Source organism: Streptomyces sp. NPDC044719, from assembly GCF_056433405.1.
In genome coordinates this window covers 1-56579 of the sequence record NZ_JBWKHE010000017.1, presented here as the reverse complement: position 1 = coordinate 56579, position 56579 = coordinate 1, and the positions used below count along the sequence as shown (strand labels likewise).

Annotated in this window: 54 protein-coding genes and 3 pseudogenes; 30 read left to right on the top strand and 27 right to left on the bottom strand. The window is 68.0% G+C overall.

From position 1 onward, the window contains the following. The first annotated feature begins 990 nt into the window (after positions 1 to 990). Positions 991 to 1866 carry a hypothetical protein gene (locus tag AC07DF_RS40820; RefSeq protein ID WP_478982587.1) on the top strand — a complete coding sequence of 292 codons (876 nt, stop codon included), beginning with the start codon at positions 991 to 993 and terminating at the stop codon, positions 1864 to 1866. A gap of 58 nt (positions 1867 to 1924) precedes the next feature. Here the strand turns inward: AC07DF_RS40820 and AC07DF_RS40815 are convergent, their stop codons facing one another. After that, the gene (locus tag AC07DF_RS40815) at positions 1925 to 2905 is read right to left on the bottom strand and encodes a M35 family metalloendopeptidase (RefSeq protein WP_478982585.1); all 981 of its coding nucleotides are present in this window, start codon (positions 2903 to 2905) and stop codon (positions 1925 to 1927) included. 331 nt (positions 2906 to 3236) lie between these two features. Here AC07DF_RS40815 and AC07DF_RS40810 point away from each other — a divergent pair. Beyond that, positions 3237 to 3363 (top strand): annotated as a pseudogene (locus tag AC07DF_RS40810) (IS5/IS1182 family transposase); the annotation flags it as partial. 348 nt (positions 3364 to 3711) lie between these two features. Here the strand turns inward: AC07DF_RS40810 and AC07DF_RS40805 are convergent. Continuing rightward, positions 3712 to 3969: a hypothetical protein gene (locus tag AC07DF_RS40805; protein WP_093780635.1), complete on the bottom strand. Its 258-nt coding sequence runs from the start codon at positions 3967 to 3969 to the stop codon at positions 3712 to 3714. Continuing rightward, positions 3959 to 4189, bottom strand: a complete 231-nt coding sequence (locus tag AC07DF_RS40800) for a hypothetical protein (protein ID WP_478982583.1) — start codon at positions 4187 to 4189, stop codon at positions 3959 to 3961. Before AC07DF_RS40800 ends, AC07DF_RS40805 begins: the two co-directional genes overlap by 11 nt. Positions 4190 to 4870: 681 nt before the next feature. Here AC07DF_RS40800 and AC07DF_RS40795 point away from each other — a divergent pair. Together AC07DF_RS40795 and AC07DF_RS40790 are read left to right on the top strand one after the other, a co-directional pair. Then, a complete protein-coding gene (locus AC07DF_RS40795; protein ID WP_478982581.1) occupies positions 4871 to 5188 on the top strand; it encodes a hypothetical protein in 318 nt (105 codons plus the stop codon). Beyond that, positions 5185 to 6144 (top strand): hypothetical protein, encoded by a 960-nt coding sequence (locus AC07DF_RS40790; RefSeq protein ID WP_478982579.1) that lies wholly within the window; start codon positions 5185 to 5187, stop codon positions 6142 to 6144. Before AC07DF_RS40795 ends, AC07DF_RS40790 begins: the two co-directional genes overlap by 4 nt. Positions 6145 to 6372: 228 nt before the next feature. Here AC07DF_RS40790 and AC07DF_RS40785 read toward each other — a convergent pair whose 3' ends face one another. Further along, entirely contained in the window at positions 6373 to 6696 is a 324-nt protein-coding gene (locus tag AC07DF_RS40785) for a hypothetical protein (RefSeq protein ID WP_478982577.1), read from the bottom strand. A gap of 777 nt (positions 6697 to 7473) precedes the next feature. After that, positions 7474 to 8013, bottom strand: coding sequence for a hypothetical protein (locus AC07DF_RS40780; protein ID WP_478982575.1), 540 nt, complete (start codon positions 8011 to 8013; stop codon positions 7474 to 7476). 237 nt (positions 8014 to 8250) lie between these two features. On the opposite strand from AC07DF_RS40780, the gene AC07DF_RS40775 reads away from it, so the two are divergent. Then, positions 8251 to 11601 carry a BTAD domain-containing putative transcriptional regulator gene (locus AC07DF_RS40775; protein WP_478982573.1) on the top strand — a complete coding sequence of 1117 codons (3351 nt, stop codon included), beginning with the start codon at positions 8251 to 8253 and terminating at the stop codon, positions 11599 to 11601. A gap of 460 nt (positions 11602 to 12061) precedes the next feature. On the opposite strand, the gene AC07DF_RS40770 is transcribed toward AC07DF_RS40775, so the two are convergent. From AC07DF_RS40770 to AC07DF_RS40750, 5 genes are all read right to left on the bottom strand, one after another. Continuing rightward, the gene (locus AC07DF_RS40770; protein WP_478982571.1) at positions 12062 to 13417 is read right to left on the bottom strand and encodes a replicative DNA helicase; all 1356 of its coding nucleotides are present in this window, start codon (positions 13415 to 13417) and stop codon (positions 12062 to 12064) included. Then, positions 13414 to 14565: an Rcat domain-containing protein gene (locus tag AC07DF_RS40765; protein WP_478982569.1), complete on the bottom strand. Its 1152-nt coding sequence runs from the start codon at positions 14563 to 14565 to the stop codon at positions 13414 to 13416. Before AC07DF_RS40765 ends, AC07DF_RS40770 begins: the two co-directional genes overlap by 4 nt. 308 nt (positions 14566 to 14873) lie before the next feature. Then, complete coding sequence (locus tag AC07DF_RS40760) at positions 14874 to 15554, bottom strand: RibD family protein (protein WP_478982567.1); 681 nt, start codon at positions 15552 to 15554, stop codon at positions 14874 to 14876. Between the two features lie 21 nt (positions 15555 to 15575). Further along, the gene (locus tag AC07DF_RS40755) at positions 15576 to 17009 is read right to left on the bottom strand and encodes a helix-turn-helix domain-containing protein (protein ID WP_478982565.1); all 1434 of its coding nucleotides are present in this window, start codon (positions 17007 to 17009) and stop codon (positions 15576 to 15578) included. A gap of 150 nt (positions 17010 to 17159) precedes the next feature. Beyond that, the gene (locus AC07DF_RS40750) at positions 17160 to 17492 is read right to left on the bottom strand and encodes a GntR family transcriptional regulator (protein WP_478982563.1); all 333 of its coding nucleotides are present in this window, start codon (positions 17490 to 17492) and stop codon (positions 17160 to 17162) included. Positions 17493 to 17840: 348 nt separating this feature from the next. Between AC07DF_RS40750 and AC07DF_RS40745 the strand changes: the two genes are divergently transcribed. From AC07DF_RS40745 to AC07DF_RS40650, 20 genes and pseudogenes are all read left to right on the top strand, one after another. Further along, a complete protein-coding gene (locus AC07DF_RS40745) occupies positions 17841 to 18443 on the top strand; it encodes a hypothetical protein (RefSeq protein ID WP_478982561.1) in 603 nt (200 codons plus the stop codon). A 148-nt stretch (positions 18444 to 18591) separates the two neighbouring features. Next, positions 18592 to 18750, top strand: a complete 159-nt coding sequence (locus AC07DF_RS40740) for a hypothetical protein (RefSeq protein ID WP_478982559.1) — start codon at positions 18592 to 18594, stop codon at positions 18748 to 18750. Positions 18751 to 19224: 474 nt separating this feature from the next. Beyond that, positions 19225 to 19521 (top strand): hypothetical protein, encoded by a 297-nt coding sequence (locus AC07DF_RS40735; protein ID WP_478982557.1) that lies wholly within the window; start codon positions 19225 to 19227, stop codon positions 19519 to 19521. A 145-nt stretch (positions 19522 to 19666) separates the two neighbouring features. Continuing rightward, positions 19667 to 20077 (top strand): hypothetical protein, encoded by a 411-nt coding sequence (locus AC07DF_RS40730; protein WP_478982556.1) that lies wholly within the window; start codon positions 19667 to 19669, stop codon positions 20075 to 20077. Then, a complete protein-coding gene (locus AC07DF_RS40725) occupies positions 20077 to 20280 on the top strand; it encodes a hypothetical protein (RefSeq protein ID WP_478982554.1) in 204 nt (67 codons plus the stop codon). Before AC07DF_RS40730 ends, AC07DF_RS40725 begins: the two co-directional genes overlap by 1 nt. After that, positions 20273 to 21463: a hypothetical protein gene (locus tag AC07DF_RS40720; RefSeq protein WP_478982552.1), complete on the top strand. Its 1191-nt coding sequence runs from the start codon at positions 20273 to 20275 to the stop codon at positions 21461 to 21463. Before AC07DF_RS40725 ends, AC07DF_RS40720 begins: the two co-directional genes overlap by 8 nt. Positions 21464 to 21498: 35 nt before the next feature. After that, entirely contained in the window at positions 21499 to 22644 is a 1146-nt protein-coding gene (locus AC07DF_RS40715) for a hypothetical protein (RefSeq protein ID WP_478982550.1), read from the top strand. A 216-nt stretch (positions 22645 to 22860) separates the two neighbouring features. Further along, complete coding sequence (locus tag AC07DF_RS40710) at positions 22861 to 24513, top strand: FtsK/SpoIIIE domain-containing protein (protein WP_478982548.1); 1653 nt, start codon at positions 22861 to 22863, stop codon at positions 24511 to 24513. 132 nt (positions 24514 to 24645) lie between these two features. Then, positions 24646 to 25698 carry a bifunctional lytic transglycosylase/C40 family peptidase gene (locus tag AC07DF_RS40705; protein ID WP_478982546.1) on the top strand — a complete coding sequence of 351 codons (1053 nt, stop codon included), beginning with the start codon at positions 24646 to 24648 and terminating at the stop codon, positions 25696 to 25698. Positions 25699 to 25701: 3 nt separating this feature from the next. Next, positions 25702 to 25977, top strand: a complete 276-nt coding sequence (locus AC07DF_RS40700) for a hypothetical protein (protein ID WP_478982544.1) — start codon at positions 25702 to 25704, stop codon at positions 25975 to 25977. A gap of 2 nt (positions 25978 to 25979) precedes the next feature. Continuing rightward, complete coding sequence (locus AC07DF_RS40695) at positions 25980 to 27218, top strand: hypothetical protein (RefSeq protein ID WP_478982542.1); 1239 nt, start codon at positions 25980 to 25982, stop codon at positions 27216 to 27218. Between the two features lie 10 nt (positions 27219 to 27228). After that, the gene (locus AC07DF_RS40690) at positions 27229 to 28302 is read left to right on the top strand and encodes a hypothetical protein (RefSeq protein ID WP_478982540.1); all 1074 of its coding nucleotides are present in this window, start codon (positions 27229 to 27231) and stop codon (positions 28300 to 28302) included. Then, the gene (locus tag AC07DF_RS40685; RefSeq protein WP_478982538.1) at positions 28302 to 30473 is read left to right on the top strand and encodes a hypothetical protein; all 2172 of its coding nucleotides are present in this window, start codon (positions 28302 to 28304) and stop codon (positions 30471 to 30473) included. The genes AC07DF_RS40690 and AC07DF_RS40685 overlap by 1 nt, the downstream gene beginning before the upstream one ends. A 390-nt stretch (positions 30474 to 30863) precedes the next feature. Then, positions 30864 to 31277 (top strand): RRQRL motif-containing zinc-binding protein, encoded by a 414-nt coding sequence (locus AC07DF_RS40680; RefSeq protein ID WP_478982536.1) that lies wholly within the window; start codon positions 30864 to 30866, stop codon positions 31275 to 31277. 21 nt (positions 31278 to 31298) lie between these two features. After that, positions 31299 to 31796, top strand: a complete 498-nt coding sequence (locus AC07DF_RS40675; RefSeq protein WP_478982534.1) for a Pycsar system effector family protein — start codon at positions 31299 to 31301, stop codon at positions 31794 to 31796. Between the two features lie 118 nt (positions 31797 to 31914). Continuing rightward, positions 31915 to 33015, top strand: a complete 1101-nt coding sequence (locus AC07DF_RS40670; RefSeq protein ID WP_478982532.1) for a hypothetical protein — start codon at positions 31915 to 31917, stop codon at positions 33013 to 33015. After that, positions 33012 to 33365: an ASCH domain-containing protein gene (locus AC07DF_RS40665; RefSeq protein ID WP_478982530.1), complete on the top strand. Its 354-nt coding sequence runs from the start codon at positions 33012 to 33014 to the stop codon at positions 33363 to 33365. The genes AC07DF_RS40670 and AC07DF_RS40665 overlap by 4 nt, the downstream gene beginning before the upstream one ends. A 159-nt stretch (positions 33366 to 33524) precedes the next feature. Next, positions 33525 to 34202: a GGDEF domain-containing protein gene (locus AC07DF_RS40660; RefSeq protein ID WP_478982528.1), complete on the top strand. Its 678-nt coding sequence runs from the start codon at positions 33525 to 33527 to the stop codon at positions 34200 to 34202. A gap of 176 nt (positions 34203 to 34378) precedes the next feature. Next, positions 34379 to 35026: pseudogene (locus AC07DF_RS40655) on the top strand (DNA polymerase III subunit beta family protein); the annotation flags it as partial. Then, the gene (locus AC07DF_RS40650; protein WP_478982613.1) at positions 34920 to 35441 is read left to right on the top strand and encodes a hypothetical protein; all 522 of its coding nucleotides are present in this window, start codon (positions 34920 to 34922) and stop codon (positions 35439 to 35441) included. The pseudogene AC07DF_RS40655 and the gene AC07DF_RS40650, both read left to right, overlap by 107 nt. Before the next feature lie 117 nt (positions 35442 to 35558). On the opposite strand, the gene AC07DF_RS40645 is transcribed toward AC07DF_RS40650, so the two are convergent. Continuing rightward, a complete protein-coding gene (locus AC07DF_RS40645; RefSeq protein ID WP_478982526.1) occupies positions 35559 to 36476 on the bottom strand; it encodes a hypothetical protein in 918 nt (305 codons plus the stop codon). After that, a complete protein-coding gene (locus AC07DF_RS40640; RefSeq protein WP_478982524.1) occupies positions 36473 to 37273 on the bottom strand; it encodes a ParA family protein in 801 nt (266 codons plus the stop codon). The genes AC07DF_RS40645 and AC07DF_RS40640 overlap by 4 nt, the downstream gene beginning before the upstream one ends. Positions 37274 to 37569: 296 nt before the next feature. Here AC07DF_RS40640 and AC07DF_RS40635 point away from each other — a divergent pair, with 296 nt between their 5' ends. Further along, positions 37570 to 37782, top strand: coding sequence for a hypothetical protein (locus AC07DF_RS40635; RefSeq protein WP_478982522.1), 213 nt, complete (start codon positions 37570 to 37572; stop codon positions 37780 to 37782). Between the two features lie 530 nt (positions 37783 to 38312). Here the strand turns inward: AC07DF_RS40635 and AC07DF_RS40630 are convergent. Next, positions 38313 to 39113, bottom strand: a complete 801-nt coding sequence (locus tag AC07DF_RS40630) for a hypothetical protein (RefSeq protein WP_478982520.1) — start codon at positions 39111 to 39113, stop codon at positions 38313 to 38315. Between the two features lie 346 nt (positions 39114 to 39459). Here AC07DF_RS40630 and AC07DF_RS40625 point away from each other — a divergent pair, with 346 nt between their 5' ends. Continuing rightward, complete coding sequence (locus AC07DF_RS40625) at positions 39460 to 39780, top strand: hypothetical protein (RefSeq protein WP_478982518.1); 321 nt, start codon at positions 39460 to 39462, stop codon at positions 39778 to 39780. 60 nt (positions 39781 to 39840) lie between these two features. Here AC07DF_RS40625 and AC07DF_RS40620 read toward each other — a convergent pair whose 3' ends face one another. The 3 genes from AC07DF_RS40620 to AC07DF_RS40610 form a co-directional block, all read right to left on the bottom strand. Beyond that, entirely contained in the window at positions 39841 to 40050 is a 210-nt protein-coding gene (locus AC07DF_RS40620) for a DUF6207 family protein (RefSeq protein WP_478982516.1), read from the bottom strand. A 107-nt stretch (positions 40051 to 40157) separates the two neighbouring features. Continuing rightward, positions 40158 to 40358, bottom strand: coding sequence for a hypothetical protein (locus AC07DF_RS40615; RefSeq protein WP_478982514.1), 201 nt, complete (start codon positions 40356 to 40358; stop codon positions 40158 to 40160). 115 nt (positions 40359 to 40473) lie between these two features. Further along, complete coding sequence (locus tag AC07DF_RS40610; RefSeq protein ID WP_478982512.1) at positions 40474 to 40806, bottom strand: hypothetical protein; 333 nt, start codon at positions 40804 to 40806, stop codon at positions 40474 to 40476. 57 nt (positions 40807 to 40863) lie between these two features. Between AC07DF_RS40610 and AC07DF_RS40605 the strand changes: the two genes are divergently transcribed. After that, complete coding sequence (locus tag AC07DF_RS40605; protein ID WP_478982510.1) at positions 40864 to 41202, top strand: DUF6233 domain-containing protein; 339 nt, start codon at positions 40864 to 40866, stop codon at positions 41200 to 41202. Here AC07DF_RS40605 and ku read toward each other — a convergent pair. The 10 genes and pseudogenes from ku to AC07DF_RS40555 form a co-directional block, all read right to left on the bottom strand. Beyond that, positions 41199 to 42119 carry a non-homologous end joining protein Ku gene (gene ku, locus AC07DF_RS40600; protein WP_478982508.1) on the bottom strand — a complete coding sequence of 307 codons (921 nt, stop codon included), beginning with the start codon at positions 42117 to 42119 and terminating at the stop codon, positions 41199 to 41201. The genes AC07DF_RS40605 and ku overlap by 4 nt on opposite strands. 378 nt (positions 42120 to 42497) lie before the next feature. Next, positions 42498 to 42833, bottom strand: coding sequence for a hypothetical protein (locus AC07DF_RS40595; RefSeq protein WP_478982506.1), 336 nt, complete (start codon positions 42831 to 42833; stop codon positions 42498 to 42500). A gap of 155 nt (positions 42834 to 42988) precedes the next feature. After that, positions 42989 to 43648: an HNH endonuclease family protein gene (locus tag AC07DF_RS40590; RefSeq protein ID WP_478982504.1), complete on the bottom strand. Its 660-nt coding sequence runs from the start codon at positions 43646 to 43648 to the stop codon at positions 42989 to 42991. Positions 43649 to 44068: 420 nt separating this feature from the next. Further along, positions 44069 to 44254 carry a DUF6207 family protein gene (locus AC07DF_RS40585; RefSeq protein WP_361884283.1) on the bottom strand — a complete coding sequence of 62 codons (186 nt, stop codon included), beginning with the start codon at positions 44252 to 44254 and terminating at the stop codon, positions 44069 to 44071. A gap of 423 nt (positions 44255 to 44677) precedes the next feature. Further along, entirely contained in the window at positions 44678 to 45076 is a 399-nt protein-coding gene (locus AC07DF_RS40580; RefSeq protein ID WP_478982501.1) for a peptidase inhibitor family I36 protein, read from the bottom strand. Positions 45077 to 45286: 210 nt separating this feature from the next. Further along, positions 45287 to 45544: pseudogene (locus AC07DF_RS40575) on the bottom strand (lamin tail domain-containing protein); the annotation flags it as partial. A 124-nt stretch (positions 45545 to 45668) separates the two neighbouring features. Then, a complete protein-coding gene (locus tag AC07DF_RS40570) occupies positions 45669 to 46730 on the bottom strand; it encodes a helix-turn-helix domain-containing protein (RefSeq protein ID WP_478982499.1) in 1062 nt (353 codons plus the stop codon). A 1109-nt stretch (positions 46731 to 47839) separates the two neighbouring features. Then, positions 47840 to 48328 (bottom strand): hypothetical protein, encoded by a 489-nt coding sequence (locus AC07DF_RS40565; protein ID WP_478982497.1) that lies wholly within the window; start codon positions 48326 to 48328, stop codon positions 47840 to 47842. Between the two features lie 43 nt (positions 48329 to 48371). Next, on the bottom strand, positions 48372 to 48887 hold the full coding sequence (locus AC07DF_RS40560; protein ID WP_478982495.1) for a hypothetical protein: 516 nt from the start codon (positions 48885 to 48887) through the stop codon (positions 48372 to 48374). Continuing rightward, complete coding sequence (locus AC07DF_RS40555) at positions 48884 to 49852, bottom strand: DUF6192 family protein (RefSeq protein WP_478982492.1); 969 nt, start codon at positions 49850 to 49852, stop codon at positions 48884 to 48886. Before AC07DF_RS40555 ends, AC07DF_RS40560 begins: the two co-directional genes overlap by 4 nt. An 830-nt stretch (positions 49853 to 50682) precedes the next feature. Here AC07DF_RS40555 and AC07DF_RS40550 point away from each other — a divergent pair. Next, positions 50683 to 52332, top strand: coding sequence for a hypothetical protein (locus AC07DF_RS40550; protein WP_478982611.1), 1650 nt, complete (start codon positions 50683 to 50685; stop codon positions 52330 to 52332). Between the two features lie 48 nt (positions 52333 to 52380). Next, positions 52381 to 53433, top strand: a complete 1053-nt coding sequence (locus tag AC07DF_RS40545) for a DUF4238 domain-containing protein (RefSeq protein WP_478982490.1) — start codon at positions 52381 to 52383, stop codon at positions 53431 to 53433. A 176-nt stretch (positions 53434 to 53609) separates the two neighbouring features. Here the strand turns inward: AC07DF_RS40545 and AC07DF_RS40540 are convergent, their stop codons facing one another. Next, positions 53610 to 56009 carry a helicase associated domain-containing protein gene (locus AC07DF_RS40540; RefSeq protein WP_478982488.1) on the bottom strand — a complete coding sequence of 800 codons (2400 nt, stop codon included), beginning with the start codon at positions 56007 to 56009 and terminating at the stop codon, positions 53610 to 53612. Between the last annotated feature and the right edge of the window lie 570 nt (positions 56010 to 56579).

Genomic DNA, 56579 nt, shown 5'->3' with positions numbered 1-56579 from the left:
CGATCCACAGCTGAAGCCTCCACGGGCTGGAGGCAGCATCTGCTGATGTACGTGAGGTCAATCTAGTCAGACCCTGCAGACGTGGTCCCGGTTCTCGGAACATGGGCATAGCGGCTCCTCGAACCGTGTGCCCCGCTCTTGGAAACCGGGTGCACGATGCTCAGGACCGCCTGCCAGATCGTCAGAACCTGGTACTAATAGGTGTTTTTGCAGGTCAGGCCACGTTTCATTCCTGCGCTCTCTCCTACAGCAACACAGACTGTCCGTCCGACGGGCCCGCCCTCACACCATGTTCCTGAAAGCAGTCGCGCGCCGCACTGCTCATCCCCTCTGCGCGGAGCGTCCACATCCGGTCCCCGTCCGACGATTCGCCGAAAACACCGCTCCCCTCCCCCGTCCTCAGCTGACGAAAGCACGCCACGGCGCGCCCGCACCCGACGAAGCACCTGCCACGTGTGTCTCGATCGGCCCATGCCGACCCCAGCCAACGCGAGCCATTACCGCCAGCGCGAGTCGCGGTCGCCCGGGCTGCTGTAGCCCCCATCGGTGGACCGCAGGCCCCCGGGGGCCGAGGATGCGCCGATCCGTAGGCGCCGAGAGCCGCGGTGGGCAGGGACGATCATCGCCCTGTGGCTCCGGGTCCACGGCACCAAGTGGAGCGCGGCCGTCGTGCTCCTGCCGCGTACGAGGCTGCGCAGTGGGTGCCGAAGCGGGCAGAAGGGGAGCTCGCCGAGGGCCTCGTCTTGAGACAGTGGACCGGGCCGTTGCCTCCTACACCCTGACCGCACGGCGACATCGATTCTTCGACTCCCGTGCGATGGCGGCACGGTCGTTGCCGACGCCTATAGGGCTGGCTGCGAGACTGATCCGGCCGTTTCTGTACTGGCGCGCCAGAAAGGAATGCCCGGACGGTCACATCCGCACGGAGTGACTGGTCTGGGCGGACCACTACAACTTGCGGTGCAATCTCTTGGCCTCATGCTCTTGGGTATGGACAACGTGAGCACTGAACCGACTGTCGTGCGGACCGGGGACGCTTCTCAGCAATTGCCAGCCGGCCATCAGGAAGAGATTATTCGGTTGATCGACGCGAGAGCTAAGAACTCTGACCTCCATGCCCAGAGGGCAGAAGTAGAGTCAAGGGCGTTCGCTCCTCTCGTGGACCTGATTAACCAGGATCCGCAGGCCGCAGCGGCAGCCGCAGAGCTTGAGGTACTGGATCGAGCAACCCTGGCGAGCCCCTCCGCAGCCACAGATACTGTACCCCTCAGTGACCTCGCAGGGATTGGTCTCCGTGCGCAAACAGGGCTCAACATCTTCGGGCCGCCCTATCACTGGGTGATTCTTAAGCCCACAGAGGGTAAATGGGCTACAGCTTCTTCTGACCCAATCGCGGGACAATTCAGGGTCGGTCACGGCGTCTCTGGAGGGGCGAAGGGGCGGCGCATCGCTACCGCAGGCGCGGGTATCTCCCTGAAGGCACTTAAGAGCGGGTATGCTCGCATCACGCCGCTAATGTCGTACGACTACAAATGGCAACTAAGCAGCAATTACGGATGGTCGGCTCATACTGAGGGCTGGTGTGAACTGATCGTCCAAGACGCATCAGGAGCAGTGCTGCCGCAAGGGCGCAGGACTGTCAGATTGTGGGAGCGCACCTCTAAGGAACGTGTAGAGGGCGGACACACCGGCCAAGTTCCGTACCCCGAAATTGAGGCGACGGTCGACTTGGCCGCAGGACAGACGTTCCATGTGACAGTTACCGGAACGGCCGTCGTCGTTGACTCCGGACTCGTCGGTCACGTGTACTCGTATGCCGAGGCCAACATGTGGAATTGGGTGCCTTGGATCAGCGTGGCACTCTGAGGAGACTCGAAACGGCATCCAATCTGGCCGCCTCAAGATCAGCCACCGGATTCCGGCGTCAGAGTTCATCTGCGAAGGCTGCATAGCTGTCCGGGTTGACGATCGCGAGATTAGGGCTGTTGGCAGCAAGCTTCAGGCACTCAGGCTTGCCGACCCCTGGATCACCCGCGTATCCGACGTCTGCATGAACCCACTCGTGGAGCAGAGTTAGCGTTTTGGATTCGAACCCTGGATACACGATATTGTTGAAGAATGGCTGACACAGGTATATGTAGGCCGAGTTAGTAACCGTCCATGCGTGCCATCCAGGCTGACAACCCGTGCGCTTGAGGTCGTATGTAACCGGTAGGAAGCTGTTCAGCCTGTTGGCGATCTTCCCGAAGTTCGTGGTGACCGTTTCTTTGTACGAGGGGAGGAATGGTATCGGCTTCAGATTCGCGCCGAACCACCTCTTATAGAGGTACGAGGTGTCGGCGTACAGCAGTTTGTCACGTGCCTTGCCTGACAACCATTCTGCAAACATGTGGGCGCTTTGCGTGTGATCGCGCTCAGTTTGGCTGCCGCCAACGAAAATAATCGGCGCATAACGAGCTTGTGCTTCCTCTGGCGGCTCCGGTTTATGAAGAAGCCGCGTTGCCTGACCGATCGTCATTCGCGGCGGATCGCCGGCTTCGACCGTGAAAGTCACGCTGGTTTCAGGGAGACGAAGAGGTTCCAGAGACTCGATGCTGCGCGACCGCGGAGTGGTTCCGGCGTAGACATCGTGCAGCGTTGCGTCTAGCGTCACCGTGTACTCGCCGGGGACCTGCACCGGATAGAGACGAGAGATGTCAACGTCGACTGAAGTCGACTCGCCGGGGTTCAAGGTGATGTACACACTCTCCGGGGGTGCGCCGTACCGGGGCAACTTTCCGTCGTAGTCGAGCTCGACCTCGCCCCGCGTTACTCGGAGGAAGTCAAGGGCCTCCCCTTCTATCGGTAGTTCCCACGACATCAGGCTATAGGCCTCGGATCCCCTATTGCGGATCTCGAAGGTCACCAAGATCTGGTCGCCAAGGCGGTACCTGGGGCGGGGTCGGAGAGTACATTCGAAGGTTTGACTTTCCATCACGGTCCCCCAAAGCAGGGCGATACAAGGACCCATCGGTGCTTAAAACAACCAGGAATGACGAGCCATCTTCATTGTTTCTCCGCGTCCGCTCGTACGCCACTCGAGTGCAAGCAGCCAGTACGGTGAGCAACAATTTAATATTGAGCTTTTCCAGCGTGGCCGCTGATCGGGTGACGACGGCTAGGCCCGCAACGCACGAGGATCCCATGCCGTTGAGTTTCGGTGTTCGAAGTCACAACTCATCGGCGCAGGAACGTCGTTGGTTCCCTATCCTGCCGCACTCCATCTGCCCCATGCCCTGGTCGAGTGGGTCACCATGCGCATCGCCACCCCGCGAGGGTGCCCGGCGTTGCAAGCTCTCGCTGCACCAGCGTGCGCTGGTCGCCCATCATGCTGCACGCGAACGGAACGTGTGCCGAGTCGGTCGTAGAAGATCCGGAGCGAGCCGATGGAACGAACCCGGCTCCCGCCGCCGTCGTATTCCAGCTCGTAAGGCCCAAGACGCAGCAGACGACTCCAGCACGCCGAGCGCTGCCGCAGGCCGTTCGCAAAGTTCGGTTGGAAGCACGAGCAGCCTGGTCCTGCAGTGTCATCGCTCTCCAGCAGCCGGAGCAACACCCGAGCTACCCAAGGGCGGCAGCCGAGCAGCGATCCCTGCAACCGGCACGCACCGTGCAGCAAAGCAGCAGCGCCCGGACCGACGAGATCCGGCGCGCTGCGGGGTTCTCGGGACCCTACGCCTCAACGTAGGCGACGATCGTGATCGACCCCAGGGCGGTCACGTAGTAGATCACCCGCACGCCGTCGATTTCGTCGACGTAGTCGCGCAGCAGAGTGCCGGGCACCTCGGTGCCGAGCTCCGGGTTGACGCTGATCGCGACGATCGCGCGGTCTAGGCGGTGAGTCTCGCTGGCGGTGAGCTTGGCCAGCTGGGTGAGCGCGGGCTCCACGAGGATGACGCGAGAGCGCCGCGCGCCGTGCTCAGGCGACACGGGGCTCCCCGTCGGCGAGGCGGGCGAGGTGGGAGTCGCGGGCGACCTCCCACGGCACGCCGGCCTCGGGCGAGGGGTATCCGTTCTCCGCGATGTCCTCCAGGACGGAGGCGAGGACGTCGACTTTGGCCCGCTGGTCAGCCGCGTACTTGCGGACCGATTCGGCGGCGGATTCGTCGAGCGGCTGGCGGTCGGGCGCGGCGGCCGGCTCCTGGCTCATCAAGGGCTCCCGGGGCGTCATCTAGCGTGTCTCCTCACGGTATCGCCCGGTCGCGCTGCCGGCCCCCTTTACGGACAAGACCCGCCTGCACGACACAGCTGAGCAGAGACCAGGTCGCCCCAGCCACCTGGGAAACAGGAGGGTGACGACACAGCTCCCCGGACCCGGCTCTGGTGCACGCCGCGGGCGGACCCAGGATTCAGGATCCAGCTGGACGCAGGTTCGTACGGTGAGCTGGGTCTCACCGGGCGGGGCCGGCTGTGTGGACGCGCAGGCGTCAGGCGGGGTCCGCCCGGAAGGCGGGCTGGCCCCCTCGCGGCCAAACGAGGGGGCCATCACTGCCGTGGTCTTCCGGACAAGAAGGACACGACGGGTGCCGACGAGGCAGCACCCCACGACGCCTTGTGCGGCGTCGCCTCCTATTGACCGTCGTTCGGAGCGTGAACGCAAGGGCAGATTCGGAACATTGCGGTAAAGGGCCTCTGAACTGCCCGAATGCTAACTAGCAGTGATCACTGCCTGACATGGACCGCATACAGGACTACCGGGGCATCTGAACAGTCCGCATCATTTTTCTGGACGACCCGCTCAGGAGGGCCAACTTCCGCAACGGCCAAGGCCAAGGCCGGGGTCAACCACCTTCCGGACAAGTACACGCCAGGACCCACGACGGAGGACGCCGTGACGCCCCGTACCCAGCTCATACTCGCCATCGCCGCGCTGTGCACGTTCACCGGCCTCGCCATCACCATGCTCTGCCTCGGTCAGCCGGCCAACGCCATCGCCGGCCTCATCCTGGCGATCGTGCTGGGCGTGACGCAGCTGATCCAGGCCCTCAACGGCCTGAACAGCGACCGCGACTCCCGCCGCCCGGAGGCGACGCCGCCTGCCAGGGTCGCCCTGGCGCCGCTGGAGTCCGCCGAGGTCGACGCCCCGGACACCATCAACGGCGCAACCGGTGCTGCAGCCGACAACGATGACGAGAGGCCAGCCGCATGACGATCGCCGACGCCTTGACCATCGGGCTACCCAAGCGCCGCGGACGCCGGCTGAGCCCCATCTGCGAGGAAGCGACTGCAGAACACCGAGAATGGCTCGTGCCGCTGCGGGAGGCATATATCGAAAGCGGGCTCAGCTACCGGAAGTTGAAGGGCCTCGCGCTCACCAGTGAAGCCCAGTTGTCGCGGCTGCTGACCGGCGCGAAGGACTACCCCGACCTCGTGCGCGTCCTCGATGTCCACACCGCCCTGTCCACGGTGGTGGAGCCTGCCCACCCCAGAGACTGGTACCAGAAGACCTGGGAGGCGGGGGCATGGGCAGCCAAGCGCCCGGAGGAGTGGATCAAGGACTGCATCGTCCGAGTCTCCAAATCCCCGGACGGCGACGGGGACACGCCCGGCACTCGGTCCGGGTCTAAGTCCCCGTTCGCTCGCTTCCCCCGCGCAGTCAGCTGTCTGGCCGGCATGGTCACGACCGCCCTGCTGGCCTCCGTGCTACAGCTCTTCGGGGTGGAACTGCCGGGCGCATCCTCACCGGCCGCTCCGGACTACACGGCGTGCAGCAGTCAGTACGTGAGCTGCATGGTCGATCCAGGGACTGAGTCGCTGATCAAGCCCGTTCCGGTGCCAGTCGTAGACAGCCGAATCTATGTGACGTATCCGGACCCAGCGTCCTCCGTGGAGACGTCAGCCCTCGTCAAGGTGTGGCTGCGCCAGGATGCGCCCGTGTACGACAGCCGCCGCGAGCTCAGGAGGATCGGGTCCCAAGCCCTGTACGTAGGTGCTGGAAGCACGGTGTACGTTCGGTGCACGGACGAGAAGGACTTCCTCGTCCTCTACGGCGGCGAGGGAGACCGGCTCCGGGCGGAGGCCGTCCGCCGCTTCACGGAGCAGCTGAGTGGCCAGCGTTGGCCATTGAGCACCGACCCAGCAAAGTGCTCGGACGACGTTGGTTGACCCGACGCTCAGCACGACGAGGCTCGTCGACCCTCCGGTCGGCGGGCCCCGCTCGATGCCCTCGGTCGGCGAGCCAGGCTAGGAAGGCGCTGGCCTGGACTGGGCGGGAGCCGCGTCAAAATCCTTCGCCTCGGGCCCCTACGCCAAGGTACCCGTTCGGGGTCTGCCCGGCAGACCGGACAGACCCGAACGGCCCGGCGTCAACTCACGGAGTTGTGCGACCCCACGTCAGCCGGAGCAGGGGGTGTCGATCGTCCCCTCGCCGGAGATGTTCCTGCCGTAGATCCAGCCGTACGGTGCCGCGCCCCCGGTGCTGACGTAGTACCACTTGTTCCCCGCCGAGTTCTCGTACCAGCACCAGCCGCCGAGTCGCTGGCCCACGTAGAGCGAGCCGCCGTTGGCGCCACAGGAGGAGCTCGGACCGCTCCTGAGCCAGATGGACGTCGTCACGGTGGCGCCCCCATAGCCGTTGCTCTCAGGATCCCAACCGCATTCGGCCAGGGCGCCGGCGGGGGCGTTCGACGGCGTGAAGTTCGGTGCTTCGTTCGCCACGCTCGCGGATGTGTTCGGCGATGCCGCATGGGTGGGCGCGACTATCGAGCCAAGAGCAAGCATGCTGCCGAGAGCAGCAGTCACGAAAGTATGCCGTGCACGCATGGGCGGGCTCCCTCATGTCTGGATTCCAGTTCAGGTCCAGCCCGCTGCGTTGCGAGCTATTCATCAACGCAGCGGGCCGCGCCATGGCGACCGTTTGGCCAGCCAGGCACCACGCAGCCTGCTGACCATCGGCAGGCTGAAGCAACGAGAACCGGCTGTCCCGGACAGTCGTCGGCTGTCCGGGCTGGTCCGGGCCTTGTCCGGATCGTGTCCCGGACAGAGCTGCCGCAGATAATTCCGGATATACCGCGGCAGCCGCCAAGCTCCTGCAGCAGGTTGGAAAGAGCCACTGAGTCCCCGCAGTCCGTCCCGCAGGGTGACCGGATGCATCGGCTGATTCGCACGGCGGCCCGGGAAGAGCCAACGGGATTCGAACATTGAGCTCTCCGGGCACATGGTGATCGGCCGGAGGCGGCGTCATATCCCAGGGCCGCGACGTGCCCGCGAACTGGGGGCGATGGCCTCCCACCGCTGGCGCAAGGAAGCGCCGGAGGCAGGGAGCTCCTGGGCCCGCTGTGGCGGCCCTTCCCGGCTCAGCTCCACTACGGCCCGCACCTCTGTCCTTCGCGCTGACCTGCGAGAATGCGACTCGTGCAGTGATCATCAGCAACCGGGTGCCCAGGTCTCCGAGGAAGGAGGCCGGGCACCCGGTGTGTCAGGCAGGTCGGCGGATCACCAAGACCAGTCGCTGCACACCTCGCTGGGATTGCCTGCGCGCCGCTGCCAGTCCCACCCCTGGCAGGAGCGGAACTTCACGTCGCGGATCTTGTAGCGGGAGTGCTGGTGCGTGCCCCAGTTCGCCTTCGGGGCGTCCTTGTGCTCGCAGTCCATCGAGTTGACGCGGGTTTCGTTAACCCAGGAGCCGTTGACCTTCTTCTGGTAGCTGACCTCGGTCACCGCGCACCAGCCGTCCCCGGCCGCGTCGTTGGCGGCTGTGACGACCTCAACGTCATAGCCGGTGGCCCAGCTGCCATTCTCCCAGCGGACCTGGCCGAGCCCATCGGTCAGCACCGTCCCCCACTCGCCGCCCCCCGTGTTCTGCATGCGGGGGTTTTCCCAGCCGGTATTGCCCGCCCGGTCCTTGTTGTAGGAGATGGTCCAGCTGTCGACCTGGTACCAGTCGTCGGCCGCGCTGGCCGAGGCGGTCAGCCCGACGGTCATGGTCAGGGCGGCGGCCGTGGCCGTCAGGGCGTATATCGGTGTGCGCTTCAAAGTGGTCTCCCTCTCGGCGAGCATGGGTTTTCGCGTGCTCCAGCAGTGCGTGTTCTCCGGCCTTCCGCGTCTTCTCGGCGTTCCGTAACGCACCTCGTGGGCCGGGCCGTCGTGCGAACCACCGTGCCGTTGAGGTCGTCGGGAAACCTTCGGAAAGTCTTGAATCGGGCTGGATCGGCTGATCAGCGGCATGTAGACAACCAGTGATCACGCAGGCGCAGGGGGAGGGAGCGCACAGTGGCGGTCCGGTTCGGCATGCTGGGCACCATCGAGGCGTGGTGGGACGGCGCGCCGATTGACGTGGGGCATGCCCGGCAGCGCAGGGTGCTCGGGGCCCTTCTCACGGATGCCGGGCTGGTGGTGCCAGCCGACTCCCTGCTGGACCGGGTGTGGGGCGAGGCCGTGCCGAGGCGGGGTCGCGAGGTGCTCTACGGGTACGTCTCCCGGCTGCGACGGGCCTTGGCCGTGCCGGGGCTGGGCATCGAGCGGGAACAGGGCGGCTACCGCTTGGTGGTGGCGGCGGAGGCCGTGGACGTACACCGTTTCCGCAGTCTGGCGGACCGAGCCCGCAAGACGCACCCGGACGAGCAGGCCGTCGCGTTGTGGGAGTCGGCGCTGGGGTTGTGGCGGGGAGAGGCATTCACGGGCGTCGACACCCCGTGGTTCAATACGCAGCGCGATCTGCTCGACGCGGAGCGCCTGGCTGCGCAGTTGGATCTGGCCGACACCCGGCTGCGTCTGGGGCAGCACCGGCGTGTGGCGAGCGAGCTCTCCGCACTGCTGGAAGCACATCCGCTGGACGAACGACTGACCGGCCAGATGGTCTTAGCCCTGTATCGCAGCGGCCGCTCCGCCCATGCGCTTGATGCCTACCATCGCACCCGGAAGCGGCTGGCCGAAGAACTCGGTCTGGATCCCGGGCCCGTGTTGCAGCGGCTTCACCAGGACATCCTCACCGCCAACGCGCGGCTCGCGCCCGCCCCTACGGACGTACGGCAAGCAGAACCGGCGGGAGGAAAGCCCCGCTCCGTGAAGCGCCCGCAGGCCCTGGTAGGACGCGACGAAGAGATCTCCGTGCTGCGTGCCGTGCTCGATCACCGGGACACGCGGACCCCGCGGGTGGTGGAAGTCGTCGGGGAGCCCGGCATCGGCAAGACCGGACTCCTCGCCGAGTTCAGCGCGCTCGCGGAGAGCCGTGGTGCGCTGGTGCTGGCCGGCCGGGGCGCCGAGACCAGAGAGATACCCTACGGTCTCCTCCTCGACGCCCTGGACGACGCCGACGCCTTGGACGTGGTGCGCGACCTGCGGAAGGCGTTGTACGCCATGACGGCCGACCCGCTCACGGCCGGGCGGGACGCGCTGCCCGCCGAGCGCTTCCGGGTACACAAGGCCGTACGGGAGACGCTGGAGGAAGCGCACAACGGCTTTGGGCTGGCCTTGGTCCTGGACGATGTGCACTGGGCCGACGAGAGCAGCGTCGAACTCATCGAGTACCTCGTGCGGCATCCTCCGCGGGAAGCGGTGACTCTCGTGCTCGCCCACCGCCCCCGGCAGACCTCGCCCAAGCTGGCCTCGGCGCTGGCCAAGGCAGATGCCGTAAACCGTCTGACCAGGCTCGAACTCGGGCCGCTGTCGCTGCCCGCCGTCGCCGAACTGTGTGGTCCGCAGGTCAGCCGACGGCAGATCAGCCGGCTGTTCGAGGCCACCGCGGGAAACCCGTTCTATGTGCGGGCGCTGCTCCAGCGAACGGGCGACGGACAAGAGCCGGATGATCGTCTGCCGCTCACCGTGCGCGCCACGCTCCTCGACGAATTATCCGACCTGTCCGAGGAAGCACGCGTCGTCGCGCAAGCGGCCGCCATCCTCGACGATCCGTTCGACACAGAGATGACGGCCGTGGTGGCCCAAGTGGGCCACGCCGACGTGCTCACGGCCCTGGACGAACTGACCCGCCGCGATCTGACCCGCCCCCGGGGCACCGCCAGACAGTTCGAGTTCCGCCATCCTCTGGTGCGCACCGCCGTGTACGACGGCATGGGGGCTGGCTGGCGGCTCGCCGCCCACGCCCGCGCCGCGGACGGCCTCGCCCGGCGTGGAGCACCACCGGTCGTCCGGGCGCCGCACGTGGTGCGCTCGGCACATGCTGGGGACGAACAGGCCATCGCGCTGCTCACCCGGGCCGCCGACGACCTGCTGGCCGACGCCCCTGCGACCAGCGCGCACTGGACCCATGAGGCTCTGCGGCTGCTCCGCGCCGACGACCCGCGCCGACCGCTGTTGCAGGTGAAGGAGGCGACGGCGCTGGGCACGGCCGGACGCCTCCGCCAGAGCCGCGACGTGCTGCGCAAACTCACCGACTCGGTGCTCGTCGACCGGCACCCACAGCGAACCCATGCGGTCGTCTCCCTGGCGGTGATGGAACGACTCCTGGGCAGGTTCGACGCGGCGACCGCCGTTCTGCGCCGAGAACTCGCCCGCAACACCGGGCTCTCACCGGCGCAAACCACCACGCTGAAGATCCAGATCGGCGCCGCCGAGCTGCGCAGCGGCCACTTCGCCGAAGCAGTCGCATGGGGCGACGGCGCCCTGCGCACCGCCCTGAGCGCCGACGACGCCGTGCAAGTGGCGGGCGTCCGTGCGCTGCTGGCGCTCGCCCACACCTCCACCGGGGAGACGATCGAGGCAGCGAGCTGCCTCGATGCCGCAGTGGAGGTACTCGACGACTGCGAGGACCGGCTTCTCCTGGCGCATCTTGACGCGTTCATGCTGGTCGGGTGGACGGAACTATTGCAGCGCCGGCACCGGGCCGCCCTCCGCCACCTCGACCGCGGGCTGACCCTGGCCCGTCGCACAGGCCAGAACTACCTGCTGCCCGAACTGCTCACCGTGACGGCCTTCGCGCACCTGGGGCTGGGTGACCTCGATGAGGCAACCGCGCATGCCGACGACGCCCTGGAGGCGGCCCTGTTGCTCGGCACCAGCGAGCCCCGTGCCATGGCGACGGCGGTGGAGGCCGCGGTCCTCCTGTGGCGGGGACACTTCCCAGCCGCGCACAAGATCTGCGAGGAAGCGGTCGCAGCCCGCCCGGGGTCGCCGCCGACGCAGGGGGTAGTGGTCGTTGGGATGCTCGCCCAGGCCCAGCTGCTGTGCGGAGATCCTGCAGGGTGTGTCCGCACCCTGCTCGACGGCGGAGGCGGCTCTGAACTGCCCCGGTTCGAGGCGACGGAACGGCCGCTGTGGTTTCGTACCCTGGCCCAGGCCGAACTCGCCCGGGGCGACACCGAAACCGCGAAGACATGGGTCGACCACGCTCGCCGTGTCGTGACCCCTGGCATGCCCGAGGCCGTGCACGCTCTCGTGCTGCTGGGCCAGGCGGAATTAGCCCTGGCTCAAAATGACCCGGACACGGCGCGGATGGCTGCGCACGCAGGGGCGGTAGCCTTCAGCGAGGCCGAGATGCCGCTCTACGAGGCCTCGGCCCGCACCGTGGCTGCAACCGCCCTGGCCATGCTGGGCGATCACGCCGCCAGCATCGAGGAAGAAGCACGCGCGCATACGTTGTTCGGCGCCTGTCAGGGACAGTCATGACACTCATGCACCGCCCCCTCGCCCCGATATCCGCCGCCGTCACGCCTGTGGATGCGCAGGTCGTAACGAGTGTCCCACCTTTCAATGCATAGGTCTCCTTTGGTCGTTCGCAGCTCCGGAGGGCCCAAGGGCTCCCACACACCGCTGATGCACAGCTCGCCAGCGCGGTGACCGCCGGCGTTCTCCGGGACCACGTTCTGCGTCGACGTCTCAGCGCGGTCCCGAGACGGGCCTGGGTGATGCCGGAGGCCTCGCGCTGCTGGAGGAGGGAGCTGCGCCCCTCCTCCAGCAGCGCGTCGACCGACGCGAACAGATTTCCTCGGGATGCCATGCGCGTTCATGATCGCCTGTACGGGCCTGTGAGTGCCGATCACCTCCCGCCCGGGCGTGGAGTCGTACGGGCGGGTGATCGGCACCCTGAGGGCTCCTGAGGGGCGCTCAGGAGCCTCACGGCGGCTGACTAGAGGGCCGGTTCTTCCGCGCCGGACATGTCGCGCAGGCGGCTGTAGTGGAACTGGTGGGCCACGGTCACGCTGGCCGTGGGCCCGTTGCGGTGCTTGGCCACGATGAGATCGGTTTCCCCTGCGCGCCCGGACTCGGGCTCGTAGTAGTCCTCGCGGTGCAGCAGGATGATCGAGTCGGCATCCTGCTCCAGGGCGCCGGAGTCGCGCAGGTCGCTCACCGCCGGCCGCTTGTCCTGACGCTGCTCCGGCCCGCGGTTCAGCTGTGCCAAGGCGATGATCACGGCGCCGGTGTCGGAAGCCAGGATCTTCAGTTCGCGGCTGATCTCGGTGACGCGCTCGTAGGGCGACTGCCGCGCGTTGCGCTGGTCGGTCTGCATCAGCTGCAGGTAGTCCACGACCACCAGCGGCGCGCGGCCGGTCTCTCGGATGACGGTCTTGATCCGGGAGCGGATCCGGGCCGGGCTGACGCGGGCGCTGTAGTCCATCCACAGCGGCAGCTCCCGCAGTTCCGGGGTGTAGCGGTCGAGCCGGTCCCAGTCGTCCTGAGTCAGGCTGTCGACACCGTCACGGATGTGATGGAACGCCACCCGGGCCCTGGCCGACAGGATCCTGTTGCTGACCTCCGCACGGCCCATCTCCAGGCTGTGCACCAGCGTGGGGCCTCCCTTGCGGGCGTTGGCGGTGGCCACGCCGAGCGCGAACGCCGACTTGCCCATGGCCGGGCGTGCGGCCACCAGGATCATCTGGCCGGGCATCAGCTTCATCAGGTCGTCCAGGTCGGTGAACCCGGTGACGGCAGACGGCGGGACGGACACGGCCAGGCTGTCCAAGTGCGCGTCCAGGTGGTCCCCGAACCGGCCGAAGGTGTCGTCGTCCTGGTCGTCGGCGCTGAGGTACTCCAGCTCCGCCTGGTGGGCGGCGATCGTGTCCGACACCGAGAGCGGGTCCGCCTGCCGGGCGCCCTGCATGCCGCGCACCAGCGCTTCCCGGTAACGGCGCACCTGGGCGTAGCCATGCACGAGGTCGGCGTAGTGGCCGGCCTCGGCCGGAGAGCAGGCGTCGCTGGCGATCTGGGAGAGACCGGCCGGGCCGCCGACCCGCTCGAGGTTGCCGGTGCTGCGCAGCTCCGCCTCCACCGCGGGCACGCCCGTGGGGCGGTCGTGCCCATGCAGACGCACCACCGCCGACCACACCAGCTGGTGCGCGGGCTCGTACCAGTCGCCCTCACGCACCGCCCCGGCTACATCGGCCACCGGGTCGTAGGCCGGGGTGGCCATCAGGCAGGCGCCCAGTGCACGGCGCTCCGCGTCCACGGAAACGTCCTGCTCCTGGTCCAGGGTCTGCGTGGTCACTTGGCCGCCTCCACTTCGCCGCAGGTGACGCCGGGGTGCGTGCAGCGGCGCTGCGGGCCGCTGTCGTCGTCATCCAGGAGCCAGCCGTACTCATCGCACGCCGGGCAGGCCTCGATGACGCTGCGCGCAGTCGCAGGCCGCGAGTTGCCGCCCTGAGCGGGAGTGGGAGCGGGCTGCGGGCGCACCAGGGCGTAGCGGCGCAGGTCCCGCACCCACCCGGGCAGGCACTTGGTCCAGGACGCCGCACCACCGGTGTTCTTCAGCACCTCCGCTTCGAGCAGCGCGAGGTACCGGGCATCGGCATCCGTCAGAGACGGCCAGCCCTGCTCTCGCATCGTGCGCAGCAGCTTCGGTGCGCAGCTACGTGCCGTGGCCGCACCCGCCTGCCACCGCTGCATCTGCTGAAGGAAGTCGGCAGCCTCAGTGATCTCCTCTGGAGAGAACTCCGGCCCCTCCTCCCGCTGTGACGGGAGCGAACCCGTGGGGCGCGAAGGAGGGGTAGGGGAGGAGGAATCCTCCTCCTCCGGGGGGTGTGGGGGGTGAAGCTCATTGGTACCACGTGGTTTGACCTGCGGTTTTGCACCATTGACCACATGTGGTGACTCGCCACGTGTGGTCAATGGTGGCATGTGGTCTGAGCTGGGCTTTTCATCAATGGCCACATGTGGTGATTGACCATGTGTGGCCATTGATGGCATGTGGTCTGAGCTGCGGTAATCGTTCGGAGCGGGGATCCACGATCCGGTCTCGGGCTGGTCGGTCCGGCGCTGCGAGACGACGTACTGGATGCCGACAGCCTTGCCTCCCTCGCCCCGGAGCCGGTGGCTCTGGACGTAGCCGGCCTCGCGCAGCAGGCCGAGTTCCCGGCGCACGACGTTCGCGCCGATCGGCTTGCCGTTGGCGCCCTTCCATCCGAGCTGCTCCAGCCACGCCACCAGGAACGGGACATCGAAAGCTTGGTTGGGCGGCAGGAACCACAGCGCCTGGGCGAAGGCGATCGTGAGCGGCTGCCAGCCATGCGCGAAGAACGTCTCTTCGGTGATCGTGACGTGCGGAGCGAATTCCGACTTTTTGGCGTAAGTCGCACGGACCTCAAGGTCCGTGCGACCGTCATTCTCCAGACGCGGGGCGTCTTCCTTGTGGTGCAACGGTGGTACATCTCCCCAGGTAGGGGAGCCGCGACCAGCAGGTGTGACCTAGCAGGTTGCCCGGAGTAGTGGCGTTGCGCAATCTGATGCGCATACTCTGGGTATAGGTGACTGCGCGGGCCTAAGGGCCCACGGGCATCACCCCGGCGAGGTCACCTCACCGGACACGACTCAAAGCTTTGTCAGGGTGCTGAGTCGGACTTGAGAGAGGCTCCGTTGTGGCGACGGGGCCTCTCTGCATTACGGGGCACGGATTCGCATGGTCTCCTCACCCTCCGACATGAGGGTCTTTGCCGCTTCGATCAGCTTCAAGAGCGTTCCTTGGGTGCGTACCGGATCAGCACAACATCGCCGATGGGACGGACTTCGAGCACCCGCATACGCGCAGTGGATCCGCCCGGGAAGTCGGCAGTGCCCAAGAAACGAGCTGCTTCCGGCTGGCCCACGAGCAGAGGGGCGATGGCGAGGTGAACCTCATCGGCAAGATCATGCGCCATGAGCTGCGTGTGAATGGTTCCGCCGCCTTCCACCATGAGCCGCTCGACACCCCGGCGCCCAAGCTCATCGAGGACCAGGCCCCAGTCCAGCTCGGGACCAACGCTCACAACATCGGCCAGGCTGCCCAGGGTGGCGCGCACCTTCTCTACCGCGCCGTCCACCGTTATGACCAGCTTCTCGCCCCCGAAGTGCCAGAACTTCAAGTCGGCGGACAGGTCACCGCTCGCTGTGATGGTGACCTTCAGCGGATAGGCCGGCTTGCCGTCGGCGACGCGCTTCGAGCGCCGCTCCTCGCTATTAACCAGAAGGCGAGGGTTGTCCAGACGCATGGTGTTTGCGCCGATCAGAATGGCGTCGGACTCAGCGCGGACCTGGTCGACGCGGTCGAAGTCGTCCGCGTTGGACAGCCGCAGCCGGTCGGGGCTGGTGTCGTCCAGGTACCCGTCGACCGACATGGCGGCGGAGAGAATGACGTATGGACGCGTGGTCATGAGTGTTTGTATCCGTTTCTCTCAGGCTTCGTGGGCGAGGACGAGGTCGAAGTTCTCACGGAAGTCGGCCACCTCAGGCTGGCGCTGCCACGGGACCAGCGCCTTGTCGAGACGGATGAGCTCGCGCATGATCCGACCGGATCCGGTGTCGTTCGCGACCGTCAGGGCCTGGAGGCCCACAGCGGCGGCCTGCTCGGGCGCATCGGCACCAGCGTGAGCGATCGCCGCGCGGGCTAGGTACACGCCCCGGTCCCGGTGGTAGCCCTCCGGCAGCGCGTCGATGGCGTTGGTGAAGACTTCTGCGGCCTGGGCGTGCTTCCCCAGTACCTCCAGGCCCTGAGCGCGGTGAACGTCGACGTACTGCTCGTTCAGCCACACCCCCCACGGGGTTGTGTCACTGGAGACGCGGTCGAGCGCGTTGCGGACGTCCTCGATCGCGCGTTCGCTGTCGGTATCTGCACCCCGAAGAGCGTGACCGTACGACTCGTACGTGCGGGCTACTGCGGCGAGACGGCTGCGCGGTCGGGCCATGCGCTGCGCAGCCTCGGCCAAATCGACAACATCGACCAGGTCGCGCTTCTCGCCAGCGAGCTGGGCCTTGCGAGCCATGACGTAGGAGGTCAGGTCACCGTCGCCGACGGTGTGGCTCCATTGGAAGGCCCGGTCGAGCCAGAACTCCGCGCTGTCGAAATCGCCCAGGTCCTGATAGAGCCAGCTGGCGAACTCGGCGTACTGGGTCTGGAGCTCCATCAGGGAATTACGGTCACCGCCCTTGGCATCGCGGCGGAGATCTTTGATGACGTCGATGAGCTCACGCACGGACCGCACGGCATCTCGTGGTCCCAGTAGATTGTCGTTGTCGATCAGCAGTCGGCGAGCACGCCGGAGATACTCGATAGGCGTACCGCTGTACGCGGCTGCAGCCCGTGCTGGTCGTGCCAGTCCCGGCACTGCACCTGAGTCTGCGGCCGCCGGCGTACTCGCACCAAGTGCGGCCGCCGCACCGAGTCCCACCCCACCCCGCAGCATCGCGCGTCGATCCAGCGCCACGAAAACCACCGATCCATCTCGTAGACGAGCAGGGACATAGGTCCCCTCATGATCAGACGCTGCCTGCTGGGAAGCGGCGTTGGCCAGCCCGATCGACGCATTGGATACACGGGGAGCCGAAACGGATACACGGCTGCGCGCGGACACATCCCCACTGGCGCGCTCCCACAAGTCGACCAGGACACCGCCTGCGTTGAGCTTCGAATCGACGAGCGCGACTTCCTGACGGTGCTTCGGGAACCGTGAGCCGTCCTCCCATTTCTGCAGCTTGCCGTGCGACATGAAGGTCCGCTTCGCCAGTTCGCGCAGGGAGTAGCGCCGGGCGTTCCGGAACTCTCGAAGCGTGTAGCCGAAGCGGTGCTGGGTTGGCTGATCCGGCGTCAACACCTTTAGCCGCTGGCTCACTTGCTGCCCCTTCCATGTCTCCACTTGGTGTATCCGGCGGCTGGATACACGGTTGATCTAGAACTTTCGCGGCGCTCGGGCTTACAACTTTGTTAACGGGATCGAGCCCAGGGAGGGATGAACATGCAAAACGTGACGCAGGGGAGGGTGTCAGGCGCTACATCCCTTCTCGATCTTCGCGAGGCGTGCGGCCAGGTCGGCGACCTGTTCTTCAAGTCTCCTGAGGGCACGAGCAGTCGAGTCCTGGGCGGACTCGCTGGCCGTCTCGGTGACGAACGATCCGCGACCCTGATGCGAGTAGATCAGTCTGGCTGCCCGCAGCTCTGTCAGCGCTCGCTGGACGGTGCCCGGTGCAACGCCATACGTGTCGGCCAACTCGCGAGTGCTCGGCAACTTGGACCCGGCTGTCAGCCGGCCTGCACGGATCTTGTCGCGCACGTCCTGAACAATTCGCTGGTATGGCTGCACGGCCTCGTCGCTCATGGCCACATCGTAGGCCGACTCCCTCGACATAGCTAGGTTCCATAGCTTCATCAACGAACCGCTTGACACATCCCCAACTGTATCAGGTAACTTAGCTGTGTCGATTAGGTCGATGGGTCGAACCGGCAGCACTGAGAGTAAGCAAGACCGCAGTAGTCGTCCGCCCTTCGGGGCGGCCGGGGTTGAGAGCTTCATCGAACTCCCCCGGAGCCTGACGGCCGCGACGACTGTGTGCACGTCGCAGCGCTGTGCGCTGTCTGTCCTGCGGGTCGCCGGCCTCGTGCCGTGTAGCCCGGAGGGCGGAGAGAGCATCGCGACGCTTCCCCTGCTGATCCGTGAGGAGTTCAGATGTCTTCCACTCTTGAGCGCACTGCCCGCCCCCGCCGGAGTCGGACCCGCTCCCGCAACATCAACGCTCGCCCGGCGCTCGCCGTCTCCACCCTCAAGCCTCACCAGTACGACCTGCGTCCGGCCTGCGCGTCGCTGATCTGCCCCGACTGCGAGACGTGGGTGCCGATCACCGGCATTCAGTCCAAGACGCCCAAGTTGGTGCCGCATGACACGGGCCTGGCGGGCAAGGACGCGGCTGTCCGCTGCGGACTGGGCAGCAATCGCCTGGTCACCGTCGACGTCACGGCCAGGACGTGGGAGGAGCGCCTGGTGGACGGTCACGCGGAGACCGTGCACCGCCGCCGGACCACCGTGCGGCGCAAGCCGAAGGTGCAGTCGGCCCCGGCCGTCGTCCAGATCGCCGCGCAGAAGCAGATGCCGACGAAGGACTCGGGCGACGGTCGGGCGCCGTGGCGGCAGCGGAAGGAGGCCTGGGCGGCGACCGAGTCGGCCGTCCACGAGACCGACACCCGGCGCGGGCAGCTGCCCGACGGTGACGCGCCGCTGGGCGCGCCGCCGGTGCCGCTCAAGACGTTCCACCCCAAGCGCTCCGAGCGCTGACCAGCTCCGCGAACGGCATCTCACGACCACGGCCGCCTCTTCAGCAGCCCTGCGCTGCCCGTCGTGCACCGCCCCGCCCTGTGGTGGAGCCGGTGGTCGGCGGAGTGCGCAGGACGCATTCCCAAGCTCCGTGACAAGGAAGGACGACATGGCAGACGAATTCGAGGCAGCGATGACCTGGGCTGAGAGGAAGCAGGCAGAGCTGGACGAGATGCACAGGACGTATGAGGCGCTGGACCAGGCCGAATACGAGGAGTTCATGGCCGAGATGGACGCCCGCGATGCCGAACGTGGCCAGCGGAACTGAGTTCGTGCAGCCTGTGCTGCCCGCCGCCTACCGCTTCCCCCTCGCTTCCTTGAGGGCCGGATCGGTGGGCGGCGGAGTGCGCAGGGCGCACTTCCTTCCCTTCTACGTCAGGAGACCTGCATGCCCCGGGACGCTCTGCAGGGCAGCAGCCTGCGGGGTGTGATCGAGATCGAGTACGTCTGATCTCCGCAGCCTGTGCTGCCCGTCGTCGACCGGGCTCGCTTCACGCGGGCCCGGTGGTCGGCGGAGTGCGCAGGACGCACTCGCGCGACGAGCCCCCAGGAGTGCGTTCCTGGGGGCTCTTGTCGCAGGTCACCCTTCGCGAGAGGACGACCCAACTTGCCCAGCATGACACCGGTCCCGCACGAGCGGACTCCAGACCGACCCACCCCGGCCCGGCCCCACCCACAGCGCACCGCGCAGCACGACGATCTCGCCCCCGCCCACCTTGCCCGACCGGATCGGAGCCGCAGCGTGATCCCCACCGTCATCAGCCTGCCCCGCAACCAGGACGAAGTCGGACCCCGCGGCCCCGGCGCCATCTACCAGAACGTCGACGGCCGGTTCGAGGTCCTGGCGCTCATCACCGACCCGCGCGAGGCCGCGAAGCTGCTGCGCCGCGACAGCGCACGATGGGCGCTCATCGTCCGCGACACCCTGCGCCCCGACGGCCAGCCCTTCGCGGTCGGCTCGGTGTGGACGACCTCGGACTACCTCATCCGCCCCGCCAAGACGACCGCGCCCGCGTTCACGTGGGCGCCGGCCGCCTGACGATCCGCCACGGTCCCTCTCCCACCCCACCAGAGCGTCGGGGGTGGGAGACGGGCCGTGGCTGGCCGTCCGGCCAGCCACACGGTGACAGCCCCGGAAGGTGAGAGCTCCGGGGCTGTCTGGTCAACGGACAACGGAGGTCCCCTTGACCACGACGATCATGACACGGCCCCGCGCAGGGTTAACAGCCCTTGACGCGACCGCCGCGCACCACCAGCTCGAGGAGCTGCTGACGCGCATGGTGCGCGAAGGCGATGCCCGGGTCGAGCCCGGCCAGCGCGCGCGGCGCACGGTGCAGGAGATGATGCCCGGCTACGAGCGGCAGCCGGTGCTGACGCTGTACCGGCCGGTGATGGACAACGACGCGTGCCCGCTGTGCGGGCGCTGGTCGTGCGACCCGAGCAACTGCCCGCCCTCCTCGGCCGCCCCGGCGCCGGCCGCGATGGGCAGCGGCAACCAGTGCTCGAAGTGCGGCGGGTGGTTCGGCGTCACCGCCCGGTGGCCCGCCCCGGCCACGGCCTGGACCTGCGACGCCTGCCAGGCCCTCGGGATTTGATGCCGCACCTCATACAAGCGGCCCGGGCAGCACAGCAGCGCGCCGCCCGGGCCGCCCTCGCGGTCGGCTCCCACCACCCTCTCGCCCGCGTGCTGCTCGCGGCCGCCGCGATGGCAGCCACAGCCGCCTGGGAGGCAGGACACCGCGTCGCCGACCTTCACCCGTCCAACCAGCACCACGAAGAAGGCTCCCCACGTGCCTGACAACTTGTACGAGCGCCACCAAGCCGCGCACCGCGCCCACCAGACGCACGCCACGGCCTGCTCCACCTGCACCGACCGCGCCCGCTGCCCCGAGGGCACGCGGCTGTGGGAGTCGTTCGAGCGGCTCCAGGACGTCTACCTCCAGCGCAAGCGCCCCGCTGAGCCACCCCGCTCAACCGACATCGCCACCTCTGTCGGTTGCCTGACCCGCCCGGCCCCACTGCGTGTTGCTCACGCGGTGGGGCCGGGCGCGGTCCAGGGGAGCCGGACAGCGGCCACCCAGTTCCGTCCGAACGGAGACCCCATGGCCAGCACCATCCCGTTACGCACGCCCCTGGACGAATCCGAGCTGGCGCACCCGGTGCCGGCCGCCGCTTCGAAGCACGGCGGCGATGCGGCCGGGCGCGGCGAGCGCACCGGATCCTCCGTCCCCGATCAAGGAGTCGGCATGTCCCTCGGCAGCACCACCACCATCACGGCCGACGAGCACCGGCAGATCTTCGAACGGCTCGAGCCGCACCTGCCGCCGTACCTGCGGAAGGTCGACCCCAATCCCTCCGGCTGGGGCCTGCGCTTCGAGTTCGCCCCGTTCACCGGCCGGGAGGAAGCGCCCGCCGTACCCCGCTCCTTCTACGACGACCCGCGACTGACGTACGTCTCGAAGACGGAGAACCCGGTCGAGCACCGGCTGCGCAAGGCGGCCGACCACATCCTGAGCGACCTGTACGACCAGGCGTGCGAGGAGTGGAAGGACGCCGCCTACGTCGCCGACCTGCGCCAGGTCGTCAAGGACGCCCCCGACCGCTGGAAGACGTACGAGCGGGAGCTGAAGGCGCTTCAGTCGGCGTACGACTACCTACGTACCCCCCAGGCCGGGCCCGAGTGGCCGGCCGCCATCTCCCGCCTGGTCGACGCGCAGGAGCGCGCCCTGGCCGCCGCCGTCGCGTTCGACGAGCGCGCGGAGGACATCGCGCGCGTCCACAACAAGCACCTCTACTCCGACCTGGGCCACGCCCAGGCGCTGGCGGAGGCGGGCTACCCCGAGGGCGCGCACTGGCACGTCGGCAGCACCTTCGACGGCTACTACAGCGACGCCCTCAGGGAAGAGGCGGGCCGCCTCATCGAGCAGCAGGAAAGCCACGTCGCCAAGGTCGCCCGCCTCTCCGGCATGGCCCGTAGCTGACCCGCCACCGCACAAGAAGGGAAGGAAACCGAAGCGTGAACACGATCAAGAACATGAGGGGGAAGGCCTCCCCACGCGGGGTGGTGCTCAGCATCCTGAGCATCGTCACCCTGGGCGTCGCCGTCCTGTCGGTGGCCGTGAGCTACCACATTCTCGAACCGCGGTTCGGGGCCTGGGCGGTGCCAACCGTCGGCGCGCTCGACGCCCTGTGGGTCGTCTTCCAGGCGACCGAGATCCTGGCCGGCAACAACCTCAAGCGCGCCCGGCGGGTGCAGTGCGCCGGGCTGGCACTCACGGCCATCAACGCGGCCATCCCGACGACGGACCTGATCCTGTCCGGGACCGGGCAGTTCGACCTGGCCATGGTCCTCACCCCGATCGCCATCGTGGCGACGAAGACCGCGTGGTGGCTCACCCTGCCCTCGCTCGGCCGGAAGGTCTCGGACCAGACGCGGCAGAGCATCGCGGAGAAGCGGCAGACGGTCGCGGACAAGCTCGAGGAGATGGAGGCCGACGCCGCCCATCGCATCGAGCTGCTGGAGCTGGCGACGTCGCTGGAGAAGCGCGTGGCCGAGGCCGAGACGCAGTACCGCAAGTCGGTGCTGGCCACGCAGGAGTCCATGACCAAGGACCTGCACGAGCAGGCGGAGAGCACGCAGAAGACGGTCACGGAGAAGGTGCTGCCCGCCGCTGTGGCGGCGATCCGGCTGCCGGAGCTCGGCTCCTGGACGCCCACGGCGCCTGCCCTGCCCGTCACGGCCGACCGTGACGCCCTGGAAGTAGGCGGCACGGACAGTCACGCAGGTCAGGACGGTGCCGCGTCCCACCGTCACGGCAGCCGTCACGGCGGGCGGGACGCCGACCGTGACGCCGTCGCACTGGCTGACCTCGCGGCCGTCGCGGGCGTGCCCACGCCCGAGGTCGGCGAGCAGCTCACCGACGGGCAGCTCGATGTCGTGCTGCGACACCTGCGCTACCGCGAGGACCCGCCGATGTCCTACCGCCAGGCCGTCGCCACCTTCCGCGAGCAGGGCTACGTCGGCAGCGAGAAGCGCGTGCGCCAGTCCTGGAGCGTGCTGATGGCGAAGGAGGAGACCACCACGGCCGCCGACCCCGCCGGCAAGGCCGAGTCTGTCCAGGACAGCGACAACGACGACGAGTCCGAGGAAGCGGGCGTTTAACCCGTTTCCGGCACCACCAGTGAGGGCCAGCCCGCGGTCGCGGGCTGGCCCTTGCTGCGACTGCCGGAAAGACAACACGCAGTCGACCAGCGCGAGTTCGGCGAGTGATCCGGCGAGCGAACCCCTCGTGTTCGCAGACCCGAGCAGCAGACCCGGCCCCGCGCGCCAGAAAAATCCCCTCGAATCGAAAACGTGTGCGAGTTATGGTCCGCGCCCGTGATCATCACCAGACCTGAAGGAGAAGGGGTGGGAAAGAAGAAACCGCAGGCCAGCGACGACATGGCGGGCCAGGCAGCAGGCGCCATCGGCGGCCTCGCCATCGCCTTCGGCATCCTCGCGGCCATCAAGGACAAGCTCGGCCTGTCCTGGCCGGCCACCGTGCTGCTCACCGCCGGAGCACTGGTCGCCCTCGGATACGGGGCCTGGAAGCTCAGGACCACCGTCGTGCGCCTGGTGGCGGGCGAGATACGGCCAGCTGCGGCGCTGAAACAGGAAGCGCCCGCGGCAGGGCTGGAAGAGCTGCAGACGGACGCTGAGCCCGTTGCAGCACACCCGGAGCTCACGGCGGCGCTGCGCACGGCGAGCGTCATCGGCGGCGACCAGGTGATCCGGGCCGATGAGGTCGCGATCGGCTCGGTGCAGACCGGCGATGTCTACGACTTCCTGGTGCCCAAGGGCCGCACGTACGAGGACGTTGAGAAGCGCCTCGGCACCGTGGCGGGCATGTTCGGGGTCACCCGCCTGCACATGACGCTGGAGCGCAGCCGCGACAACGAACGCCGCGTCAAGCTCCTCAAGCTGCACGAGCCCCCGTTCACCCGGCCCTTCCCGGCCCCGACCCGGCGCGAGATCGAGTCGTTCGCCGGGGTGCCGCTCGGTCATGACGTCACCGGCCAGCTCGCCGGCGTGCCCACGTTCGACAAGGCGTCGCTGCTCGTCGCGGGCATGACCCAGATGGGCAAAACCACGCTGATCAACGGGCTCATCACCTGCCTGCTGATCGCATACGGCGAATTCGAGCTGTATTTGCTCGACGGGAAATTCTGCGGGCTGACCAGGTTCGAGCCGATCGCCACCCGCTACGAATCATCCGACGACCCGGCCGTGTTCTGGGACATGGTCCGGGAACTCAACGCCCGCTCGGACCGCCGATACGCGGAAATTACGGAAGCCATCCGTAACCGTCAGCCAGTGCCGAAATTCAAGCCGGTCATCTTCATCGTGGACGAGGCGGCCGACTTCTTCGCCTCAGGTTCCACGAACGACGAAAAGGATCAGGCTAAGGAGATCGCCAAGGATACACGGCAGCTGGTTGCCAAGTCCCTGGAGTCCGGGATCTCCACGGTGCTCATGACGCAGCGCCCCTCCGTGAACGCGATTCCCGTAGAGGTGAGGGACCAATTCCTCTACCGGATGTGCCTGTACGTGGCATCGGCGGGAACTGCCAAGGTTGCTCTCGGCGACACCTATTTCGAAACGGTCGCACCGATCAACCCGGTACTCCTCGACCCGGATATCAAGGGTCAGGCGGTCCTCTTCGCCAACGGGCGATCCAAACTCATCCGTGGATTCAACTTCGATGACAAGTTCATCTGGGATGTGGTCGACGAAAAGGCCTCCAAGCAAGTGGAGGCACTTCCGGAAAGAACTCCGCTCAGGCAGGCCATCGAACTGATGCAAGGCAAGGGTGTGGACTTCATGACCACACCCGACATGGCGCCCGCCCTCGGAATCCTGGAAGACGATCCGGTAAAGCGCGGAAAGAAACTCAACGAGTTTCTCGGCGGCCCTCCCACCCACAAGAACTCGCTGGGCCGCGGCTACCGCCTAAGCGATCTGATCGCCTTCGCCCGGGGGTCCGATTCGTGACCACGCCACCGGCACCGCCATCCCACCGTCACCGCACCGCCGCAGTCCGCCATCGCACCGCCATCCCGGCGGGCCCATGGCGGTGCGATGGCGGTCCATGACGGTCACATGGCGGTGCCATGGCGGACCGTCATGGCGGAGCTGACCTGCAAAAACACTCCAGAACCCAAGAAGGGAGGGAAGACGCTCTTGAAGGGCACCACAGCCGTCACCATCGGCATAGGCGCGACCGCGGCCGTCGCCGTGGCCAGTCTCGTCACCGCCGCCGGCGACGGCCCGGTGGGGGCGGCGCTCAGCCTGGCCGTCCCCGCGAAATACCAGAGCCTGATCCAGGACGCGGGAAGTACCTGCCCCGAGGTCAGCCCGAATCTGCTCGCCGCGCTCTTGACCCAGGAATCGGGATTCAACCCGAAAGCCGCATCGCCGGTCGGCGCGCAGGGCGTCGCACAGTTCATGCCGTCCACGTGGGAAACCCACGGAATCGACGGAAATGGCGACGGCAAGCGCGACGTGTGGGATCCCGAAGACGCGATTCCGTCATCGGCCAAATATCTCTGCACCATCGCCAAAGACGTGAAAGACGTCCCCGGCGACAAGCAGGCCAACATGCTCGCCGCCTACAACGCGGGCAGCGGCGCCGTCCGCAAATACGGGGGAGTCCCCCCGTACAAGGAAACACAGAACTACGTCCGCTCGATCACCTCACTCGCCGACAAAAACACCGGCGGCGGGAAATCCGCGACGGCGCACCAGGGCGTGACCGCCGTCAACGCGGCGCAGGAGATGCTCGGCAAGCCTTACTCGTGGGGCGGTGGAAACGCGAACGGCCCCAGCACGGGAACCTGTTGTTCCCCCAAGGGGCGGTCCGGTGAATCCATCACAGGGTTCGACTGCTCCGGGCTCACGCTCTACGCCTACGCCCAGGCCGGTATCAATCTGCCCCGCACAGCCGCACAGCAGTATGCCGCTGCGGAGCCCGTAAAGCGCGACCAGGCAAAACCCGGGGATCTCGTCTTCTACGGCGCCAGCGCCACCGGAATTCACCACGTCGGTATCTACGTCGGCGGCGGCTACATGCTCGACGCCCCCCGCCCCGGCACACAGGTCGGCTTCTCCCCTCTGGATTCCATGAGTGACCTGTTCGGTTTCGCCCGCCCCGTTTCACCCAACAACAAGGAGATCTGACCCATGCGCAAATTCACCACCCTGGCCAAGCCCGTCGACATGTCCGGCGGCTTCAAGGACTTCTTCGACACCATCGGCCTGACCGGCGGCGGCCTGGTCACCAAGGGCATCGCCGCCGTGATCGCCGTGATCGCTGTCCGCATGCTGCTGCAGCTGTCCAGCGACCCCAAGGGCGCCCTGCGCAAGGGCGGCATGGCCGTCGGCACCCTGTTCGTCGCCGTCATCCTCGCGCTCTACGGCGACACCCTGTTCTCCACCGTTACCGAGGCCAAGGGCTGACCATGGCGGAGAAGAACAACTGCAGTGTGCTGGACCAGCCGGCACGGGATATCTGCGAACGGGACACCACCGATCCCCCCGGCGGCGGGGGAGGTGGCGGAGGCGCCGGCGGTGGAGTCACCGACGGCGCCACCGGCCGCGTCGAAGACCTCGCCAACATCTTGATCAAGAAGATCGAGGGGCTGGTAGCGCCGGAGCACGCGTGGGCGCCGGCCAAGGCCGACAGCGGGCTGTACGAGCCGTTCCTGTGGCTCGGTCAGCACCTGGCCGTTGCCATCTTCGTGTGCGTGGTCGTCGTGTGCGCCCTGACCGCATGGCAGGGCGCACCGCGCCTGAAGCAGATGGGCGCATCAACGGGTTGGGCCCTCGTGGCCGTCGCCTGCATGGCGTCGGTCCCGGGGGTCGTTTTGCTGCTGAACCGGGCCGCAAGCGCTGCTTTCAAGGCTGCGTTCGACAGCGACGAGGGGACCCTGTTCGGCGCGATCCGTGAGGACGTGGAGCAGGCAGCGGACCCCTTGGCTCAGTTGCTGATCCTCTCCGCGCTAGTGGTGGCCCTGGCCTTCGCCGCGCTGGTGTTCATGACGCGCCAGCTCGGGATCCTGGCATTCGTGTGCCTGGCACCGCTCGTGCTGGCCTCACTGGCACGCGGCGGCGACATGACGGCGGTCAAGGCCTGGGCGCAGCGGCTGCTGGGGCTGATGTTCGCCCCGTTCGCCCTGCTACTCGTCAGCCCGTTCGTCCAACTCGCCAAGGGCTCGCTCATCGTCGACACCGTCCTCCTGGTCGCCGCGGACGCCCTGATGCTGCGGATGATCTTCCACGGTGTGCCGTACTTCGGGCCCAAGGTGGCCGGCGCCGCGCGGGCCCTGGTGGAGCGCAACACGACGGTGCCTCTGGCCCGGGCCGCGGTCCGGGTCGGTGCGCCGACCGTCTACGAGCAGGAGAACTCCCCGCGTGTGCCGCGCACGGTGGACACGCCGGGCCGGGCCATGTCCCAGGACCGGGGTGTGCTGTTCGCTGCCTACGGCCTCAAGCCGCACCAGCGGTCGGGACGGCTGACTACCGAGTCGGCCGTCGCCAAGGCGAGCCGGGAGGCGACAGACCTCGAGGCCCGCCGTACCCAGATCCGCCAGGCCCGCCAGCATGCGCGGGCCACCGACCCCACCACTGCCCCGACACCCGCCGATCCCGCCCCTGTTCGGAACCCCCGGCCGGCACCGTCCCGGCCGGACAACACGTAGGAGGAATGCCGTGTACTCCCTGACCCCCGGCTATCGCATCCCCGCCCTCCAGCGCGGGCTCAGCCCGATGGAATCCCTGCTGACGAAAGCGAATGCCGGGGTCGGGGGCGCCGTCCTCATGTCGGCGATGATCACCCCGCCGCCCGTGTGGACCTTCGGCGCGGTGGGCGCGGCCGCCGCTCTGCTCAACCTCTCGGCCGGACCGCGCTCGATCGCCCGCTGGGCGACGGTCGGCTACCGACACCTGCGCGAGCGCACCGCGCCGACTTCCGCGCTCGCCCCGTCGGGGGCGAGCGCGACCTGGGCCCTGTATCCCGAGCACGGCACCATGCAGGACCCGCAGCGCCGGGCCGCGTTCCACGCCGCGTTCAGCCGCGCGCTGGCCTTCGCCGGCGGCCAGGCCCGCAGCGCGGGCATCCAGGTCCACGTCACCCACCACGCCAGCGTCGGCGACTACACCGCCCACACCCAGACGATCTCCGTCCACGTGCCCAAGGGGCTCGTGGGCCACCCCGACCGGCTCCTGGACACCTTGGCAAGCGAGTTCGCCTCCCTCGGCGCCCTGGTCCCCCTCATGCCGGAGCCCGTTCCGGCCGTGGCCGACCGCAGCCCGGGCTGGGCCGCTCTGGACGACGGCCGCTATGCGGCGACCGCGCGGATCACCTCCTGGCCCGAGGAGACCGGCGGCGACCTGATGCCCAAGCTGCTGCTCGGGCAGGAATCCGACCGGTCGTTCGCCGTGCTGTACCGGCCGCTGTCGGCGGGCCAGTCCCGCCGGTCGGCGAAGTGGCAGCGCGCCGCCTCAGAGGCCTTCACCGCCGACAAGGTCAAGCAGGACGCCCACGAGCTCGCCAGCGGAACGACGCACGGCGCGCTCGTCCAGGGCGCGACCCTCGTGGACGTCGACGCCTACCTCACGGTGTGGGGCGACAGCCCCGAGGCCGTCACGGACGCCCGCTGGCAGGCCTCCCTCACCGCCGACCGGCACCGCATCCACCTTGACTGGCTCGCCGGCCAGCAGCACCGCGCTCACGTGATGACCACCCCGCACGGAGCTTCCACCCAGAAAGGGGTGATCCTCTGATGATTCGCCTGCCCTCCACCCACGCCGCGATCACGGCGCCGCTGGTCGCCTCCAGCAGCGCCTTCCCTGGCATCCCAATCGGCCGGTCCCTGCTGGACGGGCGTCCGTTCCACCTCTCCCCCGTCCTGACCGACGCCGCGGTACTCCCCTCGACGAACAGCCTCGCCCTGGGCGGCCTCGGCTCCGGCAAGAGCACCACGGCCAAGGCGCGGATCCGCCGCGACATCGTCCAGCACCAGCACCAGGCCGTCGTCATCGACTCCTTCGGCGAGGACAGCGCGGGCGAGTGGGCACCGCTCGTGCGGTCCCTGGGCGGCCGGGTCATCGAGGCCGGCGCCTTCACCCTCAACCCGTGCTCCGGCCTGTTCCCACCGGAGGTTCGCGAGCAGCTGGTCCGATCGCTGGTCGCCGCTGTCGAGCCGGGCGCGCTCACCCACCAGGCCGCCCACGCTCTCCAGCACGCCCTGACTCACCCCAAGGCGACGTCGCTGAAGGGGCTGGTCGACGCGCTGGTCCGGCCCGAGGACGGCAGGTGGCCGGCCGCGAAGCTCACCGAGTGGGGCGAGGGCGCCGCGATCTCCCTGTCCCGCTACACCGAGGGAAGCCTGCGGGGCCTGTTCGACGGCCAGGACGCCAGCCTGCCGGAGACGGACCTGCCGATCCTCTCCTTCGACTTCACCGGCCTGGACCGGCAAAGCCCGGCGATTCCATCCCTGATGGCTGCGGTGTCGTGCTGGGCGGAGCACGTGTGGCTGCCGCAGTCGACCGCCGTGCACCGGCACCTGGTCCTCGAGGAAGCCTGGCAGATCCTGCTGTCCCCGGCCACCAGCGAGTTGATCCAGCGGCAGCTGAAGAACTCGCGCAAGGCCGGGCTGTCCCTGGACGTCGTGATGCACACGCTGTCCGACCTGGGCGACGGCAAGGCGCAGGACCTGGCCCGCTTGTGCGAGATCGCTCATGTCGGCCGCCTGGGCCCGGAGGAGGCCGCCGCGGTCGGGGCGCTGCTCGGTCTGCCCGCCTGGGCGATCGAACAGATTCCGACGCTGGACCCGGGCCAGGCCGTGTGGAAGGTCGGGCCCGACTACGTCGACATCATCCAGACCGTCCTGAGCGAGGAGGAGCTCGCGCTCACGGACACCTCGTCGCGGCGCCGCAAGGCACAGCACGCCCTGGCCGTCGAACAGGAGCCTGCCGCTACCGAGACGGAACCCGGCGAGGACAGCGACAAAGCCCAGGGTGAAGACCTGCCGACACCGGTTGAGCAGGACACCGAGGGCGCTGCCGGGCAGGGCGGTTGGGACTGGGAACTGCCTCCCAACGTCGTGGATACCAGGCACGTCGACATCCCCCGGCACGAGATCGTCCTTCAGGCCGCCCTGGACGGCCGGTGCGACGAAGCCGCTCAACTGGCCGCCGTCCACGAGCGCGAGGACATCAGCGCTCATGGGCTCTACTCCCCCCAGGCACTGGCCTGGCTGGAGACCCGGGCCCAAGTAGCCGACCTACGCGGCGACTCCGGACAGGCCACGCAGCTGCGCGCTACCGTCGCCCGCATGGGGAAAGGCGAATGGTTCGAGAAGACCGACGACCGCACGACACCGCAGTGGCACCGCGGGCCCGAGCCGTCCAACGCCGCGCCGCCCGTCGACGACGCACCACCCGCGCCGAAACGCAGGCGCTGGCCCTACATCGCCGCGATCGCCGCCCTGGCCATCACCATCGCGGCGGTGTACCAGAACGCGGAGAAGGACCAAGAGCGCCAGGAGCGGCAGGAGAAGGCTGAGGCATTCAAGGGGCGGTCCGGTGCGAAGCTGCGCATGGACGGCGTCAAGGCAGACCTGGTCGCGCAGTGGAACAGCGACCGGGACCGCGTCATCGTGGAACTGCGCACGTACTTCGACCGCAACGCCAAGTACCTGCGGATCGACTCCGATGGGAAGAGCGCCCACACCACCCGCAGCGCCGACGGCTGGTACCCCAAGGCTCCTGAGGTCGCCCTGCCGGTGAAGGACCCTCTCGCCGATGTGACGGTCCGTGTCGCGGTGGGGGGAAGGACATGGAAGGACGGCTCCCGGGCCGATTCCCGGACCGTTCGTCTCTCCCCCACCGGGGTCGCGTACGACGCAGAGTCCGGTGAGGAACTCCCCTCTGATCTCTCCTCCGATCGCTGACACCCGTTCACAACCGCAGCTGCGGGCCCGCACCCAGATGGGTGCGGGCCCGCAACACGTCGATCCCCCTCCGGGCGCTCCGCCTGGTCCTCGCACAGCACGTGCTCCCGCATGTGGCCGCGAGGACGGGACAGGCCGTCCGGCCTCCCGCCCCGCCCCCGGCCCCGACTGGGCCCCCGGCTCCACCGCCTGACGACCGCCGCACCCACCCACTGCGCCCCGCTGACCGTCCACGGCCGGCGGGGCGCAGCGCTGTCCACCCGCCGCGTGAAGGAGACCGCTCGTGCTCGTGCCCCGCCCGCGTCCCCGGATCGGCCGGCCACGCCCCAACCGCCCCGGCCCCCGCTACCCGCAGCGCCCTCGCCGTCTTCCCGGTGTGTGGAGGACGTAATGGAGGGTCACGACGAGGACCTGGTCGACGTTGATCCGTACGACGACGGGTCGTTCCCCGAGTTCCGGTGGAAGACGGCACCCCAAGGGCTCGCGACCCGCCGACAACTGCGCGCCATGCGCTTACGCCCCGGCGGGCAGGAGCCCGTCGCCCTGATCACCTGCCGACGCGGTCAGCGGTTCGCCTACCTCTACCGCGTGGACCTGGCCAAGCCCGTACGGCCCATGACCCTCGCCAAGGAGCTCGCGCTCGACAAGGCGATGGCCGCCCGGCAGACGTGCCCGAAGTGCCGTCGGAGGTATCACGCGTGCCTCCCGCTCAAGACGCTCGGCTCCTGCCTGGAATGCCATGACGGCACCCCCGCGGACCCCACCACCTACATCGCCCCGCCCGAGCACGACCTCGCTGCCTGACCACGAGAGGACCCCGCCAGCATGTCGGCACCGACCACACCGCGCACCACAGACCAGACAACCCCGACCACGAACAAGAACCTCGACGACGCCTGCCACGACGTCGAAGCGAAGATCAGCCGCACCGACACCAAGGCCTCACTGCTCCTGGCGTTCAACGGCGCGGTCCTCGCCGGACTCGCCAGCGCCGCCGACAAGGACTTACCGCGGCCCGCCCAGATCGTCGGCGGCTGCGCCGTGCTGACCCTTGCGGCCTCGGCCGTACTGCTGCTCCTGGTCGTACGCCCCAACCTCGGCAGCAAAGGCCGCATCGCCCGTGAGGGCTTTCCCCGCTGGGCGGAGCTGAGCGAGGAAGATCTGCTCGACGCGATGGGGCAGGACACCCGCGTCATCCGTGTCCGGGCGCTGTCCCTCATCGCCCTCGCCAAGTTCGAGCGCCTGGCCCGCGCGGTCGACATCATCCTCGCTGCTCTCGCCTGCCTCCTGGTTGCCGCGGTCCTCGCGATCGTCGGCCCCTGAAGCGCCCGGCCGACGCGGCCGGTTCCGCCTCCTGTGACCCCTACGCCCCCGGCCCGGCTGTCCCCCGGTCCGGTCCACGCAGTCACAGCAGCTCGCTGACATGAGATGAGGCACCAGCATGACGCTCATCAGCCCGAACACCGTCCTCGCGAACGCCCTGACGAACGTGGAGGACGTCCTCGCCCCGCGGATCCGCGCCAGCAGGCCGCAGGGCATCGCCCTGGTGGTGGGCACCCAGATCAACGGCGCACCGCACGCCGGAACCTCGCTGGTGCAGTCGATGGCGTTCGCCACGGCCGCCCGGCTCCACGACCGCCACGGCCTGCCCGTGGAGGTCCGGTTCTCCGCACTGGACAACGCGCCGCACGAGCTGGTCACCGACCCCGTATCGGGGAACCGCTACCAGCGGGCCTACGCCCAGGCCCTCGGCACGGACGGCATCGCCCGCCTGGTCGCCACGCTCTACCAACCCCTGTTCGACGCCCTCTCCAAGCGGCTGGCCGTGCCGTACGGCGTGGAGACCTACTCGCAGCAGCAGGCGACCGGCCTGTTCCGGGAGACGTGGCTGCGGGTGCTGCCGCGCCTGGACGCCGCAAGCCTGTGGCTGGCTCCCTCCACGGGAGTGCCGCACCTGCGGGTGCCCTGCCCGCATTCCTGCGGGTGGGCGGAGAAGTACGCACAGCGCACCCGTGTGGAACGCGCCGGCCGCGGCTTCGCCCGCGTGTCGGCGGTCTGTCTGCACCACGGCCCCTACACGGCCACCATCACGCCCGCCGGCGGCGGCTACCTCGACCTCGCCACGCTCTACCGGAACATGGTCAAGGAACTCGCCGCGCTCGCGGAGACCGACGTCCTCCAGGTGATGGTCAAGGGCACCGACTGGATGCCCGGGAGCCTCCTGGTCGACGGCGCCCTCCAGGCCGTGGGCCTGACCCGGGGCCAGCTGCCCGCTCGGCTGTTCTGCCCGATGATCGTCGCCGAGACGGGCGCCAAGCTTTCCAAGAGCCTCATCCGATCCGGGGAGGCGGCGTTGCCCGCAGGTGCCGAACCGTGGATGCTCGACACCCGGAAGTGGCCCGGCACCGTGGGGGAGTTCGCGGACCGCCTGCTGAACCTGGCGGGACTGCTGCTGTCCCACCCCCGGCACTTCTTCCGCTCGTACTCGGCTGCGGAGCTGTCGCGGCTGATGTCCTTACCCGCAGGGAGCCCGGCTACATGAGCACCACCTCAGCCCGCGTCATCGAGCTGAACCTGTACCCCCAGTACTTCGATCTCGTGGCCACCGGCCGCAAGACCCGGGAAGTCCGGGTGAAGTACCCGAAGTTCGACGGCCTGGCGGCCGGTGACCTGATCCGCTTCGCGGTGAAGGGCACCGACCGGTCATGCATGACGCGGGTGACAAGCGTTGCCGAGTACGGCTCGTTCGAGGAACTCCTGGACGCCGAAGGGCCCTCCCAGGTGAACCCCGAAGCGACCCGTGAGGAGCAACTGGCCAACATCCGGCGCATCTACCCGTCGGACAAGGAACGGCTGGGGTGCCTGGCCATCGGTATCGAGCTGGTCGACTGACCCCAGCGAATGAGGCCCCTGGCTGCCCCCTCCGACGAGGGGCGCGGCCAGGGGCTCCTTTGCGTTCACACACGGCAAGAGGCGCACCCCCGATGCCGGCAAGCGTTGGGGTGCGCCTCTCACACTCCGCCCTGACGGGCGAGAACTGGAGACCCCATCATGCCCGCAACCGCCGTCTTGCGGCAGCCATCACGCACGCTCGTCATCACCGCGACCGCCGTGCCTCTCGCCCTGGCCGTCCTCGCCGACGACGTCCGAGTCCGCCGCCAGCTGCACACCGCCCGCCGCGATCCCCTCTCCGGCCTGCCCGGCCGCGACGACCTCCTCGCCGACGGCGACCGGCTGCTGCGCACCGGCCGCCGCGATCGCGTGCACGTGATGCTGCTGGACGGCAACGGCTTCAAGGCCGTCAACGACACCTACGGCCACGCCGCCGGCGACGCCGTCATCGCCACCATCGGCCGCCGCCTCGCCGCCTGGACCACGCGACGCCAGGCCCTGGCCGCCCGGCTCGGCGGCGACGACTTCGCCGTCGCTGCCGTCCTGCCCGCCCGAACCGCCCTCGAGAACATCACCGCCCTGCGCGAGCAGCTGCACCAGCCCCTCACCCACGACGGCCTCACCCTGAACATGACCGTGTCCCTGGGCATCGCCCGCGCCGCCGACCTGCCCGGCGAGGACACCGGCCGCCTCCTGCGCGCCGCCGACGCCGCCATGTACAGGGTCAAGACCGGCGATGCCGCCTTCCCCTGCCTGGCCACCCGCGCCGACGCCGACACCGACACCGTCAACGGCCGCCGCGCCGGCCGCACCGGCACCCACAGCCCCGCCGCGTAACCAACCCGGACAGTACGACGGACCGGGAGTCCCGCCAAGCGGGGCTCCCGGGCCCTCTTCCTCGCAGATGAGACGGAAGGCCCTGATGAAGGTCACCATCGACAACGAGCAGCTGGCCGAAGCCGCGCAGTGGGCGCAGCGCGCCATCCCCGGCAACCCCCCGACTCCGGTCCTGGCCTGGCATGCTGATCGAGGCGGAGGACGGGCAACTGCCCCTGACCGGCTACGACTACTACCGCTCCGCCCGCGCCACCGAGCACTGCGACGTCGCGGAGCCGGGCCGGCTCCGCGTGCCCGGCAAGGTTCTCACCGACCTGGTGCGCGCCTTCCCCAAGACGAAGGCCACCACGCTCGCCCTGGACGGCACCGACCTGTCCCTGTCCTGCGGCACCACACACATCATGCTGCCGACCCTGCCGCTGGAGGACTACCCGGCCCTGCCCACCATCCCCGCCGCCAGCGGCACCATCGACGGCGCAGCCCTCGCCGAAGCTGGCCCCCGGGTCGCCGTCGCCGCCTGCACCGACGAAACCCTCCCGGTCCTCACCGGAGTGGAGTTCACCCTCACCGACGACCATGTGGTGCTCTCCGCCACCGACCGCTACGCCTTCCACGTCGCCCACGTGCCGTGGAAGCCCGGCCCGAAGACCAAGGCCAAAGGCAAGGACAAGCCGCTCACCAGCGGCAAGGTCATCGTCCCGGCCGACGTCGTACGCGATGCCGCCCGCATCCTGGCCGACACCGACCGTGTCACCCTCACCTTCACGACCAGCCAGTTCGCGGTCAGCGCTCCCGGCCGGGTGGCCACCGGCAGCATCATCGAAGGCGAACTCCCCGGCTACGCCGCCCTGTTTCCCATCGAGTTCGAGGCCGTCGCCACCACCAGCACCGAGGCCCTGGCCACCGCCATCCGGCACATCACGCCCCTGCTCGACAAAGCCGACCCCATGCTCCTCGACATCGCCGACGGGCAGATCACCGTGCGCGCCGGGCACCGACGACAGCGGCCGCGGCCGCGACCAGGTCGACGCCACCCTGGAAGGCGAACCTCTGCCCGTCGCCTTCAACCCACACCTGCTGCTCAAGACCCTCCAGCAGGTCGACGGGCCGGTCGTCCAGATGAACTTCACCACCCCCACCAAGCCCGTCCTCCTGCACGCCCCCGACCAGGCTGACGTCTTCCGCGGCCTCGTCATGCCGGTCCGCCTCCACAACGGAACCACCCAGCCCAACCCGTAGAGCGGCACACAACACCGAGATCAGAAGAGGCCCGTGCACCCGCAGACCGCGGGGCACGGGCCTTTCGGCATTTCAGGGCTGCCGCCCGGAGGTCAGAAATTTCTGACCTCGGATCTCTCACACTGTGGCGTCCTTGGACGACTCGGAAGCTGCGGCAACGGCCCGACGGGCGGCCGCCAGCCGCTTCACCACACGCTGCACCTCGTCGTCCAGGCGCTCCAGATGCTCGTGAGTCGCATCCAGGTCAGCTTCCATAGCTGCCTGTACCGCAGCGGGCGCCAGGGGCGCGTAGACGCGCTCCTTGAGTGAGGAGGCCGCCCGCTCCAAGGCCGTGATCTCTGTGGGCACGGGTGGCGCGGCCGGCGGGTCAGAAATTTCTGACCTCTTCTCCTGCGCAGGAATCGACGGCGCAGTGAGTTCACGTGCGATCGAGGCGAGCAGCGAGGCCGTGGGCCGCTTCTTCCCCTGCTCCTTGGCCTGGGCGAGCCCTTCGGTCATCACGACCTGGGCAGTCTCCAGACCCTGGCCGGTGATCACCTCCGCCATTACCTTACGGGCCGATGCACGAGTCAGGTGCTGCGCGAGATCGGGGCCCAACTCGCTGATCGACCGGATACGTGCCGCGTCCTGCAACAGCTCGAACACGTACTTCGGCTCGATGTCGAGCACACCCGCTGCCCACACCGCGAAGTTGGTGTGCCCGGCGACCACGTGAAGCTCACGCTCCTGCGCGACCTCCAGCAGCACTGCCTTGTTCAGGACGGTGAAGTCTTCGGCGCGCTTGCCCGCGAGGTCGATCTCGTGGAGATGCTCGGTGACGAAGGCCAGCTGCTCCTCGGGCGTGCCGGTGATATCCGCGGAACTCAATACACGGCCGCGTGCGAAAACACTGGCCTCCTCGGCACCCGCATCCACGTCCCGCGAAGAGGGGCTCGCGGACTTCTGGAGCTCAGCCGGAACCGCAGGGTCGACTGCCGAGTCCGCGGCCTTCTTCAGACGGCCCTTACCGGCCGTGATCAACTTGTTGCCGCTCACGCTTCCACTCCTGATGCGGTGAGGATCCGGTCGTACACATCAGTCAGCGCCTGCGCCTCCCGGCCAGACGCATCGGTGATCGGCACACACGCGAACCGCGTCTGCTGGCGCACCGAATGGCGAGGGATCGACAGGTCGTCCCGGTACAGGGAGCCGTAGGTGTCCGCCAGGTACTCCCCTATGGCGTCCTTCAGCGTGTTGCGGCCGCCCGGCACTATCGACGGGATGATCCCCACCACTCTCAGGTCCGGGTTCATGCCCAGGTCCTTGACGAGCTTGATCGTGCTCATAGCCTCCTTCGCGCCGATTCGGCCGTCCTCATCCAACGTCGCGGGGATGAGCACGTCGGTGGCTGCGACGAGAGCAGACGTCACGAGCTTCCCGCCGGCCCTTGGAGGCAGGTCCAGAATGCCGACCATGTCGGGTCCGACAACGCCCTTCAGCCCCAGGCGCAGGCGGAACTCCAGGCCGACAGCCACATTGTCGGTCTCCCGATTGGCGAGAGCTCGCTCCGCTGCGATGACCTGCACGCCGGACCAAGCCTTGCCCGCCTCAGCGAACGCATCCGCAGCCAGGCCGGTCTCCCCTTGTGGGTCCAGCGCCAGCAGGTCATTCATCGAGAAGGCGGGCGCTTCCTCGGGCGCGATTCCCAACTCTGCCGAGAAGGTTCCCCGCGGATCGAGGTCCCCCGCGACGACACCGAGCCTCCGCCTCCGCGCGGCTGCAACAAGGCCTGCGGACAGGGCGCTCTTACCCACGCCGCCCTTCTCGCTGTACACCGCCAGCACTCTGCTCATGTCAGAACCCTCAGTCGATCCGTCCTACTCACGTCGGGAAGAGTATCGACAAGGAACACGGAGTCCAGGGGCGACCGGTCCGATGAGGCGAGGCTGCTTGCCCCGGGAGCCTCCGCGTCGGGCTATGAGTGCTCGTGCAATGGCCGCGGTCCGGTGGCCGACTGGATGGGCTGGTCAAGGCTGCGAATTCAGCCGGACAGAAACGCTTTGCTGCCAACGATCAGTGATCGGGCCGCCGCGCGGGGTCAGTTGAGCTACACATGGCCGTTGGTGCCTGATGGGGGAGGGCTGGTCTGATGCTGGTGACGATCAACGTGGCGGTTCTGCTTGCGATCATCATCCTCTTGCGGCTGCGCCGGCGCACCCAGGCCCGCAGCCGGTTCGACGAGAAGCTGACCGTCGTCATCGTTCTGGTCTTCGGCGTACTGATTGCTCCCACCGCGTTCGGCCAAGGAATCCTCGACGTCGTCGTCCAACTCGTACAGGGCGTTTCCCAGTCGAGCCGCTGAACCCTCAGCCCGACCACACCACCGAGCACACCGGTCTTGGGCCCGACCACGCCCGCCGTCACCCCGCCCACGGCTGGTGAGAGCAGGCGCGGCGTCGCCCCTGTAGTTGCCCGGGCTTCAAGGGAAGACTGCCGGGTTCCTAGGATTTCGTTTGTGGGCTCGAGGTGCGGACTGGACGATGCCGATCGAGACGCCGTCGACACGACGTCGACCACGCGCGAGCAGCTCGTGGAACGCACCTGTGCGTGGTGCGGTGAACCAGTCACGCACAGCGGCCGGGGAGGCCCCCGCGCTACTGCAGCTGCATTCGCCTTGCGTGCCCAGCAGCCGGCCGCTACGGCGGGGACATCGACCAGTGGTCCTACAAGTCGCGCTATCGCCGACCGGCAGCACCGGAGGAGAAGACCGCCGACGCGGCCGGTCCCGATTCCGGGCGCGTCCTCTTGCTTGCTGCGTTGGCGTCCATGAATGCGAAGTACATCGTGGGGAAGCCTACGGGCGGGCCTGACGGCCGGTCTTGAGGAGCATCTCTACCTTCCGCGTGACATCTGCCTGCGCAGCCAGTGCACTCCTGTAATGGCCCACGCAAGTACAAATCCCAAGGCCATACCTGCAACTCCAAGGGGTGCTGAATCGTCCTTCTGTCTCAGCAGGTCAACCGCACTTCCCGCCATCGCACCGCAGAGGCCAAGCAGTAGCGACTCCAGCAGGATCTCTTGGTAGCCGCGCAATGGGGGCTGTCGACGGGTCACGTTGACGTCAATTAAGCCTGCACGTACGGACAGCTGCGGTTCGGGCCCATCAACGAGTACGGCGAGAGCGATTCGCTGTCGCTTCATGATCGGGCAGGGGCCGAGTTGCAGCGCGGTCCCTGCGATCGAGAAAGACGGAACCGGTGCCGTGGGTGGGGTTGAGCTTGTATCCAGCAAGGAAACCACTGACGCCCCAAGCTCAAGGTGAAGAGGCAGTCCGCCATCGAACGCGGTGCTCGGGATGTCCCGGCGGCCGGAGTTGGCCAGTTCGATCAGTAAGACATGCGGATCGGCGAGGGTTGCTCCGTCCCGGATTACTACCAGTCTGTCCCTGGCTGGTGCGTATGGCGTGATAAGCGGAGCTACAGCAGCTTGGTGGTACGTGAGACGTCGCTTGGGGTTCGGTGCACGCAGCGTCGCCCACGCCGTTACCGTCATGGCGACCGCGGCGATGACAACGCCAGCAGCTGCCCAGAACGTTCCGCTTTGATACCAAGCTCCAGCCATCAGCATGCGGCCATTGAACTGGATCAATACGCGACTTGAGGTCCGATCCGGGTAACCGGTGCGGTCCCGCATGCGGGACCGTGGATCACGCTTCTTTGCCGACGCACCCCATGCACGACAGGGCCAGGTGCGCCTCATGGGCAGCACCTGACCGCGCCCTGGAAAGACCAGCCACGACACGGCTCCTACCATTTCGTTTGTGACGAAAGTAAGCCCGAGTGCCGGGCAGGACGGGCTCAATCAGGGCACTCCCCACGAGACCTCGACCACGCGCGAGCAGCTCGTGGAACGCACCTGTGCGTGGTGCGGGGAACCGGTCGCGTACAGCGGCCGGGGGAGGCCCCCGCGCTATTGCAGCCCTGCCCACCGCCGCCGAGTCTGGGAGCTGCGCACGGCGCAGGACCGCTCAGAACGTCCCGTGAGCGACGGAGGCAAGAGCCACGAGCCGGTGCGCGAACTCGTGCATCGCACGGAGACGGTGGTGCGCACCGTCGTACGCCACGAGCCTGTCCCCATCCCGCCGGTTCCCCGCCCGGCGCAGCGTCTGAGCGGGCAGCCCTACACGTTGCCCGAAGACGCTGTGGAGTGGATCGAAGCGCTTGCGGCCCTCCGTCGTGACGTGAACAACCCGAAGATCCACCCCTTCCGAGAACACGTCGCCCGCGCCTGCGAACGGGCCGCTTCGGCCCTGCGCGCCGATGCCAGCGAGTCCGACAGCCCGCCAACCGGCGAGCTGTGAGTGCCGGGCTCTGCGAGGCCAATGTCGTTCCTTCGCAGCGGCGTGTGCGCGCTCGTAGCTCTACGGGTCTGGCTGCTGGCGCAGGTCCAGGAAGCAGCAGAGCCGTACGCCGGGCTCCCCGGGCGCTCGGGTCGTACGGTCCGCCGGCGCGATCGCGGATCGCGCGGCGAGCAGCTCCTGGACTGCGAAGGCGGTCTCCTCGTCGGCGGCCGCGACCTCCACCACAGCCAGGCCCGGCTCTGCCACGTGCGCTTCGTTGATCGGCTTCATGAACGGCACTACGCGTGAGGGACCGCTGGGGTTTCCCGATCCGGCTGTCTTCACCCGACCGAGGAGGGCCGTGCCCGGCGCCCTTGACCCGAGCGGGCGCGGAGTGGCTACGGGCGCGTGGTCGTGTACCGCACGCCGGGGCCCCACTTCTCCTTGGCCAGCGCCATGCACCACTGACAGAGCGGACAGCCCCCGCGGCCGTACTTGTGTGTCTTGCGCTGGCATCCGGAGCACGGGCCGACCAGGTCGCCGGAGCAGGTGAGTGCGGAGGGGTCGGGCTCTGTCACCGGCGGCGCGGGAGTCGTCATTGTCGATTCCTGTTCTGGGCGACCACCACCGATCGCCGTGCCAGCAGGATACGACCGAATGACACGGCTGTTCGATCGCGACATGGTGCACTCGGATGGAACCGCTCGTCGGCCGTCACTCACCGTCCCACCCGTCCTGGTCGGTGTAGGTGCGCAGCCTCAGCCGCGCGTCGGCCGCGACCTCGCGCAGCTCCTCGAGGAACCGCGCCGCCGGCACACCCAACGTCGGCGGCGCCGCGAGGAAGCACTCCCGGCACCGGTCGAACCAGCGGGACCCGTGGTCCGGGTCGTGGATCACGCCGCTGGTACGGGGCGGCTGGCCGCAGGCGGAGCAGGGCGGCTCCTGCTGCATCCGCGCCCAGATCACGGAGAACCGGGGCTCGGGCGGGGCAGGGGAGAGGGAGGCCGGGTCGACGCCCAGCTTGCGGACGGCCTCCTCGCGATTCATACCTGCTCCGGGGGTGGGGGGTGGGCTGTGCGACGCCACGATCATAGAATAGAACGCATGAACGATTCTGGGGTGGCGTCGCGACTCGCGCTGCTCCGTTTCCTGGCGCGCGTGCAGGAGCGCGACCTGGCCCGCACTCGCAGGTGGATCGCCGACGAGGAACGCCGCGAGGCTGAGCGGCGCGTGGGCGAAGAGCGACGCCCGCCGGCTCCCGAGTGGCTGATCGAGCGCGGCCTGGACCGCAACAACATCGTCGCCGTGCACACGGGGGAGTGCTGGGACCCGGGCAAGCGAGTGAGGCCTGCGACCAGGGCGCAGGCGATCGAGGCACTGCGCCATCAGGTACCGGCGTGCTCGAAGTGCCGACCGGACACGGCGCTCGGCATGGAGGTCTAGGCGCTGCGCGGCCGGCGCCCGGACGTCTTCTTGGCAGCGGTCTTCTTCGTGGTCTTCTTCGCCGTCGTCTTCTTCGCCGGCTGCTTCTTCGCGGTCTTCTTCTTCGGCAGCTCGTGCACGTCGGCATCCTCGCCGCGCGAGGCCCTGGCCTTCTGTACGGACTCGTTCAGGGCGGCCATCAGGTCGACGATCTGCCCCGGCTTCGACTCCGGCTCTGGAAGCTTCGGCAGTTCGCGGTGCTCCCGCTTTGCTTCGATGATCTGTGCGATCGCCTCGGTGTAGGAGTCCTGGAACTCCTCGCCCTCGAGGTCCTCGCGGGTCATGTTGTCCATGAGCGCGAGCGCGCCGTCGATCTCGTCATCGCTCAGCTCGACCGGTTCCGGCAGGAGCTCGGAGGGGTCGCGGATCTCGTCGGGCCAGCGCATCGCGTGCAGCACGATCGCTTCCTCGCGTACCCGCAGCAGGCCCAGCCTCTCGCGGCCGGACCAGGCGTACTTGGCCACGGCGACCTTTGAGGACCGCTTCAGGGCCTCGCGCAGCAGCTTGTACGGCTTGGCCGCGACCTGGCCGCTGGGCTGGAGGTAGTAGCCCTCGCCGATTCGGATGGGGTCGATGGACTCCAGCGGCACGAACGCCTCGATCTCGATCGCCTTGGCGGTCGGCAGCGGCAGGTCCCGCAGTTCCTCGTCGCTGATCGGGATGACCTGCGTCTTGGACAGCTCGTAGCCCTTGCCGATCTCGTCGCTGGTGATCTCGCGGTCTTCCACCTCGCAGTACTTGCGTACTCGGACCCGCCCCATGTCCTCCAGGTGGTACTGGTGGAAGCGGAAGCTGTGGTCCTCGGTCGCGGACTGCACGTTGATAGGCACGGTGACGAGCCCAAAGCTGATCGCACCTGACCACACGGTTCGGGGCATGACGGACCTCCGCAGTGACCCCGAGCATCCCCAGCCTACGAGCGCCTCGCTCGCCCCGCACATGTGCTGAGCGGCTCCGGGCCAGCCACCGGACCGGACGCTCTCACCGGGGGAATCCGGCGAGAGCGATGCTGGCGCGCCGAGCCGGGGCTCGCAGCGCACCGACGGGTCAGGCTCCTAGCCCAGGTCCAGGAAGCAGCGCAGCCAGCCGGGCTCGCCGGGCTCTCGTGTCGTACGGTCTGCCGGGGCGATCGCGTACGGCGCGGCGAGCGCTCCTGGACGGCGAAAGGGCGGTCTGGTCGTCGGCGGCCGCGACCCTATCTGCACCGGGCGTGGCGGGAGGCCCTGGTCCGAGGGGCGGGCCACCGGCTGTCCCGGTCAGTGCTCCCTGATGAAGCAGTCGGATACGTAGCCTTCGACTCCGGTGCGGTTGTTGTGCACGTACGTCCAGTGGTCCTTGACGCTGCCGTCCGGGCAGGGCACCGCTTCCGCGTTGCTCTGCCCGCCCATCCAGGTGTACCCGTCGCCGGGGTTGCCGTGCCCCTTGACCGACGAGGTGGTGCTGTAACTGCTGTGGATCCTCACGCCGGTGGCGGTGAAGTCGCCCTGAGGTGGTGCGGCGGCGGCCGGCGACGAGAACAGCGTCGCCAGAAGCGTCAGTACGGCGGCGGTCGTCATGGCGGTGGTCTTCGCGGCGGTGCGCTTGGTGTTCACGGGTGCCTTCCTGTCGGGGCTGGTGCGTCGGTGAGGTCTGTGCCGTCGGGTGGTTCTTCAGGTGGTCACCGTGGATCCAGCCGTTGGCCCAGCCGCGGCGATGTCACCCCGTGAGGCCTTCATCGTCCTGGGCGGCCGGGACGTGGCGGGGCCTCTCACGGGGCGGGTGTGTAGGTGACGGTCTGGCCAGGGCAGGCGGTGGCGAGGTCGTTCAAGGCGGCGTATTCGGTGTCGTCGACGGTGAGGTTCCAGCGGAGTTTCGTGCCGGTCCATTCGGCGGCGTACCGGCAGTGGACGTCGCCGGCCGGGGGCATCCACTGGGCTGGGTCCTGGTCGGACTTGCTGCGGTTGGAGCGGGCGGTGACCGCGACGAGCGAGGCCTCCTGGCCCTGGTCGTTGGCGTAGGCCTCGCGGCGCTGCGCGGTCCAGGCGGAGGCGCCGCTGTCCCAGGCTTCGGCCAGAGGCACCATGTGGTCGATGTCCAGGCCGGAGGCGGACGTCACCGTCATCTGGTCGTAGTACGACCACCAGGTGCCGCCGGTGAGCCGGCACTTGGGCCCGACGGCCGGTGCTTCGACGGCTTCGGCGATGAGGACTTCGTTGCGGGTGGTGCAGCCGTCGGCCGGGTCGTCGCCGGCATTCCAGTGCTTGAACGCCTCGCGGGTGTAGCCGTCGCGGGACTCGATGGCCAGCGGCAGACTCGCGACGGCCTCGGCGAGCGGAACGGTCTCCGCAGCTTGGGCCGGCGTGCCGGTGGTCAGGGACAGGACAGCGAGGAGCGCGGCGGGCAGGCCGCGCAGAAGAGCGGTACGCATGCCCCTGTTGGTAGCGGCCAGTGTGGGGCGCACGTGCCGGAGACGGCAGTTGCGCCCCTCGTGTGAGTGCAAAGGTCGTACCGGAGAAACGACACAGCTCGGCGGCTGGTCACGCTGCGAAGACGTCCCGCGGCCCCCGGACGGCGCGTTCGAGATGCTGCTGGCGGGGATCGCCTCGTACAGGTCCTGGGCGCGGCGGTAGACCAGGCCGGTGCGGTAGCCGTCCGGCAGCGCGGTCAGGGCGGCGATCGCGCAGTGCAGGCCTAGTCGCCGTCGTGATGGACGCAGGCGGCCGCGTCGATGTGCAGCAGGGTGCGCGTCATGCTGCTGCCGGATCCAGGAGGTCCGGACGATCCGCGTGCCGACCAAAGGCCCGCAGCTTGTGTTCGCGGTCCGTCCTGGACAGCACGGGGCGTGGGGCTAGGAGTTGAGGTTCTGGCGCACGTCCAGGTAGCAGCGCAGCCGTACGCCGGGCTCGCCGGGGGCCCGGGTCGTCCGGTCCGCAGGGGCCGTTGCCCACCGTCCGGCGAGTGCCTCCTGGATGGCGAACGCGGTCTGGTCGTCGGCGGCTGCGACCTCGACCACGGCCAGACCTGGCTGTGCCACATGTGCTTCGTTGATCGGCCTCATGCAGGGCTCTACGCCCAGGGGCCCATGGAAGTTCTGCGACCGCGGCGTCCTTCACACGACCGGGTTGATGCCCGAGGGCTCGGATGCCATCAAGCAAGGTGGCCGCGTGCGGCCCTGGCTGCACCCTGGACGATGATCCGAGGTGCACAGCACGGTGGTGCATGCCGGAATAGGGGCCGGGCCGACGGCGTTGGGAGGGGTGTGGTTGTGAAGGGGACAGTGTCCCCGGGCCTCACCTATTGCCTGTAGGGAAGATCGTTCGGCTGAAGCCCTGCAGTGCCTTTCGCCGCGTAGGCGACCGCCCTTCACGACCGCGCAGGCTGATCAGCCCCGTCCGGCGATGCCGGGCGGGGCTGACTGCTGTCTGTGAACCGGGCGTGATCGGTGAGTGGGGGTGGGTTAGCCGCAGTCGTTGCGGTTGATTTTCAGGGAGCGGGTCTGGTCGTTGAGGTTGTAGCCGCGCAGGTCGTGGATGGAGCCGCCGCTGCGGGTGACGCACACGTGCCGGCCGCTGTGGTTGCGCTTCTCGTACACGCGGGCGGTGCGGTCGGAGTTGTTGCGGATGGAGCTGCCGCGGTCACGGATCGCGGAGGGCAGGTCCTTCACACTGCCGTCCACGGCACGCCGCACCCACGGCTGACCGCCGAAGTCGATCTCTGGGTAGATGCACACGTAGCCGGACGGGCAGTCGATCGCTGCCTTCACCACGCCCGGGGCGGGGGAGGCGGAGGCGGGAACGGCCATCGGGGCGAGGGCCAGGGCGGCGAGCGCCGCGGCACGCATCAGGGTTTTGATCACGCACTACAGGTACTGGCCCCGGGGCCGGGACGGCATGTTGCGCCGTGGCTTTCACTCCACCGGGGGAGCGATATCTAGCCGGGGGCCCTGGCGTTTGCTCGACCCTGCTGGCCCGGACTGAACGAGACGCACCCGGCCTGTCCTGGCCGGGTGCGTCGGTGTCCGTCGGGGCGTGGCTGAGGTGTTCAGTCCCTCCCGCAGTGTGTTGGGTCAGCGGTGGCCGCCGCCGTGGCGATGGTGGCCCCAGGACTCGTCGTCGATGAAGCGTCCGCGGTCGTTGCGGAGGGTGGCGATGTCGGAGCGGTTGTCCCAGACGTAGTTGCGGCGGTCCTGGTACAGGTCGCTGTAGGTGTCGCGGCCGTGGCCGGTGTGGATGCGGACGGTGGCGCGGCCATCGAGGCGGTAGTGGTCGAAGGTGTAGGTGCGGCCGTCCTCGTCCTTGAGGGTCCAGCCACGGAGGTTTACGTCGGCGGTATCTGTGGGCACTTGCGAACGCGGGGGCAGCCGACGAGCGGCCAGATCTGCTCGTCCTCCCAGTGTTGCCCTCGCTGCGGCGCCCGGAAGGCCGGGCGCCGCAGCGAGGGCTTCGGGGTCAGCGGCCGCTCCAGTGGGTGGCGCCGGGGATGGGTGTGGCGAGGCACCGGCGGGCGGGTGAGGACGGGGTGAGGCGCGGGGAGCCGAGTGCGCCCCTGAAGGCGGCCAGGAGTTCCTCGACGCGTGTGCCGGCCGGCGGCGGGCCTTCGCTGACCGGCGGTTTGCTGGAAGGCGTGCCGACGGCGGTATCGGGTGGGGCTGTGGGGTGTGCTGCGGCTTCGGCTTCCCACAGCGGTAAGAAGTAGGCGGGCTCGCCGTCCAGGAGCTGGATGAGGCGTTGGACGTCTTCCCAGTCGCCGGTGGCCGTGCCGTCGAGCAGGGCGGCGATGTGGTCTTGGTCGAGTTCGTTGCCGCTGGTGACGGCGATGGCCCAGGGGGTGGGGCTTCCCGCGCGCTGGTGCAGGAAGCGCAGGGAAGAGGCGAGTGAGGTGGGCCTGGGCTGGCTCTCACGCCGGGCACTGGAGGCCTTCCAGACCCGGCGCAGGACCTCCGGGTCGGCGCCGCACGCGCGGGCGAGCACGGCGACGTTCTTCCAGGCGGGGAAGCGCTCGCCGGACATGAGCCTGGAGAGGTAGCTGGCCGACAGGCCGGTGCGGCTGGCGAGGGTTCTGAGGCTGAGTCCGGAAGCGCGCTGGAGGCTGCTGAGGACGGTGGCCAGGTCCTGTCCGGCCAGGGGGGAGAAGTAGGCCGCCGCGGTGCTCGGGGGTGGCGCGGTGGGTGACCGGCCATCGCCGGCGCTGTCGGGATCCCGGGGCGAGATGGTGCCGGGGCGCGAGGCCGGGCGCGGCGATGAGGGCGCCGCCGGGGCGGGGCGTGAGGTGCGGCGGGCGGGCAGAGACCACTTCTTGCGTGCGGTGTCCTTTCCGATGCCGAGCACGGCGCCGATGCGCTCCCAGGACGCGCCGCGCAGTTTGGTGCGGGCCACCATGAGGGGCGTGAGGTGTTCGGCGAATACCTGGAGGCGCACCATCTGCTCCAGGGGCGCGGACACGGGCATCTCCGGCTGGTCGAGCGCATCCAGGAGGCTGTTGGCTGCTTGCGTGATCTGGGTCAGCTGCATGCGCAGGGCCTGGTCGAATTCCTCGGTGTCCGGGGCATCCGCGGCGGCCTGGCGCTGCCGGTGGGCTGCCTGGCGGCATCTGGTGCTGCAGTATTCGCCGGGCCGACCGGTGGCTTGATGACGCCGCTGAGCGCCGCAGTGCTTGCAGGTGGAGTGAGAGAAAGTGTGCCCCATCGTGGCGTTTTTCCTTTACCGGTAACTTTCCCGGGCGACGAAATGGGGATCGTCGCCCGGGATTTGTGACGGAGAGCGGTGTGTGTACATCCGTTTCGTAGGGCGGATGCAGGCAGATCACGTCGCAGACCGAGGGGACGTCGGCCTGGGGATGATCAGGTCACAGGGGGCTCTCCGCGCCGGGCACGCCAGATGATGACCGCCCACAACGCCACAGTGACCAGGGCAGTTACCAGCTCCACGGACCCATCCGAACTCGGTACGACGAGGAGCACCGGAGTGCCTGCCGCGGTCGGAGAAGGCGGCACTGGCGGCGTGGTGACCGGTGTTGCCTCAGTGTTGACGGGCGTGTCGCCCTGGACTGCAGCTTTGTTATGGTCAAGCGCGGAACGACGCCTAAGGCGTTTGATCCCGCGCTCGAAGGGGGATCCAGACAAGGGCTCTCCTAGATCGAGATGCTGTGGGGCGCGAACCCGGGACCTGGAAAGCGCGGGTTCGCGCTCCGTGACTGTAGTGACACCCTCTGCCCCGCGCCATTCGGTCAAATGCCCCCATCCGCAGAACAAGATGGGATTGATCGGACACTTTCGTCGAGGTCGTACGGGCAATCATCTTGCTTTTCGGATCTCTTTCCGAAAAACAGCCGCAACCGGCTGAAGATCTTGGTATTTCTCCCCCTTAACCTCCCCTTGACCTGCGTTAACAGCCGTTTCTGCGGCATCGGGGCGTCTACCGGGAAGAAGAGCAACCGCTTCCCCTTATCCGAGGTCGGCGCCGGCGCACTGCGCCCCCCGACGGCCACTCGATATGAGGGAGACCGCCTCGCCGCCCCGAGGCGTTGGCGACGCCGCGGCTGCCGGACCACGATGAGGCGTGATCTGCGGGCGGGCCGGGTTCTTGATCTCAACCGCCCGGAGAGGGGAGCCTGCTCTCTGCTACCGCTGCGCCGCTCTTGTGCTGTCAGCTGCTGCTCGCAGGGACAGGGTGGCGGTGTCGATGGCGGCGTCGACAGCTCCGCGGTTGGCGCCGGCGCGTTGGAGCCGGTCGGCGTCAATGAGCCCGGCGGCCGCCAGGGCGGCGTCGCTGGCGGCACGGGACAGGGGGCCGGGGTCGTCGTCAAGAGTGGCTTCTACTGCGCTGCGGACCAGGCGGTGGCTCAGAAGCTGCAAGCGGGTCTCCTCGGCTGGTGAGGCGACCGTCGAGCGGTAGCCGGTGAGGAGTTCTGTCAGGCCGCGAGGCGGTTCTTGAGCTGGATCAGCCCGCACAGCGGCGTCGAGCTCTGCCTTGGCGAGCAGCACGCCCAGCAGCAGGGCGCTGTCGGTGCGCTTGGGCCCGTTCGGCCGCAGGCTCGGGTCCGGTGTGGGCGCAGCGCCGAGTTCGTCCAGGGCGCGGTAGAGAGAGCGCGCGCTGGACGGGCGTCGCACTGACGGACGCACCATCACCCTTGTCCTGGCTACGGACTTGCGGTCAGGTCCGGGTGGTGGCACGGCGGCGCCGCTTGGGTTTCGTGGACCGTACAGGCTTGGGCATGGTCATGGTGGCCTTACTCATGCGGTCATAGGTGCGGGTCATGTGGGCGATCTCGTCCTGGAACATCGCCAGCACCTCGTAGTTGGCCACCTGCTCGCCCAGGGGGTTGATGGCCCCGGACAGCACCCGGCGCAGTTCGGTGTTGATCCGGCGCATCCGCAGGGAGGCGTTCTCGGCGATTTTCGCCGGGTCGGTCGTGACCATGTAGCCGCCCCGGTAGGCGAGGAACGCCTTGCCCTTCTCCATCGTCATGTGGTCGCGGATGTAGCCCTTGGTGCGCTCGAATTGTCCGTCGGTGGCGTGGATGCGGTCGGTGATGTGCTCACGAGGGAGCAGGATGTCGTCGCCGGCCTCGTCGAAGAGATGCCAGGCGAGTTCTGCCAGGTGCTGGGTGGGAACCGGGGCGGCCCGCTGCCTGGCGTCCGAGGCTGCCGTCGTGCGGGCACGTGTCATGGCTCGTCATCTCCTTCGGACAGGATGCGGGCGAGTTCTTCGTCCATGGTCTTGTCGCCGGTTGCGAGCGCGGAGTCGCACCAGTCCAGTGCGGCACGGATCCTTCTGTGGTTGTCCAGGATCGCTCTGACCTCGCGGTCGGTGAATTCCGTGACGTGCAAGCGGGGGACCATCTCCTGCAGGTCGACCAGAAACGCGGTGCCGGTGCCGATCAGTTCCAGTGCCTCGCGCGAAGCGCGCTGGTAGTCCACGGCCGGTTCCCGCAACCGCTTCGATGCCTGGGGCGCGGCCGAGTTCTCTTCCTGCTCCCAGGGGCCGTTGTCCGCGGGCTCGCTCTCGGGTTCGTGCGCGGCCGCCAGCCGGTCTGCCGCGGCCTCCATCCGCTGCTCGTGATGCGCGCGGTACAGGATGCGCTGGTTGGCAGGGTTGGCCATCACCCGGTGCGCGACATCAGGCCGTCGGATGATCTCTTCCACCGCGCCCACCGCATTCTCGGAGTTCGTCAGCAGGGTGCGCACCCGGTCGAGCTTCTCTTCCTTGGTAAGAGGTCGGTGAGGCAGACGGCCGGCCCGCCTGAGGGCGGCGTCCTCCGTCCAGTGGTCCGCTCCGCCTGGAGGTTCCTGGATCAGCTCGAAGCGATCGTCCAGGGATTCCAGGGCGCGGTGGACCGACCAGGACACACCCGGCTCCCGGTGCTTGGGCGGCCACTGCATGGCGGTAAAGCGGTAGCCCAGCAGGGTGTGGACGTTGATGCCGATCTGGTCGGCGTAGCGGTCCAGGATCGCGAACACGCCGCGCTTTTCGCCGGGCTCGGATTTGTCGACCATCTTCAGAGTGATATCGCCCAGCTCGAACTGGATTCGGGCCTCCTCCAGGACCAGGTCGCGGCCCTGACGGACGTAGCGTCCCCATTGCCTGTCGGTGAAGCGCTGGGGAAAGGGGCTTACAATTCGCTCTCTGACCATGGTGAGCCTCCCTGCATGCCGGGGTGGGAGTACAGGTCGAATGGACACATCAATCCTCGCCCCCGTGTCCATGTTCCCCAATCTAGAACCTTTTGCCGCGTTTGTTCATTGATTGGCCGACATATCTGAACGGCAGGGTGCTGCTCAGGGCTGCCCCCTGGGTCAGTGACCGCGCGCCTCACTGAAGCCGGATTGAAAGCGGTCGTGGGACTACAGGAGCGGACCTGCGGTTCTACCGCATTCCCACAGGCCAGGGGCCTATAGCGCGACGTTTATCCGTCACGCGACGAAGGAGGCGCGGGCCCGGTAAGCGGCAGTGCGGCAGGCAGGCCGGTCGTACACCGCATCGCGCCGACGATCCTGCCCGGCGGCGACGGCCTTACCGCAGACGGGGCAGCTCTGCAGCGATCTCGACACCGTATCGAAAGGCCCTGCCCCCAGGTTGGCAGTACGCCTCCGCCGCGCTGCCGCGCCGCAAGCAGGACAGCAAAAGCGGGCATCCCGCCGAGCCAACACCGTCAGCGGCTCACCGCAGAAGGCACAGCAGCGCACCTGCCTATCCATATCTCCAGAGTAGGCCTGCTCATATCGGCTGGTGGTGTCCTGCGGGCGGGCCCGGTCCGGGCCCGCCTCAGCGTCGGGGAGAATCAGCCCAGGGTCCGCATGGTGGGCTGACGTTCCAACCGAGACGCTGCTGGTCCGTCTCCAACACGTGGTGAGTTGTTTGTGAGGCAGGGGACACCGGGCATGCGGTAGCCGGGTGATTTGGCGCTCGGACGAAAACGGTGCGCCGGGTTGACCTCCGCTTTCCTACACTTGTGGTCGTGGCGATGATCTATAGCAGCGGAAGCTGCGATGACCTTCCCGAACACGCGTGGCCTGATGGTTACCTGGCTCCGCTCACCGCCACGCCCACCGAGTGGGTCACGGTCCTCGGCAAGCCCGTCCAGGACCGCTTCGACTGGGGGGTCAGCAGCTACCTGACTCGTCCTGCAGCGCGGGCACATGCCCTGCAGGAGTACACCTGGAGTCAGGCAGCGATCGGCACCGCTGGGATCAGCACCCTCTACCCGGGGGAGCGCACGGTCTTCGAAGAGGGACTGCGAGACGAAGAGGAACACACGGAGTTCTTCGTACAGCTTCGCTCCCATCACGGGCTCGCCGAACCGACGCTGGAGTTCACCCCCTCCTTTCTGTGGTACTTCGACGCCATTCCCAGGAACGACGGCTCCTGGTATTACCTTGACGACGCCGGCCGTGACCACGAACTGGTGCGCATCCGGCGCACCGACACCGAACTGCGCATCGACATCGCGGCCCTGCCCTTGCGTCGCTACCTCGCCGCACGGAGCCGCTTGCTTGTGATCCAGCATGACCGCATCACCCGGCTCGATCACGTACCCGACCCGGCGATCGACGCAAGCGACCGCTCCGACTTGCGGCATTTCGCCTTTCACAGCGGAGACCTCCACTCAGTGGATCGCCCGGGTTTCGTACGGCTGGTCGGAAAGCAGATCGTGCTGCCCATCGACGCAGAACCCGTCGACCTGGCTCGCCCGCACACCTCCGAACGCCGGTTTCCAGAATTCACGGTCGCCATCGACCCCAACACCGGGGAGCGCGTCACCTCCACGTGCGAGCCCGACAAGCTGAGCAACAACTTCACCGACCGCGGCACCCCGCACTACCTGACCCGGGTCTACTTCCGGCGTGAGGTCCTCAACCGATACACCTCTCAGCCCTCCCGCTACCGCATCGAGAACGGCCGTCTGAGCTGCCTGGGACTCTGGGGCATCTCCATCGGCACCAACCCCGACGGTTTCATCGAGGTCTACCTCGGAGACCTCGGGCGTGATCTGCCAGCCGAAGAACGCGACCATTGGCTCAGCTTCAACGTCCCGCCCAGCGGAGGACGCGACGAGGGCCGTTTCGACCGCGACATCCTCGGCCGGTGGACCGAGGGGCCGCCCGACCCGCTACGCCGGCTGTTCGCCGCACGAAAGCACTTCAGCACCGCCCTGGGAACGCTTCTGGGACAGGCGGTCTACAAACCATGGCACCACGCCGACCAGATCGCTTTCGAGGGCCTGCATATGCCCACCAGCAGCGAGCAGCAGGAAGCCGACACCCTCATACTGCTGCTCGCAAAAGGCGTCATCGACTACCTGAACGTCAAGGCCCTCCGCCACCTTCCCGGAGTGACCGACTCCAAGGCGCAAAGCATCAACTGCCTCGAAGCATGGGTCTCCTCCAGCGGAGGTGACAGCGACGCGCTGATCCGTCCGTTGCGCGTCCTGCAAGGCCTCCGCTCCACCGGGCCGGCCCATCTTCGCGGAAAGGACTGGCACGCCACCCTCACACGCGCCAGCCTGGAAGCGTTGAGACCCGATGAGCAGTTCGTGCAGGTACTCACGCTGACCGGTGACGCCCTCAGCGCGCTCGCCCAGCATGCCGAGTCACAGCATCAGGCCAGCCAGTAGACAGCTTGCGGTGCCCCACAAATCCGCTGACACTCTCCGCTTGGTCCCGTGTATGACTGGCGCCAGAAGCCAAACAGGGGAGGGCAGCCGGTGGGTAAGGCATCGTCGGGGAAGCGTGCGGCCAAGGCAGGCGGCACCCGGGATCACACAGTGCCGCAGATGTACCTGAAGCACTTCGCCCAGCACGTAGCACGCCGCAAGTACGAGCTGAAGGCGCGACGGCTGGACAAGATCAACGAACCGTTTACCGTGACGCCTACCGGCATCGCTGCTGAGGCCGGCTACTACTGGGGGATCAGTGTCGAAGGGGTCCCTCACCACAATGTCGAGGAACTGTTCACCTCCCTCGAGGGACGCGCCGAAACAGTACTGAAGGTCCTCCTGAACGACCCGGACTGGGCGCTCACACCGCACTGGCCGTTGAGCTCGGACCAGCGCCATGTCCTCGCCTGGTGGATGGCTGCCCAGATCTTGCGCACGACGCGCCAGCGGAAGCGGCTTACCTACCAGCAGATCGAAGCGCCGGACATCACCGACCTGCCGCAGGAAGTACACACGCTCGCACAGAACAACCCCCACCTGCGCTACATCGTTGAGAACATCGTCACGTTGGCGCTCATCCTGGAAGCACGTCCGTGGGCGCTGGGCTTCAGCGACATGTGCCTGCTAACCAGCGATACCCCGATCGCCATATGGAACCGCCCCGACGACGAAGACCAGCTGCGCGCCGCCGCACTGAGCGACATCCTGCTCCCGCTGGACCCTCACCGCTTTCTGTTCCTACCCGGCCCCGCTACACGGGGCACCGACCGGCGTAAGCACGTGGACCACCTGATGCACGCGGAGGGCGCCATCGGGTTCGCGCTTGTGGAGGTGGTGTACGACGTGGCTGACCAGTTCGTGATCCACCACCCAGAGCACGATCCCTGGAAGCATTGGGAGCCGAACAGCCCCGGTCAGCCCAAGCCATGGGACGGGCAGACGCATTCTGCTCCTCAGTACATCTTGGAGTACGGCGTATTTCCGCCCAGTCAGAACATTGAACGTCGCTGGACCGTGGAACACCCACCGCCTCGCTCCCCAGACGTGTTGCACCCCTGACCTGCCAGAACATCACCCGGCGCGCACAGCACCGGACCCCGGGCCCTGAGAGTCCCGGGTGACGCTCGGAGGGGGCTTGTTGGTGTGCAGGGTGATGGCTGGTCTGACCCGCAACACAATGAGGGTCCGTGCCGGATGCGTCCGGCACGGACCCTCGCGTAGCCTCCCACGCGCGGCTACGCCGTCGCCCAGTGGAGTCCGAGGCCGGCCAGCGTCTGAAGTTTGTCGGGGGTGAGCTTCCCGCGCCTGGACTTTGCGTTCGAGAGAAATACCCCGAGCCGCACGGTGTGTTCCTGGCCGTCGACCGTGATCGTCTCTGTGTGCCCTCGGGGGACGGTCACGGAGCCGGTGCGGGTCTTGTACTGGGCCAATGCTGCAACACCGCGCTCGAACGCTCCTGAGGTGCCCCCGGAGGCCTTCGCGCGCGCCTCCGGATCCCTGGGCAGGGGCTGGATGCCGAGTTGCTCCAGACGTTCGCGCTGGCCGTCCGTGAGCCGCTGCCACACGTCCGGTTGCTTCTGTCGCTGCAGCCATCGTCCGACGTCTTGGCCGGCGACTGTCACGCCGGGCAGGACCTTGGTGCCTTGCTCGTCGCGCAGCAGTTCGCGTAGGGCGGCGTAGTGGCGTTGCCAGTCGGCTGGCCATGCGGGGTTCCAGTCCGGGTCGATGGCTTCCAGCGCTGCCTGCCACTGCGGGTGTCCGTCCAGTGCACCCGGGCGCCTCAGATTCGCGAGCCACATCCCCAACGGCTTGTCGAGCGCTGTGGCCGTCCGCGGAGCGCTGAGGCTGAAGGCCTGCTCGTAGTAGACGCGGGCAGCTTCCAGGTTCTCCTGGAAGCGCTCATCGGCCATCGACCACACCATGCCCAGCGCTTCGAGCCGACGGGCGCGCTGGCCGGACATCTCTCCGGCCCCGTAAGCCCTTCGCTGTTCTGCCACCCATTGCCCAAGGGGGTACGGGCCGGGGGCCTCCTTGTGGCCGTAGGGCACCCGTGCGTGGCCCTCACGCTCGGTGAACCGCTTGAGCGCCGCCCAGCCGCGCGCCCAGTCCTGCCGCTCCGTATCGATCACGTTGAACGACACCCAGTTCGCGACCATCACGGGATCCCTCGGGGCGGCAAACCGAAGCAGCAGGCGGGATTCTTCCTCGCCTTCCTCCGGTTCCGTACCGATACTCACCGAGGGCTGCGTAACGTCCTTCTGAGGCTTCTGTGGAATCGCGAGTAGCTCGATGGCTTCTTCATCGTGAGCCCGTAGACCTGCCAATACTTTCACCAAGGGCCGGTACGAGCCAGAGGTGAACATGTCCTCCGGCTTTTCGCCGGGCTGGAGGAATACGGGCACAATCAGCGAAGCCAGCTTTCCCTGACCCGGCTTCTGCCGGAGCGCCCGTCCGATCGCTTGGACGATGTCGTGCGGCGCCCCCTTGGGGTCGAGCAGGGCCACGCTGTCCACGGCCCGGATGTCCACGCCCTCACCCAAAACGCGACAGTTCGAGAGCACGGCCCGCTGCGCTGTAGCGCCGAACGATCCCAGCACCTCCCGCCGGTGTTCGGGGGCGTGTTCGCCGCACAGCCAGTTGGCCCAGATCCGCTTCGGACACTTCTCCGGCTGGTTGGCGTGCAGCTTGGCCGCCACCCGCTGCAGGCCCTCCGCGTAGGCCTGCGCCTCCATCGTCCGGTGGTGGAAGGTGATGCACGTCGACAGGTCGTGTTGCGCCATGGTGTGCAGGAGCGCGGCCTGGAGCGCCCCGAGGCGCTGCCCGCGCACTTCCTCGCTGCCCCGCTCCTCACTCATCAGCCGCTCGGGCGTGACGAGGGGGTCCTGGAGCTCGAGGACGATGATCTGATACCGCGCCAGTAGACCCCGGGACACGGCTGACGCCAGCGACAGTTTGTACAGCACGGGCCCGAACACGGCCTCGTCGTCCATGGAGGCCGCCATCTCCCTCGGCAACGGGTCCCGTGCACCCTCGGCGACCTCCCGGTTGAGCCGTTCCTCCCAGATCCGGGGCGTCGCGGTCAGGTACAGCCGCCGGTAGGACGGGATGACGCTCTGGTCGTGGATGTCCGCCCACGCCTTACCCATCGACCCGGAACTCCTGTGGGCCTCATCAACCACCGCGAGGTCCACAGGAGCAAGCTTCTGGCCGTAGGCGCCCTCGAAAGCCTCCGCGAGAACCCCCAGCGACGCGTACGTCGCATAGATAGTCACGGGCCCGGAACCGTGCCACAGCGCCAACTGCACGGGATTGGTGGTGGAGCGCACCTTCAGGTTCCACAGCTCCGGGTCGTCCTGGAGCGAGCACACAGCAACTGCCGGCCCCCGATGCCCAACCTCGTGCCACGCCTTCACCGTCTGCGCCAGGAGGTCCAGCGTCGGCACCAGCACGAGAGTGCGCCCCTTGGGCGCGAGCCGCTTGGCCGAGGCGGCAGCAATAATCGTCTTCCCTGTGCCGCACGCGGCGTGTACCTGCCCGCGCAGGCCATTCCATGGAATACCGCCCGGCGGGACATCGAAGCCGCGCACAATGGCGTTCACGGCCTCGACCTGATGGTCACGCAGTTTCACGGCCATGCCCGTGCTCTCCTTTCAACGGAATGCGGAGCGTAATCCAGAAGGTGAATCCCGGGGAGGTGGATAGCTGGCCCAGGGGTATGCTATCTGATACCAGACTCTACACAGTGCATCACTGTGATGCATCCGCCTCGCGGCAGCTTCCTCTCTCGGGGTAGTACATGGCCGAATCCTGCTCAGTCAGGGCCGATTATCCCGTACGCTGAGGAGAGTCGTTGAGGTTGACCGAGTGAGGCATTGAGGACTGGCAAGGGATTCGGGTGGAGCGCAGCGGAGCCCGTCTCTGCGACGCAGGCCGGCGTTCGATCGAGCCGACGGTCTGTCACCTCCATTGTAGGGATGGTGAGTAGGATCCCAGAGGCTACACAGCCCCGCACATGATGCATCCCCTCCTCGTAGCCAGCCCAAGGAATCCCGCAAGCGGGATTCCGTCAATTCGCGCTTGCGGGAATTGACATGCTTTCAGAATTCCGCTCGCGGAATGCAATTCCCGCGCTTGCGCGGGAATATGGCGGAGCGTCAGCGGAGCCACGCCCGAAGCGAAGCGGAGGGCGTCACTCTGCGGCGCGT

What these genes read in the sequence shown, in the direction of transcription:
- AC07DF_RS40820 (WP_478982587.1), top strand. Translation starts at nt 991, where the DNA reads ATGGACAACGTGAGCACTGAACCGACTGTCGTGCGGACCGGGGACGCT.
- AC07DF_RS40800 (WP_478982583.1), bottom strand. Translation starts at nt 4,189, where the DNA reads ATGAGCCAGGAGCCGGCCGCCGCGCCCGACCGCCAGCCGCTCGACGAA.
- AC07DF_RS40790 (WP_478982579.1), top strand. Translation starts at nt 5,185, where the DNA reads ATGACGATCGCCGACGCCTTGACCATCGGGCTACCCAAGCGCCGCGGA.
- AC07DF_RS40760 (WP_478982567.1), bottom strand. Translation starts at nt 15,554, where the DNA reads ATGACCACGCGTCCATACGTCATTCTCTCCGCCGCCATGTCGGTCGAC.
- AC07DF_RS40750 (WP_478982563.1), bottom strand. Translation starts at nt 17,492, where the DNA reads ATGAGCGACGAGGCCGTGCAGCCATACCAGCGAATTGTTCAGGACGTG.
- AC07DF_RS40745 (WP_478982561.1), top strand. Translation starts at nt 17,841, where the DNA reads ATGTCTTCCACTCTTGAGCGCACTGCCCGCCCCCGCCGGAGTCGGACC.
- AC07DF_RS40740 (WP_478982559.1), top strand. Translation starts at nt 18,592, where the DNA reads ATGGCAGACGAATTCGAGGCAGCGATGACCTGGGCTGAGAGGAAGCAG.
- AC07DF_RS40725 (WP_478982554.1), top strand. Translation starts at nt 20,077, where the DNA reads ATGCCGCACCTCATACAAGCGGCCCGGGCAGCACAGCAGCGCGCCGCC.
- AC07DF_RS40705 (WP_478982546.1), top strand. Translation starts at nt 24,646, where the DNA reads ATGGCGGAGCTGACCTGCAAAAACACTCCAGAACCCAAGAAGGGAGGG.
- AC07DF_RS40700 (WP_478982544.1), top strand. Translation starts at nt 25,702, where the DNA reads ATGCGCAAATTCACCACCCTGGCCAAGCCCGTCGACATGTCCGGCGGC.
- AC07DF_RS40695 (WP_478982542.1), top strand. Translation starts at nt 25,980, where the DNA reads ATGGCGGAGAAGAACAACTGCAGTGTGCTGGACCAGCCGGCACGGGAT.
- AC07DF_RS40685 (WP_478982538.1), top strand. Translation starts at nt 28,302, where the DNA reads ATGATTCGCCTGCCCTCCACCCACGCCGCGATCACGGCGCCGCTGGTC.
- AC07DF_RS40680 (WP_478982536.1), top strand. Translation starts at nt 30,864, where the DNA reads ATGGAGGGTCACGACGAGGACCTGGTCGACGTTGATCCGTACGACGAC.
- AC07DF_RS40675 (WP_478982534.1), top strand. Translation starts at nt 31,299, where the DNA reads ATGTCGGCACCGACCACACCGCGCACCACAGACCAGACAACCCCGACC.
- AC07DF_RS40670 (WP_478982532.1), top strand. Translation starts at nt 31,915, where the DNA reads ATGACGCTCATCAGCCCGAACACCGTCCTCGCGAACGCCCTGACGAAC.
- AC07DF_RS40665 (WP_478982530.1), top strand. Translation starts at nt 33,012, where the DNA reads ATGAGCACCACCTCAGCCCGCGTCATCGAGCTGAACCTGTACCCCCAG.
- AC07DF_RS40660 (WP_478982528.1), top strand. Translation starts at nt 33,525, where the DNA reads ATGCCCGCAACCGCCGTCTTGCGGCAGCCATCACGCACGCTCGTCATC.
- AC07DF_RS40650 (WP_478982613.1), top strand. Translation starts at nt 34,920, where the DNA reads ATGCCGCCCGCATCCTGGCCGACACCGACCGTGTCACCCTCACCTTCA.
- AC07DF_RS40640 (WP_478982524.1), bottom strand. Translation starts at nt 37,273, where the DNA reads ATGAGCAGAGTGCTGGCGGTGTACAGCGAGAAGGGCGGCGTGGGTAAG.
- AC07DF_RS40635 (WP_478982522.1), top strand. Translation starts at nt 37,570, where the DNA reads ATGCTGGTGACGATCAACGTGGCGGTTCTGCTTGCGATCATCATCCTC.
- AC07DF_RS40630 (WP_478982520.1), bottom strand. Translation starts at nt 39,113, where the DNA reads ATGCGGGACCGCACCGGTTACCCGGATCGGACCTCAAGTCGCGTATTG.
- AC07DF_RS40620 (WP_478982516.1), bottom strand. Translation starts at nt 40,050, where the DNA reads ATGAAGCCGATCAACGAAGCGCACGTGGCAGAGCCGGGCCTGGCTGTG.
- AC07DF_RS40615 (WP_478982514.1), bottom strand. Translation starts at nt 40,358, where the DNA reads ATGACGACTCCCGCGCCGCCGGTGACAGAGCCCGACCCCTCCGCACTC.
- AC07DF_RS40610 (WP_478982512.1), bottom strand. Translation starts at nt 40,806, where the DNA reads ATGAATCGCGAGGAGGCCGTCCGCAAGCTGGGCGTCGACCCGGCCTCC.
- AC07DF_RS40605 (WP_478982510.1), top strand. Translation starts at nt 40,864, where the DNA reads ATGAACGATTCTGGGGTGGCGTCGCGACTCGCGCTGCTCCGTTTCCTG.
- ku (WP_478982508.1), bottom strand. Translation starts at nt 42,119, where the DNA reads ATGCCCCGAACCGTGTGGTCAGGTGCGATCAGCTTTGGGCTCGTCACC.
- AC07DF_RS40590 (WP_478982504.1), bottom strand. Translation starts at nt 43,648, where the DNA reads ATGCGTACCGCTCTTCTGCGCGGCCTGCCCGCCGCGCTCCTCGCTGTC.
- AC07DF_RS40570 (WP_478982499.1), bottom strand. Translation starts at nt 46,730, where the DNA reads ATGCAGCTGACCCAGATCACGCAAGCAGCCAACAGCCTCCTGGATGCG.
- AC07DF_RS40560 (WP_478982495.1), bottom strand. Translation starts at nt 48,887, where the DNA reads ATGACACGTGCCCGCACGACGGCAGCCTCGGACGCCAGGCAGCGGGCC.
- AC07DF_RS40555 (WP_478982492.1), bottom strand. Translation starts at nt 49,852, where the DNA reads ATGGTCAGAGAGCGAATTGTAAGCCCCTTTCCCCAGCGCTTCACCGAC.
- AC07DF_RS40550 (WP_478982611.1), top strand. Translation starts at nt 50,683, where the DNA reads ATGATCTATAGCAGCGGAAGCTGCGATGACCTTCCCGAACACGCGTGG.
- AC07DF_RS40540 (WP_478982488.1), bottom strand. Translation starts at nt 56,009, where the DNA reads ATGGCCGTGAAACTGCGTGACCATCAGGTCGAGGCCGTGAACGCCATT.